The sequence below is a fragment of the Longimicrobiales bacterium genome (assembly GCA_035764935.1).
Classification (GTDB): domain Bacteria; phylum Gemmatimonadota; class Gemmatimonadetes; order Longimicrobiales; family RSA9; genus DASTYK01.
In genome coordinates this window covers 1-56,506 of sequence record DASTYK010000126.1, presented here as the reverse complement: position 1 = coordinate 56,506, position 56,506 = coordinate 1, and the positions used below count along the sequence as shown (strand labels likewise).

The window sequence follows — 56,506 nt, the reverse complement described above, 5'->3', positions numbered from 1 at the left end:
ACGCGGTAGAGGTAGCGACCCTCCTTGCTCGCGAAGAGCAGCATCTTCTCCCGCTCCATCGCATCAGTGCCCAGGTCGGCCATGTGGTCCGAGTAGGAGTACATGTCCGAGTCCTGCTGATGGTCGGCGCTCGACTTGGCCATCTCGTCGAACTGGCCGAGAGAGCGAAGTGCACGATCACGCTCGCGCAGGAGACGCTGCTGGAGATGCTCGATCTGCTTCTTCGTCAGCTTCTTCGCCATCGAGGTACCGCTCCTGCTGCGGGGATGTCGGTGAGGCTGTCCGGCACGCTTCGCCGGACGCGTCCGGCACCGGACGCTGCAACAGCCTTCAAATCTAGTCGTTTCAGGGAGTTGGGACAATCCCGCCCCTGCGGGGCAAACTGGGGGCGGGGGCCTTGTCTAGCCGCCCAGCGCCTGCCGCGCGACGCTCCGGCCGCTGTCGGTCAGGAGGAGGCGGCCGTCGGATCGGCGGATGAGCCGGCTGGTCTCCGCATACCGCAGGACCCGGCGGGCGAAGGCGCCCGGCCAGCGGAGGTGGTGGCGCAGGTGTGCCTCGCGCGACTCTTCCTCGGCCTGCGGCGTGCCCTCGTGCTGAAGGAGGTGGATGGTGAGCATCACCCCGGCGAAGGAGACCTGCTGGCGCCGCCGGCGGACCGCGATCGGGACGAGTCCCCGTGCCGGGGCGAAGAGGAGGACCAGCACGAACATGATGCCGGCCATGGAGGCCATGGACCCGGCGATCGATGCGTCGATGAGCCATGCCAGCCAGAAGCCCGCGACGGCACAGGCCGCTGCGAGCAGGACACTGAGCAGCAGCACGTTGCGCAGCGAATCGGACAGCAGGTAGGCCGCGGCGGGAGGTGCGATCATGAGAGCGACGACCAGGATCGAGCCCACCGCATCGAAAGCGCCCACTGCCGTTACGGAGACCAGTGACATGAACGCGTAGTGGAGCGCGGCGGGCGCGAAGCCCAGCGCAGCGGCGAGCTGCGCGTCGAACGTCGAGAGCTTCAGCTCCTTGTAGAAGAGCGTGATGAACCCGACGTTCAGCAGCAGCACCGTGCCCATCACGTAGAGCGTCCGTGGCCCCAGGTCGACCCCGCCGATCTCGAGTCGTCGGAACGGGGCGAACGCGATCTCCCCGAGCAGCACCGCATCCGTGTCGAGGTGGACGTTGCCGGCGTAACGGTTGATCAGGATCACCGCAATGCTGAAGAGGGCGGGGAAGACGAGGCCGATCGATGCGTCCTGCCGGACCAGCCGCGTGCGCACCAGCACTTCGACCAGTGCCACGGTCAGCACTCCCGTGAGTGCCGCGCCGATCATGAGCACCGGTGATTCGATCGTGCCCGTGTAGAGGAACCCCAGCACGATCCCCAGCAGCACCGTGTGCGTGATGGCGTCGCTCATCAGCGCCATGCGGCGGAGCACGAGGAACACGCCGGGCAGGGCACACGTGACCGCCACGATGACCGCCACCATCTGCAGCTCGACTTCGACCCAGCTCATTCGCTCACCACCCGCGCCCTGCTGACGATACGCTCCGTGTTGCGACGGTGCCGGATCCAGTTCCAGACGAGCCCCCGGTGCGGCGCAAACGTGATCGAAACGAGGACCAGTGCACTCGCGGTCAGCACCACGCTCGGTCCGGTCGGGAGATTCGGTGTCACGGCGCTCGCGACGGCGCCCACCACGCCCGCCAGCGCGCCGAACAGCGCGGCACCGATGACCATGGTGCGCAGCGAGTCCGTCCACTGGCGCGCTGCGGCCGCGGGCGCGACGACCATGGCGCTCATGAGCACCACACCGACCGTCTGGAGTCCGATCACGATGGCCAGCACGAGGAAGGTGGTCAGCAGCACGTCGACCACCTGCATCCGGTAGCCGAGCGACACGCCGAAGTCCCGGTCGAAGCTGAGGAGCTTGAACTCCTTCCAGAACAGCCAGACCGCGAAAAGCGCCACCGCGCCGAGCGTGACGAGCACGACGACGTCGCTCGCGAGCAGCGTCGCCGCCTGGCCGAAGAGGAAGCGGTCCAGGCCGGCCTGGGCCGCATCCGGCTGCTGCTGCACGAACGTCAGCAGCACCAGGCCGAAGCCGAAGAAGACGGACAGCACGATTCCCAGCGCGGAATCTTCGGGCAGCCGCGTGCGCGCGACGATGGTCATCACCAGCAGCGTGCCGAGCCAGCCGGCAATCGCCGCACCGAGCACCAGCACGATGGGCGCCTTGGAGCCCGTCAGCATGAACGCGATGACGATGCCGGGCAGTGCGGCGTGCGAGATCGCGTCACCGAGCAGGCTCTGCCGGCGCAGCACGGCGAACGAGCCGAGCGCACCGCTCACCATGCCGAGCACGCCGGCGCCGAGCGCTACGGTGCGGACCGTGTAGTCGAACAGCAGGTCGTGGAAAATCTGCGGAAACATCAGCCGACACTGGCGACGAGACGATCGCTGCCGTTGCCGTCCGACAGGTACGGCACCCGTCCACCGTACGCGGCGCGCAGGTTCTCCTGCGTGAACACTTCGCCGACCGGGCCGGCAGCAATCCGGCGCACGTTCAGCAGCAGCACGTGGTCGAAGTATTCCGGCACCGTCTGCAGCGCGTGGTGCACCGCGACGACGGTGTTGCCCCGCTCGCGCAGGTCCTGCAGCACGTCCACGATCGCACGCTCGGTCTTCGCATCCACGCCCTGGAACGGCTCGTCCATCAGGTACACCCGCGCGTCCTGCACCAGCGCACGGGCAAGGAAGACGCGCTGCTGCTGACCACCGGACAGGTGACTGATCTGCCGGTGCGCCAGGTCACGCATCCCCACCTTGTCGAGCGCATCCATCGCGGCCTCGCGCTCCCTCCTCCCGACGCGCCGCAGCCACCCCAGCCTGCCGTACGTGCCCATCGTCACCACGTCCAGCACGGACGTCGGGAAGTCCCAGTCCACCGTGCCCCGCTGCGGCACGTACGCGACCAGCCGCCGCTGCTCCGCGTACTGCTCGCCGTGCACCAGCACCCGGCCTGCAACCGGCTTCACCAGGCCGAGCACCGCCTTGATCAGCGTCGTCTTGCCCGCACCGTTCGGACCGACGATCGCCATCAGCACGCCCTGCGGTACATCCAGGTCGACATCCCACAGCACCGGCTGCTCCCGGTACGCGACGGTCAGATCGTTGACTTCGATCGCCGGCGTTCGACTCATTCCGTTACCACCCCTCCGAGTGCCTGCACGATCGTTTTCACGTTGTGCCGCACCATGCCGATGTACGTGCCTTCCGGCGTGCCCGCCGTGCCCAGTGCATCCGAGAACAGCTCGCCACCGATCGCGACACGGTGGCCACGCGCGCCGACTGCGGCCTGCACCGCCTCCACCGTGCGCCGCGGAATCGAAGACTCCACGAAGATCGCCGGAATGCGCAGCCGCGCGATTTCTTCTGCCAACCGCTGCACGTCGCGCGTGCCCGCCTCCGTCGCCGTGCTGATCCCCTGCAGCCCGATCACCCGGAAGCCGTACGCCCGCCCGAAATAGGAGAAGGCATCATGCGCGGTGACCAGGACGCGCCGCTCTTCCGGCAGCGTCGCGACCTGCTCATGCACCCAGGCGTCCAGCGCGCCCAGCTCCGCGAGCAAGGCGCCCGCGTTGCGCCGGTAGTCCGCCGCGTGAGCCGGGTCGTGCCCGCTCAGTGTCCGCTCGACCGCCTCCACGGCGTGCATCCACAGCTCGACGTCGAACCAGACGTGCGGATCCCACGTGCCGGCATAGCCAGAAGGACGCAACAGCTGCGAGCGCGGAATCGAATCCGTGACCGCAACACTCGTGGTCCGTGACGACATCTCCTCCAGCACCTCACCCATCGCTGCCTCGAGGTGCAGCCCGCCATACAGGATGATCTGCGCTTCCGTCAGCTTCCGTACATCGCCCGCGCGCGCCTTGTACAGGTGCGGGTCCACGCCGGGACCCATCAGCCCCTGCACACGGACGTGCTCGCCTCCCACGCGCTGCGTGATGTCCGTGATCATGCCGATCGTCGTGACGATGCGGATCCGGCCATCCTCCGCCGCACCACCGCGCCGCGCACACGCGGCCAGCGACAGCACGAGGCACACGCACAGCGCGAATCGAAACCACCGCCCGGGCTCAACCGCCATCGTCGATCCGCTCCACCTGCAGTGCCCGCGACAGTTCCGCGCCAATCACGTGCTCCGTCTCCGCCACCCGAACGCTCAGCGGACCATTGAACGGCGCACGCCCCACCACCGTCAGCTCCGCCCCCGGCCGAAGGTCCAGCTCGGCCAGGTAGCGCAGGGCGTCCGGGTCCTCGTCCGGGACGCGACGCAACACACCACGCGCCCCGGCTTCCAACTCCCACAGCGACGGGAACTGCCGGTCCTCGAACGCCACCCCGATCTCCGGGATCGGCGCACCGTGCGGGTCCTCCGCAGGATCCCCGAGCGTCGCGGCCATCCGCTCGATCAGCCGGTCCGACACGGCGTGCTCCAGCCGCTCCGCCTCCTCGTGCACCTCGTCCCACCCGTACCCCAGCACCTGCACCAGGAACAGCTCCAGCACCCGGTGCCGCCGGATCAGCCGGATCGCCTCGGCTTCCCCGGCGTCCGTGAGCCGCGCGCCGTAGTACGGGACGTGCTCCACGAGACCCCGGCTCGCCAGCCGCTTCAGCATCCCCGTCACCGACCCCGCCGCCACGCCGAGCCGCTCCGCGATCAGCGATGTCGCCGCCGAGCCGCCCCCGACATTCAGCTCGTGGATCGCCTTCAGATAATCCTGTGCGGCCGTGGTTTCGCCGGCAGGTTTAGCTTCTATCATTCTGTAAAATTAGTGCAGCCTAAAGATGGCGTCAATCACGCGACTATGCCGGCAATCCCGGTGGAGTGCACGAGGCGAGGCCAGGGCGTGAGCTCCCGGCGCGCCCGGGTGAAGACGTTTGTGGCGGAAGCCGGCAGGGCGAATAGATTGCCGGGGAGTCCAGACCACGGCCCCGGACAAGGAGAAAAAGGAATGGCGAGCGGCGAGTCGGCCCTGGAGGCGTTGCTGCAGGAACACCGCCGGTTCGAGCCCGGACCGGAATTCCGGACGGCGGCGAATGCGAACGATCCAGCGATCTACGAGCGTGCGAGCGCAGACCCGGAGGGGTTCTGGGCGGAGTGGGCGTCGAAGCTGGAGTGGTTCGAGCCGTGGCGGCAGGTGCTGGACTGGAAGCCGCCGCACGCGCAGTGGTTCGTGGGCGGCAAGCTGAACGCGGCGTACAACTGCCTGGACCGGCACCTGGAGGGTGCGCGTCGCAACAAGGCGGCGCTGATCTGGGAAGGTGAGCCGGGGGACACGCGCACGTACACCTACTGGGACCTGCACCGCGAAGTTGGCAAGTTCGCGAACGTTCTGAAGTCGCTCGGCGTGGAGAAGGGCGACCGGGTCGGCATCTATCTCCCGATGATCCCCGAGGCCGTGATCGCGATGCTCGCCTGCGCGCGTATCGGTGCGGCGCACAGCGTCGTGTTCGGTGGCTTCTCCGCGGAGAGCGTTCGTGACCGCATGAACGATGCGGAGGCGAAGGTGCTGGTCACTGCGGACGGTGGTTACCGGCGCGGTCGGGTCGTGCCGTTGAAGGAGGCGTCGGACCGGGCGCTGGAAGAATCGCCGTCCGTGCAGAGCGTGGTGGTGGTGCGGCGCGGCGCGGGGCTGCACGTGCCCGTGCACATGAAGGAGGGTCGCGACCACTGGTGGGACGACCTGATGCAGGACGCATCGGCGGACTGCCCGGCGGAGCCGATGGACTCCGAGGACCTGCTCTACATCCTCTACACGTCGGGCACGACGGGCAAGCCGAAGGGCGTGGTGCACACGACGGGCGGCTACCTGACGCACGTTGCAGCAACGACGCAGCTCGTCTTCGACATCAAGGACGACGACGTGTACTGGTGCACGGCGGACGTCGGGTGGGTGACGGGGCACAGCTACATCGTGTACGGCCCGCTCGCGGTCGGCTCGACGGTGCTGATGTACGAGGGTGCGCCCGACTGGCCGGACCGCGGCCGCTTCTGGCAGCTGGTCGAGAAGTACGGTGTCACGATCCTCTACACGGCGCCTACCGCGATCCGCGCGTTCATGCGCTGGGGCACGGAGTGGCCGGCGAAGTACGACATGTCGACGCTGCGGCTGCTCGGCTCGGTGGGCGAGCCGATCAACCCGGAGGCGTGGGTCTGGTACCAGCAGAACATCGGGGGTGGTCGCACGCCGGTGGTGGATACCTGGTGGCAGACGGAAACGGGCGGGATCATGATCACGCCGCTGCCCGGCCTCACGGCGACCAAGCCGGGCAGCGCGACGGTTCCGTTCCCCGGCATCGATGCCGATGTCCTGTCCCCCGACGGCGAGCCTGCGAAGGCAGGCTACCTCGCCGTGACGAAGCCGTGGCCGGGCATGCTGCGCACGATCTGGGGCGACGACGAGCGCTTCCGCAGCACGTACTGGTCGCGCTGGGATGGCCGCCACTACTTCCCGGGCGATGGCGCCAAGCGCGACGAGGACGGCTACTTCTGGATCCTCGGGCGCGTCGATGACGTGCTGAACGTGGCGGGTCACCGGATCGGCACGATGGAGGTCGAGAGCGCGCTGGTCGATCACCCCTCCGTGGCCGAGGCCGCAGTCGTGGGGCGCGTGGACGAGCTGAAGGGGCAGGCGATCGCGGCCTTCGTCACCGTCAAGGAAGGCGTGAAGACGACGGATCTGCTGAGGCAGGACCTCCGGCAGCATGTCGCCGACAAGATCGGCGCGATCGCGCGTCCGGACGACATCCTGTTCGCTGCGGACCTGCCGAAGACGCGCTCGGGCAAGATCATGCGGCGGCTGTTGCGCGACATCGCCGAGGGTCGCGCGCTCGGCGACACGACGACGCTCGCGGATCCTGCCGTCGTCGCGAAGCTGAAGAGCGAGTACGAGGAGAAGGAAGCGTGAACGGGTGCGGGCGCTGTCGTGTGACAGCGCCCGCTGCTACGTCCGATCGGCGAGCGGGTCGCGCGTGACGGGATGCGCCGGCCGCTGTTCCCTGGGCGGCTTGTCCAGCTTGGGCACTGCGGGGATGCCGAGTGCGACCTTGTCGGATTCGATGTCCCTGGTCGCCACTCCCATCGTGCCGATCATCGAGTTCGCATGCATCCGTACGCCGGCCAGGATCACGGCGTGATAGGTGATGCGCACGCCGTCTTCGAGGTGCACGGGCTTGCACTCGACGTCGCGCTGGTCGCCGAGGGCATGCGTGTGGGTGTAGACGTTCGCGTAGTCGGCGATCGACACGCCGTTGCCGATCACGATGGGCGCGCGATCGTCGAGCAGCACGTGACGGTGCACGACGACGTTGTCACCGACCTCCATGTTGTAACCGAAGGAGAACTTCACGAACTGGAAACACTTGAAGTTCTCGCCGCAGCGCCGGAAGACGTGGCGCGCGAGGATGCGGCGGAAGCGGACGCCGACGTGGACGTTCTCGCCCAGCGGGCTCTTGTCGAACATCTCCCACAGCCAGAGCAGCGGCTTGACGCGGGCGAAGGCCTCCACATCGGTCTCCGCGTAGTACTCGGGCTCGAGCGTGACGTTGCGCGGATCGAGCTGCAGCAGCGCGACGCGCGCCGCCGGCCGCAGCGTGCCAGGATCGGCACCGGCCAGGCCGGGGTAATACAGATCGGTCAGGATCTCGCGGCACAGCTCGTTGCGGTCGGTGGCGGGGTCCGCGAGACGGGCCTCGATCGTGCGGAGCCAGTCGTCGTATGCGGCCAGCGTTGCACGCGGCAGCGCGACGTCCCTGAGTGGCAGAAAGGCCATACGTACCATTCTCGAGTTCAGCGGCGCTCATGCGCCCGGATCGGATGCGGAAGCTAGGCGAGAACTGCGGGCACCTGCAACCACGATCCGGGCCACGGCGTAGGGCACCCGACGGATTCATGTCTAGTTTGCCGCGTCCTGGAGAGGAGCATGCACGACATTCTTCGTGAGCGCATCATGCGCAAGCTGGAGGCCCTGCCGGAGGCGCAGGTCTACCAGGCCCTCGACTACATCGAGTTTCTGGAGGCGCGGTACGCCGCCGAGCAGGCGCGTCGGCCCGATGGCCTGCAGCGCTTTGCGGAGCGGCTGGAGGACAGCATGCGGGTCCGCAACGTCGCACCCAGAGTGATCGCCGGCACGGTCGGCGTTCTCGGTTCTGCACGCAAGGTGATCCAGGACGTGACCGGGGTCGGGCGCGAGTTCCTGGATGCCGCGCTCCAGCCACCGGCCTCGAGCACACCGGTACCCCCCGCGCGCACGACGCCGGAGCCCACGCTCCTTCGTGAGTCGAACCCGCGTCCGCCGGCGCCGCCGACCAACGGTCGGGAGGACGCGTGAGCGACCGGGTGCGCGTGGGCAGAAAGCGGCGCGCACGTCGCACCGTCCGGCGACTGGTCCGCCAGATCCCCCGCATGCTCACGCTCATCGCACGGCTGCTCCGCGACAGCCGCGTCCCGACCGTCGACAAGGCGATCTTTGCGGCCGTCCTGGCCTACATCGTCGCGCCCATCGATCTCATGCCGGACTTTCTTGCCGGCATCGGGTTCGCCGACGACCTCTACCTGCTCGGCCTCGCGCTGAACCGACTCTTCTCGGGCGCGGGCGGGCGCGTGCTGCTCGAGCACTGGGACGGCGACGCGCGCGACCTCGAGCTGCTCGTCGAGGGCGTCGACGAGATCGGCACCGTCATACCGGGCCCGGTGCGTGGCGAGCTGCAGAGCGCACTGCGCCGCGTGCGTCGGCGTGCGCGACTGCGACTCGGTCGCAACGTCGCGGAGGCGTAAGCCGGCCGGTGGGTTGACGCCCGTGGGGGGCGCGGATAGCTTCCCCCATGGCAAGACCGAACGACAGACACTGCTGCCATTTGACGCCCGCGGGCCAGCGCATCCAGGATGCGACCGGCCGGCGGGCTCTGCGCATCTACCCCTTCGACCACGATGACTGAGCCCCGGAACTCGCCCATGCAGGACCGCTTTTTCGGTGAAGGGCTGACCTTCGACGACGTACTGCTGCTGCCCGCGCACTCCGAGACCCACCCCAGCCAGACCGACATCTCGACCCAGCTCACGCCTCGCATTCGCCTGTCCATCCCGCTGATCGCCGCCGCAATGGACACCGTGACGGAGTCGCGGATGGCGATGGCGATCGCGCGCGAGGGCGGCATCGGCATCATCCACAAGAATATGCCGATCGAGCGGCACGCCGCCGAGGTGGATCGCGTGAAGCGCTCCGAGAGCGGGATGATCCTGAATCCGATCACGCTCCAGCCGGATCGTCCACTGCGCGACGCACACCGGTTGATGGAGCAGTTCTCGATCAGCGGCGTTCCCATCGTCGATGACGAAGGACGCCTGCTCGGCATCGTGACGAACCGCGATCTCCAGTTCGAGACGGAGTCGAGCCGGCCGATCCGCGACGTCATGACCCACGAGAACCTCGTGACCGCACCCGTCGGCACGTCTCTCGACGAGGCCGAGCGGATCCTGCACCGCAATCGGATCGAAAAGCTGCCCGTGGTGGACGACGCCGGAAGGCTGCGCGGGCTCATCACCGTGAAGGACATCTTCAAGCGGCGGCAGTTCCCGAACGCGGCCAAGGACGAACATGGTCGACTGCGCGTGGGCGCTGCCATCGGCACGAGCGCCCGCGATCTCGACCGGGCCGCCGAGCTGGTGCAGGCCGGTGTCGACGTGCTCGTCATCGACACTGCGCACGGCCACTCCGCCGGTGTGCTGCGTGCGCTGGAGCTCGCGCGCTCCAAGTTTCCCGACACGCAGATCATCGCCGGCAACATCGGCACTGCGGAGGGCGCTGCTGCACTGGCCGAACGCGGCGCCGACGCGATCAAGGTGGGAATCGGTCCCGGCAGCATCTGCACGACCCGTGTCGTGACAGGCATCGGCGTCCCGCAGTTCACCGCGATCGTCGAAGCAGTACGGGGCGTCGATGATCGTGTGCCGGTCATCGCCGACGGCGGCATCCGGTACTCCGGCGACATCGTGAAGGCCATCGCGGCGGGTGCCTCGACCGTGATGATGGGCTCGCTCCTCGCCGGCACCGAGGAGAGCCCGGGCGAGAGCTTCCTCCTCGAAGGTCGCCGCTACAAGACCGTGCGCGGCATGGGCTCGCTCTCCGCCATGGAGCAGGGAAGCGCCGACCGCTACTTCCAGGCGGAAACGCGCGAAACGCGCAAGCTCGTGCCTGAAGGCATCGAGGGGCGAGTCCCATACAAGGGCGCCGCGGGCGACGTCCTGTACCAGCTCGTCGGCGGCCTGCGCAGCGGGATGGGCTACGTCGGCTGTGCGGACATTGCGGAGCTGCGCACCCGGCCGCGCTTCGTTCGCATCACGCCCGGCGGGCTGCGCGAGTCGCACCCGCACGACGTCGCCATCACGCGCGAGGCGCCGAACTACCACCTGTAGTCCGCACCTCGTTTCCTCCACAGGAGCGGCCGGGCCCGATTTGGCCCGCGCCGCTCTTTTGTTGTTCGCCGATTCACCGTCGTCACCGGGGCACGCGCGTTGCACGCCCCGTTTCATCAGTTGCGCACACGCTCACGTGTGCGCTGCAGATGAAGCGCTGCGCTGTCCGCGCGGCGTCTCGACGACGCTGGCAACCGAGGGAACAACGCGATGATCGCTCTCAAGGACGTCCGTCGACTGATCGACACCGACACCGGCGAGTCTGCCGTGATGTCACTGTACCTGGATATGTCCGTCAATTCCGACAACAAACGCACCTGGGGAATCTTCCTTTCTCAGCAGCGCGCTCGCTTCGACGAGCTGGACAGCGACAACGGACGCAGGGAACCGGTCGCGCGCATCCTGACACGCGTGCAGAACTGGATCGACGAGGAGTTCCGCCCGGGTAATCGCGGCGTCGCGATCTTCGCGACGCTGGACGGCTCGTGGTTCGAGGCGCTGCAGTTTCCCGTTCGCGTGGAGAATCGGCTCGTCATCGGTGAGCGGCCCCTGGTCTGGCCACTGCGCGAGCTGGTGGAAAGCAGCCGGCGGCACGCCATCGTGCTCGTCGATCGCCGCAGGATGCGCGTTCTGACCGTTTGCATGAGCACGGTCGAGGATGAGCTGCTGATCGAAAAGGAGGAGTACCCCGCCAATCACGACGTCCAGGCAGGGGGCGAGGCGGCAAAGGACCACCAGAAGCGAAAGGCAGAGGAGGCGCGCGCGTTCTTCCGGGAGTTCGCCGCCGAGCTGCAGGACTATCAGCGTCGCTGGAAGCCGGATGCATGGGTGCTGCTCGGGACCCACGAGAACACGACGCACTTCCGCGAGTTCCTGCCACAGCCGATTGCAGACGCCGTCGTGCACGTTGCCGCCGCCGGCGTCGACGAACCCGCGCCAACCATCATCGGAAGGCTGAGCGATTTCTTCGATATGCATACCCTGCGCGCGCGAGCGGAATCCATCGATCAGCTCCGCGAGCGCGTGCGCACCGGTCACTTCGCCGTTGCCGGCATCGACGACGCGCTCGAGCAGCTCCAGGAAGGCAAGGTCGAGACGCTCGTCATCGCCCGCGGACTCGATTCCAGCGGAGGCCAGTGCACGAAGTGCGGCTTCGTGCTCGCCCGCCGCAGCGGCGGCTGCCCGTATTGCGGCGGCGAGGTCCGCGACGGCATCGACCTCGCCGAGTCGATGGTCCGGATCGCGACCACACAGGAGGCCGACGTCGCCTTCGTCGAAAGCGACGTCATGCGGGATCTCGAGGGTGTGGGCGCGCTGCTCCGCTTCTGAGCCGCCACTGCCCGCCGAGTCGGTTGTGCCCCGCCGTTTTCAGCCGGGGCACAACTGTTTTTTCGCTTGACATCGCGCCAATCCTCGGCATACCTTCGCACTATTCCCGTCTACCTCCCCTGTTTCGCACAGCCTTGTCTCGAGTGAGCTGACGCCGATGTGGACCGACGCAGGCCTCCATGAGCGGCTCCGGGAGATTCCCGGCGTCGAAGACGTCGTGCCTACCGCCGAGGGTGCCCTCTGGCTCGTCTGCTCCCCGGATGCCCGCCGTACTGCGATCGAGCCCGCAGCACGCGATGCACTCGCACACGCAGGCGTCGCCGCAGTTCCCATCGAATGCGTGGTCCGCGCCGCCATGCTGCAGCGCGAACGCGTTCGCTTCGATCGCATCGAGCGCATCGAGCAGCGTGACAACCAGATCCACGTCAAGGTGCACCTCGAGTGGAACGGCCAGGTCCACGAGGGCGGCGTGACCGGCGAGCGCGGTGACGCGATCGAGATCCGGACCGCCGCCGCCGCCACCATCGGTGCCCTGGAACAGGCGCTCGGCAGCTCCCTCGAGGTCCGTCTGATCGGTGTCAAGCAGGTGCGCGCCTTCGATGCCGAGCTGATCGTCGTCTCTCTCACCCGCGCCGAGGATCGTCAGAAGCTGGTCGGCATCGTGGTCATGGGAGAGGACCCCCGCCGCGCCGCCGCACTCGCCGTGCTGAACGCCCTCAACCGCACGCTCGGCAACCGGCTCCTCCGGACATAGGCGGGCACCGGCCCCAGGTCTGCCGCGCAAAGTGACCGTCCGGCAGGACCCTCACCGTGCACTTTCTGCTGCATCCAGTATCGCTCTACCCGTGAATCTGGCCCCTGTGTCTCGTCTCCGCAGCGCTCGTGCGGACTGCGGTCGCATAAGCCTAATGCGTTGCAAAACATGGACTTAGGTCTTGCGCTCCCGGTCCGCTGGCCGTAGCTTGGAAGTGAATCCAAGACAAGCTGACTGGAAGCACGGCAGTTGCCATGGGAGTCGTGTGTCCGGGTCTCGGACAGGGAAGGAGGTCCATGGTGAATCGACGCGACTGGAAGATGCTGCTGACGGGCGGTGCTGCGATGTCGGCCGCACTGCTGACTGCGTGGTCGGTCCGGCCGGAGCCGCCGGTCGAGCCTGCGCCGATGGAGGAGGTGCTGGCGGAGGCGGAAGCGCTATCGGATGACGTGGTCACGTGGGACATCACGGTCACGCGTAACGAGCGCGTGGAAGACTGGATCGACTTTCTGACAGGGCGCAACCGCGACCGCACGAAGCTGTGGCTGGAGCGGTCGGGGCGGTACGGTCCGATGATCCAGGCCGAGCTGCGGGAACGTGGCATGCCCGAGGACCTGCTGTACCTCGCGCTGATCGAAAGCGGATTTTCGCCGAAGGCGTACTCGAGTGCTGCGGCGTCCGGGATCTGGCAGTTCATTGCGGAGACGGGGCAGCGCTACGGGCTGGAAGTGACTGGTGTGGTGGACGAGCGTCGCGATCCGATCAAGTCGACGGATGCGGCGCTGGACTACCTGCAGGACCTGTATGACCGCTTCGGCAGCTGGTACCTGGCAGCGGCATCGTACAACACGGGGGAGAACCGCGTCGGCCGCATCATGCGCGAGATGTTCGGCACGGAGCGTGGCACGGACGAACACTTCTGGAAGATCGCCCACCGGCTGCCGCGTGAGACGCGTGATTATGTGCCGCTCATGCTGGCTGCGGGTCACATCGCGAAGGAGCCGGAGAAGTACGGCTTCACGGACCTGGTGTACCAGGAGCCGCTGTCGTTCGATGTGACCTGGGTGCCGGGTGCGGTGAGCCTGGACGCGATCGCGCGCGCCGTGTCTCTGCCGGTCGATTCGATCGGGGATCTGAACACGCACCTCGTGGCGGGCGCCACACCGGAGGGACGTGCGTGGCCGGTGCGCCTTCCGAGCGGTACGGCGGAGCAGTTCGCCGTGAACTTTCCGCGCATCTTCCGTGAGGTGCGTGCCGAGGCGGCGCGCCACGAGGCGGCGCTCGCCAATGCGCCGACACACCGTGTGCTGCGCGGAGAGACGTTGAGTCATATTGCGCGACGTTACGGCGTCAGTGTGGGTGCCCTGCAGCAGGCGAACGACAACATCTCGCCGAGGCGGCTGCAGGTGGGTCAGGTGCTGCGCGTGCCTGGCCGGAGCGGCGGGGCTGCGGTTGCCTCGAGCAGCGCTGCGGAGGCGCGGTTCCACCAGGTGCGTCGTGGGGAGAGTCTGTGGACGATCGCGCGTCGCTACGACGTATCGATGAACCAGCTTCGTGCCTGGAACGGGCTGAGCGGTCGCAGCGTCATCCATCCGGGTCAGAAGCTGCGCGTGACCGCATGACGCTCAGCTGACGTTCACGGGTCTTGCTGCCATATGTGCGCGCTGCATGGGAGCATGGCTGTCTGATCCGCGCGCAATGCAGCACCGGGAGGCGCGCCGGCACGAGAGTGCTGGCGCGCCTCCTGCGTTGCGGGTGGACGAACCGCAGCGGGAGCATGTCATGCACTGGGTCAGAGTCACGAATCCGCAATACGAGCAGTCGCGCCCCTACGCCGGCCAGGTCGGCGAGGTGGTGGGCCACTGGGGGCCGGAGAACAGCGCGACGGCGCGCGAGGGCTACCTCGTCGAGTTCGGGAACGGCGAGATCGTCGGGATTGCGGAGGACGAGGTGCAGGAGGTGGAGGATCCCGCTTTACCGCCGCGGGAACGGCCGCGCAGCTGCGACTGAACGAAAGACGGGCCGCGAGGCAGAAGCTCGCGGCCCGTCGATCCTGCGGAAGCCCGTATGGCGCTACTCGGTCGGCCGACCCAGCACCTTGCGCGCGTAGCCGTTTCCGGGATCGCCGCCGCCGCGCAGGATCTCATCCACGCGTCCGGGCCCCCGGTTGTAGGCGAGCAGTGCCAGCCGCAGGTCGCCCTCGTACTGACGGAGCATGTCGTTCAGGTAACGGAACCCCAGCCGCAGGTTCGTATCCCGCTCGAAAAGCTGTGACCTGTTGATCCCCGGCTGCAGGATCTGCGCGGTCGACGGCATCACCTGTGTGAGCCCCACGGCACCGACGGAGCTGACCGCCCGCAGGCGGAACTCACTCTCCACCCGCACCAGCGAAAACGCGAGTGCGGGCTCGATGCCCTCGGCGCGTGCGGCGTCATAGATTGCCGCCGCCAGGTCTGCGGGGATCTCGTACTGATCCGAGTACGTCATGATCGCCTGCAGCCGCTTCATCTCGAGCCGGGCGAGGGAAAGCTCGCCCTCGCGTGCCTGCAGCGTGCTCTCGATGCGGCCGAGCTGATTGCGAAGCTGAGCGTTCGCGATGGCGCTGTCCGGGCCTGCCGTGATCGCAGCGCCGGCCACGAACGCAATCGCGCCGATCGCGATCACCTTGGCAGAGACGCGAGCTGCCTTCCAGGCGCGACTGCCGAACCGCTGCGCCGGGCTGACGTTGCCGTGCTCCCACTGACGGAGCGTCGAAGCGCGCCGGTCGTTGCTGCCATCGTACTCCCAGCGCCAGAAGCCACCGGGCATCATGCAGTTTCTCCGTTGTTCTGCGCTGACCAGTCGCCGCTCCGGCCGCCGCTCTTCGCCGTCACGTGCACATCCTCGATGCGCATCGTCCGGTCGACCGCCTTCAGCATGTCGTAGGCAGTCAGCAACGCGACCGAAACAGCCGTCAACGCCTCCATCTCGACACCGGTGCGACCGTGAACGCGCACTGTCGCCCGTGCCCTCACACCGGGGAGCCCTGCGTCGGGCTCGATCTCGACCGACACATGGCTCAGTGGCAGCGGATGACACAGCGGAATCAGGTCCGACGTCCGCTTCGCTGCCTGGATCCCGGCAATCCGGGCGACCACCAGCGGGTCACCCTTCGGCGTCCGCCCCGACTGCAGGGCGGCAAACGCTTCCTCGGACATCCGGAGCGCACCGGTGGCAGTGGCGCGGCGGTCGGTTGCCGCCTTGGCGCCTGTGTCGACCATCGTCGGTCGGCCTGCCTCGTCCAGATGCGTCAGTTCGTGCGGCGGGGAGTCTCCGGACGGAGTCCGGGCCGCGCTCCGGGACATGCTCACGGGCAGAAGTTTAGCGCCCTCCGCACCGCCCGGGTAGGATTTTCTTCTATCTCGTTGCTGCTGAACGAGCTACGCGCGTACTCCGGCGGGCCTGAGCAGCCTCAGCGTGCGCAGCAGGTCCGCCAGCACGAGCTGGGGGTTGACGTTGCCCTGCGCCAGGTCCATGGCCGTTTCCACGGCGGCAATCGCCTCCGCGGCGCGGGTACCGGCAAACTCCGGGTCGGCACTGCGCCGAAGCCAGTCGATCGCGTCGACGTTGATCACGAGGTCCTCTGCGCCGCTCGCGACGGCGGCGAGGTCGCGGATCCAACGCGCGAGCTGTTCGAGAACGTCGCTGAAAGCACCCCGCGCGCCTGCCGGCGACTGGCCGTGCGCCGCCTGGAGTCGTGCTGCCTCATCGCTGTCGAGGGCTGCGGCGAGGAGGTCACGGGCCTGCTGCCGCAGCTCCTCGAGCGCACCATCAGGAGCGTAGCCCAGCGCCCGACCGATGCTGCCCTCGGCGATGCGTGCGCGCCTGCGCGCCTCGTCTGCCGGGATTCCCGCCGTCTGCTCGAGAAATGCTGCGACCTCGGGTTCCGGGAGCGAGCGCAGGCGCACTCCGAGCGTTCGAGAACGGATGGTCGGCAGCAGGGCTTCCGGGTCCGACGCGGTCAGGACAATGGTTGTATCCGCGGGCGGCTCCTCCAGGATCTTCAGCAGCGCGTTCGCGGCCTCGGGGCTGGACTCCTGCGGCACCAGCCGTTCCGCCTGGCCGACGACGAAGACCTTGCGGGCGCCCATTGCCGGGCGAGCAGTGACCAGTCGGCGGAGCGTCTGTACCTGGGCGAGGAAGATGCCGGTGGGCTCGCCGGGCGCGGGGGGGCGCAGCGGCTGCGTGCGTCGCGCTTCGATCTCCGCTGCGCGCGCGTCCTCGAGCGCGTCCTGCAGCCGGTCCGCGCTCGCCCCCTTCGGGCGGACGAGCGGAAAGAACCAGTGCAGGTCGGGGTGCTCCAGCCGCAGCACCAGGCGGCATGGCTGACACGTGTCACAGGGGCCCTCTGTGGTCGGCTGCGCACAGAGCAGCAGCTGCCCGAGCCAGAGGGCCAGCCGCTGCTTGCCGACACCGGGCGGGCCATGCACGAGCAGCGACGTCGCAAGCTCACCCGCCTGGAACGCCCGCAGCAGCGCATGCCGCACCTCCTCGTGGCCCTGCACGGGCGGCAACCCGGGACGTGCCATCAGTTCCCGTCCGTCGAAACGCAGCGGCCGACTCGCGTCATGCCCCGCAGCGCGTATCGAGCCAAAATCATCATCCCGGTACAAACGTTCATGAGCCCGCCCGCTCCCGCAGCCAGCGCAGCGGATCGACCGCCTCCGGTACGCCGGTGCGCACCGGCGCGCGCACCTGGAACTCGATGTGAGCGCCTTCCGGCGTCTGCTCGCCACCGACGGTTCCCACCGTGGCTCCCGCGGCTACCGTCTGGCCTTCCGCCACGTCGATACGGCCGAGGTACAGGTAGAGCGTGTAGTAGCCGCCGCCGTGGCTCACCATCACGGTCGGGCCATACCCTTCGAACGGACGGGCGAGCACGACGGTGCCGGTCTCGACCGCCCGCACCGGAGTGCCGGCCGCTGTCGCGATGCCGATTCCCTGGTTGCGCAGCACGACGCCATTCGGCCGCCGTTCCGGGCCGAAGCGGTAGATGATGCGGCCGTCGACCGGCCAGGCGAGGGTGCCGAGGTCGCGCGTCCCGATGGATGCGGGGGCATCGGCCACCGGAGCTCCGGTCCGGGAGCCGCCGCGGTTCCGGTTCGCCTCTGCGCGTTCCCGTTCGACGCGCTCGCGCTCGAGCCGCGCGATCAGCGATGTCATGGCTCGCTCGTCCTCGGCGAGTCGCTCCAGCCGGCTCTCCGTCCGTGTCTGCGCGTTGCGGTACTGCCGGAGCGCGCTTTCGCTTTGCTGTTCGAGCCGCTCCAGCTCGGCGACCTCCGCTTCCTTCTGCGAACGCAGCAGCTCGATCTGCTGCAGCGTCTCCTGCAGTGTGCGGTTCTGAGCGACGAGGGAGCGCTCGAGTCCCCTCACCTCCTCGATCATCGCACGGTCGCGCCGCGCGAGTATGTGGAGATAGCGGTAGCGGTTGATCAGGTCCGCAAAGCTTTCAGCGGTGAGCAGCACGCGCACCGAGTGCAGCGGGCCTCGCTTGTAGATCGAACGCAGCCGTCGCCCAAGCTGGCCCGTGCGGTGCCGCACCTGCGCCTGCGTGCTTGCGAGCTGCTGTTCCAGGCTGTCGGCGCTCTCGTCGAGAAGCTGCGTCTGGTAGTCGAGCTCGAGCAGTGCGCTCGCAGATGCTTCCCGCTGGCGGGCGATGTTGGTCAGCTCGTCGGATGCATCGCGGACGCGCGAGCGCAGCGTCTGCAGCTCCTGTTGCAGCCGATCCTGCTCCTGCCGGATGGAGTCCAGCTTGGCTTCACTGGCGCGCAGCTCCTGCACCTGTGCCCGCGCAGCACGGGGCACCGCAACCGGCAACAGGACGACGAGCAGCAGCAGGCAACGCCCGAACCGCATCACACGTCGCGCAGGTGATGTCGCACGGCGAGCATGCTCGCCGCGGCGCCGAAGATCGTGCCCGCGATCACGCCGGCAAGCACCCAGTGAGGGGGCAGCCAGTCGAGGTCGAACACCGATCGGGAGAGCACCCGGAATGCGCCCCAGGTCAGCAGCAGCGCGAGCAGGGCGCCGAGCACGCCGGTGAGCATGCCCTCCAGCACAAAGGGACGGCGGATGAAGCCGTCGGTCGCGCCGACGAGTCGCATGATCGAGATCTCGTCGCGGCGCGCGAAGATCGCGAGCCGGATCGCGGATGCAATGATCAGGGCGGCGACGGCGGCAAAGGCGGAGCCGAGGACGGCAGTGGTCACCGCCGCAACGCGGCGCAGCAGGTACACCGTGTCGAGCCACTCCTGGCCGTATGTCACGTCTTCGACCACGGGATAGAGCCGAATGCGGTCAGCGACGGCGGCGATGGCAGCGGGTCCCTGCTGATGGGGGCGGAGCGCGATCTCGAGGGAGGCGGGCAGGGGATTGCCCTCCAGGTCTCCGAACAGCGCGGCGAACTCCGGGAGCTCGTTGCGCGCAATGATCAGCGCCTGCTCGCGCGAGATGTGGCGTACGTCCCGGACCTCCGGGAACGCGCGGATGTCGGTCTCCGCCAGGCGGACGTCGGCAGGCGACGCGTCGTCGCGTAGGTAGGCGACGATTTCGACGCGTGCCTCCACGTCCTCGATCACGAGCCGGATATTGTAGGCGGCCAGGCCGAACAGCCCGACGACGAACAGGGAAATCGCGATCATCAGCGCAGACAGCCCGATCAGCAGAGGCGACCGGCGGAACGCGTTGGCAGCTTCACGCAGCGCGTATGGCATCACTCTACCGGCTCCGCAGCACTGTCGAATACAACGCGACCCTGGTCCAGCTCGATGACGCGTGTGCCGGGGTTCTCGCGCACCAGCTCCAGGTCGTGCGTCGCGAACACCACGGCCGTGCCGCTGGCGTTGATGGAGCGGAACAGCTCGAAGATGCCGCGCGTCGCGCGCTCGTCCAGGTTCCCCGTCGCTTCGTCCGCAAGCAGCACCAGCGGATCGTTGACCAGTGCGCGCGCCACCGCCACACGCTGCTGCTCGCCGCCGGAGAGCTCGGCGGGTATCGCCTCCGATTTGGACGCGAGCCCGACCTGGGCGAGGAGCCGGCCCACCTTGGAACGCTTCACGTTCTCCCGTGCGCCCGTGACCTCCAGCGCGAACGCGATGTTCTCCGCAGCCGTGCGGTCGGCAAGCAGGCGGAAGTCCTGGAAGACGTAGCCGATCTTGCGGCGCAGGATCGCGATCTCGCGTGGCCGGATGGACGACGACGAGTAGCCGCTCACGCGGACTTCACCGCTCGTCGGCCGCTCCGCCATGTGAATCAGCCGCAGCAGCGTCGACTTGCCCGCACCGCTGTGGCCCGTGAGGAACACGAACTCGCCCTTGCGGATCTCCAGTGTGACCTCGTCCAGCGCCACGCCGCCGCGCGGGTACTGTTTCGTGACGTGCTCGACCCGGATCATCGTGTCGCCCCGGCCCGGGCCACGAGCCGCGCCGCGAGCCGGATCGCCTCGATCATGGAGGACGGGTCGGCAACACCGCGCCCGGCGATGTCGAACGCCGTGCCGTGATCCGGTGATGTGCGCACAAAGGGCAAACCCAGCGTCACGTTCACTCCGTGTCCGAAGGATGCAGTCTTGAACGCGGCCATGCCGACGTCATGGTACGGCGCGATCACCGCGTCGAACTCGCCGCGCAGCGCGCGCGTGAACACGGTATCGGCGGGCATCGGTCCGACTGCCGGCATGCCCAGCGCGTGCAGCCGCCGCAGCGCGGGTCCATAGATGCGGGATTCTTCGTCCCCGAAGAGACCCTGGTCCGACGCGTGGGGGTTGAACGCGCACAGGGCGATACGGGGGAATGCGAGCCCCCACTGCCGCTGCAGCGCAACATACGTGATTCGCGTCTGCGTGACGAGCACGTCCTCGGTGAACAGGCGCGGTACATCGCGCAGCGCGTGATGCGTCGTGGCCAGCACCACCCGCAGCGCTCCTCCGAGCGCTGTGGTCTCGGCGGCCATCATCATCGCCACGTCGACGTCCCCTGCGAGCGCGGCGAGCATCTCGGTGTGCCCGGGATACTCGTAGCCCGCGGCGTGCAGCGCGCTCTTGTCGATCGGCGCCGTTACGATGCCGTGGACCTGTCCGTCCTGCACGAGCCGCACGGCGGTTTCGATCGCGAGACCGGCGTGGGCGCCGGCCGCTGCCGCGTCGTCGCCCTCACGCCATGCGCCGGTCGTGTGCAGTGGCAGAGTGGTATCTGGCAGAACCCCCGAAGGACCTACGAGCAGCAGCTCCGGGACGTCGCGCTCTCCCGCGAGTGCGAGCAGTGCGGCGCGGGCGACTTCGGGACCGACCCCACGCGGATCACCCAGAGTGACCGCAAGCCGTCGCGCCGCCATGTCTTCGAAAATCAGCTCACGCGCACGTCGATGTAAGTGCGACGGCGCAATTCCTCGACAATCTCTTCGAGCAGCTTCTCCTGCTCGAGCAGCCGCCGGATCTGGGCCCGGACGTACGCGTCGTCGAGCGTGTACTCCCCGCTCTGCTGTACGTTCACCACCTGCACGACCGCCCATTTCTGTTGTGTCGCCTCACCGATCGGCAGCGGGCCGACGATCTCACCCGTGTGCGACGTCGCGAGTGCGGTCAGGTACGGCTCGGGCAGCTGGTCGCGAACGATGGGGCCGATGCGCGCCTGCTCGTCGCGGTCACCGTGCCGGGCGATCAGGCTGTCGATGTCGGCGCCGCTGCGCAGCTGCACGACAATGCTGTCCGCGAGAGCGCGGGCACGCTGGGCGTCCGCTTCCGTGATCTCCGGCCGGATCAGGATGTGACGCGCCTGCCGCTCTGCGCCGCGAATCCGCTCGAGCCGGATGATGTGATAGCCGAAGCTCGTGCGGATCGGCGGGCTGACCTGTCCCGGCCGCATCGCGAAGGCCGCGTTGGAGAACTCCCGCACCATCACGCCTTCGCGGAAATAGCCGAGATCGCCGCCCAGCTCACGCGTGCCCGGGTCGTCGCTGAAGCGCCGTGCGAGGGTCTCGAACTCCTCATCGCCGCTCACGACGAGCGCATAGATGGAGTCGGCCTTGGCCCGCGCACGCCCCAGCGCCGAGTCCGACGGCGTCACGGGCACGACGACCTGCTCGAAGATCACGGTCGCCGGCCGCTCGCCCAGTCGCTCGCGGTTCTCTGCGAGATAGCGCTCCATCTCCGCCTCGGTGATCGGCGGCGGCCGCCGCGACTGCTGCTGGCGCTGCACGTACGCCTGGATCAGCCGTTCGCGACGGATCTGCTGCGTGAGCTGGTTGCGGAACTCGACCATCGAGAGGCCGCTCTGCCGGAGTGCTGCCTCGAGCTGCTCCGGGCCGCCGAGCGCACGCTGCCGCCGCTGAACCTCCTGCTGCACCGCGCCGTCGACCGTGCTCTGGTCCACGCGGATCGACGTGTCGCGAGCCGCTGCCTGCAGGATCACGAGCTGGTCGATGCGGCTCTCGAGGAGCTGGCGGCGCAGGCGCTCGAGTGCTGCCCCCTGCGGCGGTGGCTGCTGCGACTGCGCCACCGTGCGGAAAACGTCTTCCTCGATGTCGTAATTCAGGATGACACTGTCACCCACGACCGCGACCACGAAGCCGACGCGCTCCTGCTGCTGCGCGTGGGCGGTCAGCGGCAGCACCAGGAGTGCGGCGACAGCGGTCAGTACTCGCATGAGCGTGCGAACTGCAGACATCCGTGGTCCATTGAAAACGGGAACGGCCGGCGCCGTCCTGCGGCGCCGGCCACGGTAATATCCCCGCCGCCGAAGCGGGTTCCGGCTCACGGCTGAGCGGCGGGCGAGTCCGGCTGCGGCGTCGCAGGCTGCTGCGGCTGCTGTTGCGGCAGCTGCGGTACCGCCGGGCGCGCAGCCTCGACGCGCTGGACTACCACCGGGAACGCACGCTCGAACACCTCACCGCCATACGCGGAACGCAGCGTGTAGGAGAGTGGACCCAGCGAGAGCACGTTCTGCTGCCCCTCGAGGATCGACTGCAGGTACGCCATCACCTTGCGGTCGATCGCCTGCTCCATCGTCTCGCCCTGCTGCGGCTGGATGTCGAGCAGGCCCGCGGCGCGCGCGGCCTCCTGCAGCTGTGCGCGCGCAGAGGCCTGCAGCGAGTCCGCCTGCATCGAGTCCGTCTGGACCCCCTGCTTGCGTGCCTCTGCCACCAGGATCTCGTTGCGCGTGTAGAACTGCAGCAGGTTCTCGATCTCCTCGTCCTCGGCCATCGCGAGCCGGCTGCGCTGGTTCGACGGCAGGCTCCGGATGAAGTCGAGGTACTCGCCCGCGGTGAAGGCCCCACCCGTATACGACGCCAGCGGCCGGTTCGCGGCGCGGCGGTTCAGGCTCTCACCGGGCTTTGCCGCCAGATCCCTGGCGACGTCGATGGCGCCGTCCTCGATCTCGATGTTGAGCGAGTCCGTCAGTCGGCTGACGTATGCCTCCTCCGCTTCCGACGTGCGCGCCATGATGAGCTGCTGGCGGAACGCATCCCGGCTCGACTCGAAATCCGGAAGCTGGCGCTCCTCGACCTTGATGATGTGGAAGCCGTACGGCGTTTCGACCAGGTCACTGATCTGCCCCGGCTCCAGCGAGAACGCCGCTTCCTCGAACGGGCCGACCATCTGGCCACGCCCGAAAAAGCCGAGGTCACCCCCCTGCGCGGCCGTACCGGGATCCTGGCTGTGCTGACGCGCGAGCTCGGCGAAGTCCGACCCCGTCACCGCCTGCTCGCGAACCGAACGGGCCAGCGCGATCACGCTGTCGCGCTGCTGTTGCGTCGCGTTCTCCGGCACCCGGAACAGGACGTGACGCGCGCGCACCTGTGCGTTCGGCTGCCGCTGCTGGAACTCCGCCTGCAGCACCGAGTCGCTGATCACCGTATCGACCTCGATCACCTTCTCGCGCAGCCCCCAGACCAGCTCCTGGTTGAGCCACGGCTCGAGCAGCGCGTCCAGCTGGATACCCGCCAGCGTCGAGTCCTCGGACGCTGCGAGCGCGAACACCGTGTAATCGACCCACAGGTTCGCGACCGCTTCGACGACCTCGGCCTGTACCGGCATGCGCGGATTGCGCGACAGCAGCTCGACCGCCTGGTCGACCGACAGCTCGTGGCCGCCGGCGCGCGCGAGGACGTCCGTGTGCGACGTCATCGCGCTGTTGAGTGCATCGCATGCCGTGAAGCTGCCGACCGCGACGATCGCGGCGGCGAGCGAGAGGAGCTTCCTCATTCCTGTCTCCTTGGAATTGCCTGGCCTTTCCCGCGCCGCGGGCTGGCCCCCAGAGCCCGTCGAACCTAGTCGCAGCCGCCGATCAGCGCCAGCGCCGGCACGGGGCGGAATGGACGGTCAGGCCGCCCGTGCCCGGTCCGCCGCGAGTGCGTCGAACGCCGTCAGCAGCGTGTCCGTTATGCTGCGGGCGCCGCGCCGTCGCAGCACGATCGACAGCGGCATCGAGCGCCTGACTTCGACGTCGACCTGGTTGTCGTGGAACGCGCGCTGCAGTGCGGCAATGCGCGGAACCACGCCCGCGCGGAAGGTCACCCGCGCGCTGTCGCCCTGGACATGGATCCGCTCCACGCCCAGCTCCGTGCCGGCCAGGCGCAGCCGCGCGGCCGCAACCAGTCGCTCGACCTCCTCCGGCGGCGGGCCGTAGCGGTCCCGGATCTCCTCCGCCAGCGCCTGCACCTGCCCCACGGTCTCCAGCCGGGACAGCCGCCGGTACAGGTGGAGCTTCTGCGCGCCGTCGGCGATGTACTCGTCCGGAAGGTACGCGGAGCCGGCGAGCAGCACTTCGGTAGCGGCCGGCTCCTGCTCCGCCTCGCCGCTCTTCAGCTTGCGGATCGTGTCCTCGAGCAGGCGCGTGTACGTGTCCAGGCCGACCGCGTGCACGAAGCCCGACTGGTCCGCGCCCAGGATGTTGCCGGCCCCGCGCAGCTCCAGGTCCTTGAGTGCGATCGCGTAGCCGCTGCCCAGCTCCGTGAAGTGCTCCAGGATGCGTAGCCGCTTCTCGGCCTCGTCGTTCACGCCTTCCGGAATCAGCAGGTAACAGTACGCCCGGTGATGCGAGCGACCGACGCGGCCGCGCAGCTGGTAGAGCTGCGCCAGGCCGAACATGTCCGCCCGGTCGACGATCAGCGTGTTCGCAGTCGGCACGTCGAGGCCGTTCTCGATGATCGCCGTCGTCACCAGCACACGCACGTCGCCCGACAGAAACCGCCGCATGACGTCATCCAGCTCGTGCGGCGTCATCTGCCCGTGCGCGATGTCGACCGTCGCATCCGGCACGATGCGGCGTACGCGCTCCGCCACGGCGGCCAGCGACTGCACCCGGTTGTGCACGAAGAACACCTGGCCGCCCCGGTCCAGCTCCCGGTGGATCGAATCCTCGATCACCTCGTCCACCCAGGGCAGCACGTGCGTCAGGATCGGCATGCGGTCGCGCGGCGGTGTCTGCAGCAGCGACATGTCGCGCAGTCCGGTCAGGGAGAAGTGCAGGGTGCGCGGGATCGGCGTCGCGGTGAGCGACAGCACGTCGACGTTGTGCTTCATCTCCTTGAAGCGCTCCTTCTGCTTCACACCGAAGCGCTGCTCCTCGTCGACGATCAGCATGCCGAGGTTGCGGAACTTCACGTCCGGCTCGAGCAGCCGGTGCGTACCGATCACGATGTCGACGGTGCCCTTCGCGATGGCATCCAGGATGGCGCCCTGTTCCTTCGCGTTGCGGAAGCGCGAGAGGCCCTCCACCCGGATGGGATAGCCGGCGAGTCGTTCCTGGAAGGTCTTGAGGTGCTGCTCCACCAGGATCGTGGTGGGCGCGAGCACTGCCACCTGCCGGCCGTCCTGGGCAGCCTTGAACGCGGCCCGCACTGCGATCTCCGTCTTGCCGTAGCCGACGTCGCCGCAGACCAGCCGGTCCATCGGGTGACGCGACTCCATGTCACGCTTCACGTCCGCGGTGGCGTCACGCTGGTCGGGCGTGTCCTCGTAGAGGAAGCTCGACTCCATCTCCTTCTGCCAGCGCGTGTCCGGCGGGTAGGGCGGTCGCTCGGCCTCCTGCCGCATCGCATAGAGCCGCAGCAGCTCGGCCGCCATCTCCTGGATGGCCTGCTGCGTCTTCCTCTTGAGCGACGTCCACGCCTTGCCACCGATCTTGTGCAGCTTCGGCGGCGCGCCATCCTCCCGATCCGGGACCCACCTCTCGATCAGGTCCAGGCGGTACACCGGCACGCGCAGCGTCTCGCCGCTCGCGTACTCGATCGCCAGCGACTCGATCTCCTCGTCGCCGATCTTCACGCGCTGCAGTCCCGTGAAGCGCCCGATGCCATGATCCAGGTGGACGATGAAGTCGCCGGGGTTGAGCTGCGACAGCGACTCCAGCGCAACCGCGCCGCGGAAGCGACGCGTGCGGCGCAGCCGCCGGTCGCGCTGGAAGATTTCGTGGTCAGTGAGCACACGGACCGGCGGCTCCGCGCCCTCGAGCACGAAGCCGTGCGCAATCGCACCGAGCGCCAGCGTCGCCTCCGGCGGGATGCTGTTGCGCCCGCCGAGCAGCTCTTCCAGTCGCTCCAGCTGACCCGCGTTGTCGCACAGGATGTGCGTCTCTTCGCCACGCGCGGCGCCCGCGCGCAGCAGCGACTGCAGCGTCTCGATGTCGCGGTCGATCGGCTCCGGCTCCCGCACGTCGAAGCGGACCGTTGCTGCACCACCGTCCATGCGGATCCGGCCGAATGCGCGGTACCGCTCGGTGGCCGTGACCGGATCCAGAAAAAGCATCTGCGGGGCTTCCGGCTCGCCGCCGCGCCTGCGGGAGGACTCGTGCAGGTGCAGCACCTGCGTCCACGTTTTCGTGAATTCCTCTTCCGCCGATGCACCCGCCATCTCGACGAAGAACGCATCGCGCGGCAGGATGTCGAGCAACGAACGGCGAACACCGGCGGATGGGTCGTCCGCAGGCATGCGCAGGTCCACGGGAAGGACGTCGATCTGCTGGAGTGTGCCGGTCGAACGCTGATCGAGCACGTCGAAGCTGCGAATCGACGCGATCTCGTCACCCCACATCTCGATGCGGACCGGCTCGGGCGCGCCGAAGCCGAACAGGTCGAGGATTCCGCCGCGGAGCGCGTACTCGCCCACGCCTTCCACCAGCGGCGTCCGCTCGAAGCCCAGCTCGTCCAGCCGCTCGGCCAGCTCCTGCAGCCGGATCTCGTCGCCCACGCTGAGCGTGGTGCGCAACTCGGCCAGGCCGCTCGGAAGCTCGGCCCGCTCCTGGAGCGCCCGGCCCGTCGTGATCAGCACGCGCACGCGTCCCGCCAGCAGCGCCTCGATCGCCTCGACGCGCAGGCCGCTCACCTCGACGTGGTGCTCGGTGGCTTCATACGGCAGCGTTTCCCGCTGCGGGTAGAGTGTTACGCGCCCGGCGTCGTACAGCGAATGCAGGTCCGCTTCCAGCGCCTCGGCATCACCCGGGGTGTGTGTGACCACCACCCAGATCCGCTGGGGCAGGGCATCCGCCAGGGCGGCGATCAGCAGCGACGGCGCCGAGCCGGCCAGGCCGCTCAGCGTGCAGGTGCTTGCAGGTGCGGGAAGACAGTCGCGCAGCGCGGCAAACGCCGGCTGGCTGCGCATGGCATCGATCAGCGCGCGGTGCATCAGTCAGTGACAGGGGATGGTCTGTTCATGCTCGTGCGACGTGCAGTGCCCGTGCCGCGCGTGCCCGTCACCCGCCCGCTCGCAGCGAGCAGCGGCTCGACGAGCAGGAGCAGCAGTGCGAGCAGCGCGAAGGGCCGCCACGACTCGGCGCCCAGGCGGTGTCGGAACACGGTCCGCGCCCAGTCGTCCGCATCCGGGACGGCAACCGATGCGCCGTCGATCCAGCCGCGCAGCTCGTCCTCATCGAGCCGGGTCAGATCGGATTCCGCCGGGGGCGGATTCACGGCAAATGCCGTGAGGGTGTCGGGGCCTGCAAGTACGTGATACACACCGGGTTCATTCGCGCCCCGGAACGACGAGCCGCCGGTAACCGGCTCGCGCGTTCCGTCCGGCAGCAGCAGCGCGTCCGCAGCGTCCGGGAGGGCCACGCTCTCCCCCGGTGCAACCACTGGCGATGCCGCCGTGGTCGCGCTCCAGGTGCCGGTGACACGATCCATCAGCGGCAGCATTGCAGGCGAGGTCGGGATCGTGCTCGCGGTCTCCTCGAGCGGCGTCGACAGCAGCACGTAGACGCCGCCGCCGCCGCGCATGCCGCGCACGGCCCAGGGTGCACCATCCGCCATCGTGATCAGCACCGTGTCCGCGCCGGTACCCGCGCGCTGCAGCGCGTACCACGAGCGGATGCGGACACGCTCCAGCGGGCGCATCAGGTCGTCCGCTCCCTGCGTCGCTGCAATGCGGGCCTCGCCGCTGCCCGTTCGCGGTTCGTAGCGCCACGGGATCTGCGCGCTTGCGAGCCGCCGGTTCAGGGCCGGCAGTTCCAGGGGCGACTCCGGCGGGAGCACGACCGCGGCAGTCGCGGCAGGGAGTGCGTCGATGCCAGCAGCCGAAGGCAGCAGGGAGACGTCTGCGCGTCCGCCCTCGCGGCGGATCCGCCCCGCGTCCGCGAGCACATCGAGCGCGTCGCGGATGAACTCGTTCGTGCCCGCGTACCGCACGGACGGTGGCGGCTCGATGTGCATCGCGATGTAGCGCCGATCGTCGCCGCGCAGTGCGTCGGCGTCGATCTCCACGTGGCCCGCCGCGACGCCGGCACGTCGCGCCGGCAGGGGCAGCACGGCGCTGCTGCCCACCGGCGCGCTGCCGGCAGCGATCGTCCGCCCGTCCAGCGACAGTCGCACGCCGACCGTGTCGCTGCCGCTGCCTGCGATCGCGACGGCGACGGTGCTGCGCTGTCCCTCGACGGGCGCGAGGCCGCCGCCGATCTCCACGTCCGCGACGCCGCGGTTCGGCGGCGCGTTTCCCGGCGCCAGGATGACGACCTCGAGCTCGTCGTCGAGTCGGTCGACCGCGCCGCGGAATGCACTCTCCTGTGCGTCACTGAGAATCTGGATCTCCCGCGCCCGGCCTTCCGCGCCCGTGGCGAGCAGCGCCGCCGCGTGCGCGACGGCAGCCGCGAGGTCGCTCGCTGCCGCGGTCGGCTCCGTTTCCCGCACGCGCGCCGCCGTCGTCTCCGCGTCGCCGGGCAGGGCCGGTTCCCACGGCGCACCGGCGCGCAGCAGCCAGAAGCGATCGTCCGGGCCGGCACGCAGCAGCGTCTCCAGCGCGTGCGCTTTCAGCACGTCGAGCACGCGCCGGTCATTGCTCACGGTCCCGCTGCTCAGCGAGTTGTCCAGGATGATGGCAACGGCGCTCGGCTCGTGGCTCGCGCCCGCGCCGCGGATGAACGGCTGCGCCGCCGCAACGGCCAGCAGAAGGAGCGCAGCCACCCGAAGCAGAAGCAGCAGAAGCTGGCGCAGGCGGATCTGCCGGGCGCTCTCCTTTTCCGCCCGTCGCAGGTAGCGCAGGGCAGGGAAGACCACCCGAGGCCCCTGGTGTCGCTGGAGCAGGTGCAGGACGATCGGAACAATGGCCGCCGCGGCGAGCGCCAGCAGTGCGGGTACGAGGACACCCATCAGCCGAGCCGCTCTCGCTTGTGCAGGTAGGCGCGCAGCGCGTGCGCAAGCGGTGCATCCGTGTCGATCACCTCGTAGTCGATGCCCTGCGGTCGCAGCGTGGCACGCCATTCCTCGATCGCGTGCTGCACCGCGTCGCGATACTCGCGCCGCAGGTCCGCGACGCTGACCGGCAGCTCCTCACCGGTCTCGGGATCGACAAAGCGCGCATCGCCGATCCCAGGCGGCAGCTCGCGCTCGCCGGGATCGATGAGATGAAAGACGACCACCTCGTGCCCGCGATGTCGCAGGTACTGCAGCGCAAGGCGCGTCGTTGCCTGGTCGACGAGCAGGTCCGAGATCAGGACGACGAGGCCCCGCCGTCGCAGGCGGCCGGTCACGTCGCGCAAGGCGCTGCCCGCCTCCGTCCGGCCGGACGGGCCGAGCCGCTCCAGCGCCTGCAGCAGCTCGTGCCAGTGTCGCTGTCCGCCCCGCGGTGCGATGTGAACGCGTGCCAGGTCGTCGAACCCGATCAGCCCGACCGCGTCCCCCTGGCGCAGCAGCAGCAGCGAGAGCGACGCCGCGAGCTGCTGTGCGTACCAGAGCTTCGACGGGAGGCCGCTCCCCGACGTCCACCCCATCGATGCGCTCGTGTCCAGCAGCACATAGCAGCGGAGGTTGGTCTCCTCCTCGAACTGCTTGATGTAGTAGCGGTCGGAGCGGCCGAACATCCGCCAGTCGACGTAGCGCAGGTCGTCACCCGGCTGGTACATCCGGTGCTCTGCGAACTCGACCGAGAAGCCGCGATGCGGCGAGCGATGGAGTCCCGCGATGAAGCCCTCGACCACGGCCCGAGCCACGAACTCGAGCCCGCCGAGTGCGGCGAGCTCGCGTGGGTCGAGCAGGTCGGCGCGCTCGCGCGCGTGAACCAGCGGGATGTCAGGCATCGCGCGAACGTAGGCGCTCGCCGCACGCGCGGCAATTCGCCCCGCCCCTCGACTGGTCACTCCCGCCTGTTCCTCCTATCTTCCCGCCGGTTTTCCGCACGGGAGTGTTCATGAGAGTCAGACGTTTCGCAGTCCTGCTGCTGGGGGCGGCCGCTGCGGCGTGCGCCGGCCAGCCGGCGCCTGCGACGCCCACTGCCGGGCCGACCTCCGCCGCCGATCAGGCGGAGGCGACGATCACGGCCGGCGACATCTACGCGCGCATCGCGTTCCTCGCGGACGACGCGCTGCGCGGGCGCGACACGCCGAGCCCCGGGCTCGAGGTGGCCGCGGCCTACATCGCCAGCGAGTTCCGTCGCATGGGCCTCGAGCCGGGCGGGGAGAACGGCACATACCTGCAGCGCTACCCCTTCATCACCCGCGTCCTCGACGTGACGCAGGCGGCCGTCGAGCTGCGCGCGGGCGACACCCGCATGACGCTCACGTACGGCGCCGACATGTACACGTCGCCCGGACAGCCCGCGACGGCCACCAGCAAGGTCGTTTACGGCGGAGCCACGCTCGATCCCGAGCACGGCGCCGCGCTGCGCGGCAATGTCGTGGCGATATCGGCGCCGGACGTGTTCGACCGGACGTTCCGCGCGCAGGTCGCACGCGCTCGCGCGATCGCAAGCGCGGCGGGCGCACGCGGGCTGCTCGTCGTGCTTGGGCCCTCGGCGACCGGAGAGGACATCACGCGGCAGGCCGGCGCCGCTGCGAGCACCCGCGGCCTGCAGCCGGAGGTGCCGGTGGCATACGTTCGGCGTGAGCGGGCCATTGCTGCGTTCCGGGCCGCCAACGCAGACCTCGCCGCGCTCGAGGCCCGCAGCGCCTCGGCACCGGTTGCGATCGACGGGCTGACCGCAACCATCACGGCGCCGTTCCGGGACACCGATCACCGCCCGCCCAACGTCGCGGCGATTTTGCCCGGCAGCGACTCGCTGCTGCGCGACACGTACATCGTGCTCAGCGCGCACTTCGATCATGTCGGCGTGGGTGCGCCAGACGCGAGCGGTGATTCCATCTACAACGGGGCAGACGACGACGCATCCGGAACCGCCGGGATGCTCGAGGTGGCTGAGGCGTTCGCGGCACTGCCCGTCGCTCCGCGCCGCTCACTCGTGTTCCTGGCCGTGAGCGGCGAGGAAAAGGGGCTGCTGGGCTCGCGCTGGTACTCGGACCACCCGACCGTACCGATCGAACAGATCGTCGCGAACGTCAACCTCGACATGATCGGCCGCAACGCACCGGACAGCATCGTCGTCATCGGGCAGGAGTTCTCCTCGCTCGGTCCGCTCATTCAGCAGATCGCCGGCGCACAGCCCGACCTGGGACTCACGGTCGCCGAGGACATCTGGCCCGAGCAGAACTTCTTCTTCCGCAGCGATCACTTCAATTTCGCACGCAGGGAGATCCCGGCCCTGTTCTTCTTCGCCGGCGTGCACGAGGATTACCACCGGCCGACTGATCATGTCGAGAAGATCGATACCGACAAGGCCGCACGGATTGCGCGCCTCGTCTACTGGCTGACCAGCGCGGTCGCCAACGACGCGCAGCCGCCGCAGTGGACCGACGAAGGTCTCGAGCGCGTGCGGCAGCTCACACAGTAGTCGTACCACACAGGAGACATGGCGGCATGACCTTCATCCGTTCCGTTCTGGTGCTGCTCGCAGCCATTGCGCTGCTGCTCGTGCCCTACTCGCTCGGGCACGCACTCTCGAACCACCATACGACGCCGGTCATCTTCGGCATCGTCGCACTCGTCGTGCTGTCAGGGCTGGCGCTGTTCCTGACGCGTCGGCGCCAGCACGCCGATTCCGCGCAGCACTAGCCGCGCGCGCGTCGCGTGGGCCGGCACCCGCCGGCCCACGTGCGCCCCGTCCGGACACACCCGCGAACCCCGGGCACAGGCTGGCGGCGAGCACGCGCGCGGTCCGCGCCCGACCCTCAGCGGCGTCCGCTCACTCGGACCTTTCTGCGGCACCGCGGCGTACGAACGCCTCCGGATCGTCGCGGCAGCCTTGCATCACGACGTCGCCACGTGGCATTTTTCGACTTGCCCCGGAACATCGTTCATTCCATCGCCGCAGCCTCATTCGGCAGGACTGGCAGTATGAGGACGATTCTCCTGGTCGACGATCAGCTCCAGCTGCTCGGAATCCACCGCATCTATCTCGAGAATCACGGCTATCGCGTGCTGACGGCGGAAAGCGGAGAGCGCGCGCTCGAAGTCGTGCGCCGACAGCTTCCGGACCTCATCCTCCTGGATCATTCGCTGCCAGGTCGCACCGGCGCGGACATCGCCGCCGAGCTCAAGGGTGATGCCGTCCTGCGCAAGATCCCGATCGTCATGATGACCGCCCACACCTACGGCGCCGTGGGCCGCCGCGCCCGTGACGCAGGCGTCGACGGCTTCCTCTCCAAGCCCTGCGACCCGCACCGTGTGCTCCAGGAGGTCCAGCGCTACCTGGCCGCGTAGCTCCACGGACAGCGCTACCCCTGCCCCGGAAATCCCCGGCGCGCTATACTTCAAGGCTGTCATTCAACCGTTTCCGTTCGTGTGCCGGGGGCCGCAGCGTGCAGCTCGACAGGATCCGAAACTTCTGTATCGTCGCACATATCGATCACGGCAAGTCGACGCTGGCCGACCGGCTGCTCGAGCAGACGGCCACGTTCACCCAGCGCGAGATGGCGGCGCAGGTGCTCGACAGCCTCGATCTCGAGCGTGAGCGCGGCATCACGATCAAGCTGCACGCCGTGCGCATGCTCCATCGCGCGAACGACGGCGAGACGTACGAACTGAACCTGATCGACACGCCCGGCCACGTGGACTTCACCTACGAGGTCTCGCGTTCCCTTGCGGCCTGCGAGGGCGCGATCCTCGTGGTCGACGCCAGCCAGGGCGTGCAGGCGCAGACGCTCTCCAACCTGTTCCTCGCGCTCGACGCCGGTCTCGAGATCATCCCGGTCCTGAACAAGATCGATCTGCCCGGCGCGGAGCCCGAGCGCCGGCGCGAGGAGCTGGTCGAGTTGCTCGGCGTCGATCCCGACGACGTGCTCTCGGTCTCCGCCAAGGAAGGCACCGGCGTCGACGCCCTGCTCGAGGCCGTGGTGCAGCGCATTCCGCCGCCGCAGGGCGATCGCAACGCGCCGCTGCGCGCCCTGGTCTTCGACTCGTACTACGACCGCTACCAGGGCGCGATCCCGACCGTGCGCGTCGTGGACGGCGTGCTGAGAAAAGGCCTGCGGATCACGTTCGGCGCGGCCGAGGGCGTCTACCCGGTCGACGAGGTCGGCTACCTGCGCGTCGGCCGCTTCCCCACGGAGGAGCTCGGTCCCGGCGAGGTGGGCTATGTGCTGGCCGGCATCAAGCGGGTCAGCGAGACGCGCTCCGGTGATACGGTCCTCGACGCCGACAATCGCGCGGAGGAGCTGCTGCCCGGCTACCAGGAAGTCAAGCCGATGGTGTTCAGCGGCCTGTACCCGAGCGACGCCGACCAGTACGAGGAGCTGCGCGACGCGCTCGAGAAGCTCAAGCTGAACGACGCGTCACTCTTCTACGAGCCGGAAGTCTCGACCGCCCTCGGCTTCGGCTTCCGCTGCGGCTTCCTCGGCCTGCTGCACATGGAGATCGTGCAGGAACGGCTCGAGCGCGAGTTCGATCTCGACCTCGTCACGACCGTGCCGAACGTGGAGTACCACGTGCAGATGTCGGACGGCTCACGGCTCGCGATCGAGAACCCCAGCGCGCTCCCCGATCGCACCAGGATCGACGACATCCTCGAGCCGTACGTGCGCGCACGGATCGTCGCGCCTTCCGAGTACATCGGCAACGTGCAGAAGCTCTGTCACGAGCGGCGCGGCGAGTTCAGGGAGATGCACTACCTCGACCAGACGCGCGTCGAGTTCGTCTACGAGCTGCCCCTCGCCGAGATCGTGCTCGACTTCTACGACAAGCTGAAGAGCGGCACGCGCGGCTACGCCTCCCTCGACTGGGAGTTCCTCGAGTACCGACCAAACGACCTGGTCAAGCTCGACATGATGATCAACGGCGATTCGATCGATGCCTTCAGCGTGATCATCCACAAGGACAAGGCCTACGAGTGGGGCCGCGCCATGGCGGAAAAGCTGCGCGAGCTGATCCCGCGGCAGATGTTCGAGGTCGCCATCCAGGCGTCCATCGGCGGCCGGATCATCGCGCGCGAGTCCATCCGCGCCATGCGCAAGAACGTCACGGCCAAGTGCTACGGCGGCGACATCAGCCGCAAGCGCAAACTTCTCGAGAAGCAGAAGGAAGGGAAGAAGCGCATGAAGCAGGTCGGCAGCGTGGAGATTCCGCAGGAAGCGTTTCTGGCGGTGCTGAAGGTGGGGGAGTAGACGCCGCCCTTCGCTATACGACTTCCACCTCCGCCACACAGCCTGGCACCCCCGCCAGACGACGATCACGCGTGAGCAGCGTCGCGCCGAGTGCCTCCGCCAGGGCGAGGTACACGGCGTCGTACGCCGTCGCATTGCGACGGAGCTGCCACACCCGACTCAGAAACAGGTGGTGCGGATAACGCTGGATCGCGAAGTCGCGGTGCAGGTCCAACGCAAGCTCGCCACGCGCATCATCCAGGTCGCCGGCGAGCTGATAACGGCGGAGAACCTGCGCGACCTCGAGGTCCAGCAGATGTGGAGCATGCAGCGACTCGCCCGAGAACAGCCGCTCCTCGATCGCGTTCGCGCCTGCACCTCGCAGAAGTACCTGCACCATCGCCGATGCGTCGATTACGAGCATGCCGCGTTACCGGGAATCGCGCTCACGGCGCACCGCATCGACCACTGACTCGGCAGGGTATACCGGGGGCAGCTCGCGCAGGCGCCGCCGCAGGTCCTCCGTATCGGGCCGTTCGATGTCCCGCCGCACGAGCTCGAGCAGGTAATCGGACAGGCTCATACCGGCCTTTGCTGCCCGTGCCTTGACCTCCCGATGCAGTTGCTCAGGGACGTTCCGGATCTGAATCATTTTCATGTGGGGAACATGCTTGCATGTACTGCGCATGTCAATAGCCGGATCGGCCACCGCACTGCTGGTCGAAGCCGGGATCAGCAGAGGCAAACCCCGGCCTGGCCCAGCACCTCGTCATAGATCCGCTCCAGCTCCGTTGTCTGCTGGCTGATCGAGAACCGGTCGAGCGCGAGCCGACGCGCCGCTGCCGACATCGCCGTGCGCAACGGCGCCTCGGACAGCACGCGCACGATCGCGTCCGCCAGACCCGTTTCATCGCCGGGGCCGACCAGGAATCCTGTCTCGCCATCCCGCACACCATCGGCGCTGCCGCCGGATGGAAACGCGACGACCGGCAGCCCCGTCGCCAGCGCTTCCATGATCGTGACGGGCAGTCCCTCTGCGTCGCCGGTTCCTGTGACCACGCTGGGCGCGGCGAGCACCTGCGACGCCCGGAGCCATCCATGCACCTCGTCCGGTGTCTGTACGCCGACGAACCGCGCCGGGACATCGAGCGATGCGGCGAGCGACGCGTGCCGGGCACGTAGTGGCCCGTCGCCGACGATCACGAGCTCCGCTCCGGGCACGCGCTTCAGCACCGCGGGGAACGCACGCAGCAGGTGATCGAGCCCCTTCTTTTCGACCAGTCGCCCGACGAACAGCACGCGAGGCGTTGTGACAGCGTCCGCGGCCGGAACGAACCGATCGGTGTCCACGCCGATGTGGTGCACCACGATCTTCTCTTCGGGACAGCCTGCCTCGCGCAGTCGATCCGCGATGAAGTCCGAAACTGCGATTGCGCGATCGACCCGCGTGAACAGCGCGCGTCGTCGCTCTGCGTGAGCACGATTCCGGGGCGTCTTGGCGATGTCGTGGCCGTGGAAGGTCATGACGAGCGGCAGCCTGAGAGCTTCGGCGAGCCGGAGCGCCGGCTGTGCGCTCGTCGCGAAATGCGCGTGAACCAGTCGCGGGCGCGTTGCTTCGAGCGCGCGCAGCCATGATCGCGGTACCCGGCCGGCTACCTTGAGCAATGCCTTGCCGATTGCGACTCCGGGGAGCGGCTCGTGGTCACTGAGCAGAATCTGCTCGCACCCGTCGAGGTAGGCGGCGCCGGCGGGATCGCGCTGGTACCCGACGAAGACCGGATGATACCGCTTCAACGCGCGTCCCTGGGCGGCGATGAACGTCTCCGACCAGGGCAACAGCCGCTTCCGGAAGATCAGGACGGTGGGCTTCACGCAACCTCGATCAAGCGCCTGATTCGATGAGCGGGTTCGGCCGCCTGCTCGCGCAGTTGAGGCAGCAGCGCCGCAATGCGGGCACGCAGCAAGTAACGTTCGTCGACCGCCCGCTTCACGCGTGCAACCAGGGATTCGGGGCTCAGGTGGTCGATATCATCTACGAGTTCGGCCATACCCAGCGATCTGAACAGCTCCATCGTCTTGAACTCGTATGCAATCGGCACGACCGGCGTGCCGGCGCAGAGCGCGAGAATGGCGGCGTGCATCCGCGTCGCGATGACGAGGTCGAATTCGCGGTAGGCATCGCGCAGTGCGACGGGCGAGCGGAACGCGTGATCCACGTGCACGCCCGGAACGTCACGCAGCAACTCGCCGACGATCCGGTCCGCAAATTGTGAGTCGTCGGTCCAGTATGCTGGCACGCCCTGGCACGTCGACATGAAGGTCACCTGCGCGTCCTGCTCGCGGGCGAGCGCACGCACGGTCGCCGCCACCGCCTCTGTATAGCGCGCGGTGCCCTCCGCGCGCGTTCCCGAGCTGAAGTGCCCCCACTCGCGGACGGACACGGCGATCCGCAGCGGGCGATCCGTCGACAGCGTCGGTCCAGGAACACTCAGCACGAACGCTGCGTCGGGGCGCACGTGCAGCCGCGCTTCGTCGACCCCCAACTCCAGTGCGTGCTGTCGCGAGCGCTCGTCGCGCAGGAACACGGCCGCACATCCCGAAAGGACGCGCCGCATCAGGTGCCGCGTGTCCCGGCGGGTGAAGGGACCCAGCGATTGCGTATAGAGAAACGTAGGAACACCTGTGGAGATTGCTGCGAGAACCTCGAGCGCACGCCGCTCGAACGAGTAGTGTTCGACGAAGTACGTACCCCCGGTCGAGATGGCAGCGACGCTCCCGCCGACGCGCGCGAGGTGCTCTCGTCCCCTCCGATCGAGCAGGGCCCGCCCTCCGGCGGGCGCTCGCTCTAACAGAAGTTGCGCGATTCGCACCCGCCGTCGGTGCAGGCTTCGTGTAGCACCCCGCAGCGCATGCCGGGCGTTCAGCCCGCTCCCGTGCAGCCCGGTGAAGAAGTCGATGTCGGGGTAGAGCGCACTGGCAGCTGTCGGCGCGTCGTCGGCCACCTGCAGTTCGAGATCTGCTCCGAACGCCTCGAGCAGTGCCACTCTCAGCCCCGCCAGGATCGCTGCGTCGCCCGCGTTCAGTGCGACCGAGTTCAGCACCGTGACGCGCCGGCGTGCTCCCCGTTCAGCCGGCAACTGCATCGCGCGGGGCATTGATCCCGTGCTCCGTCCGCGTCCGCTTCAGCCGCGCCGTCTCGTTCCGGATGGCCCGGTTCGCCGCCTCGATCTCCGGCCTGCGGTACCCGCGCCGGTGGTACAGGTGAACCACGTGCGCGCGATGACGGACCTGCTTGCCGCGCACTCCTGCGTTTTCCAGCCGCTCGCCCAGCTCGCGGTCCAGCCCGCCCCAGCCCATGCGCTCGTCGAAGCCGTTGGCGCGGATCACGTCATCCCGCCACACGGTGGAATTGTGGCCGTTGAACGTCGGCCGCGTGGTCGTGAGGGCGTCGAGCAGCCGCCCGGTCGCAGCAGGCACGCGCAGCCGGAGCAGCGCGCGCGACGCGGGTGCCCCGTGCGCGCGCAGCCAGCGCCAGGACGTCGCATTGCCAGACAGCACGTCCTCGGCCGTGATCGCGTGGCTCACGTGCTCGGACAGCTTGGCGTACCCGCCCGACAGGAACCGCCCGCGCTGGAGCTGGGCGTCGTGCACGGCGAGGAGGTCGGGGCGCGGGATGCAATCGCCGTCCGTGAACAGCAGCGCCTGGCCGCTGGACGCCTCGATCGCACGGTTCAGGATCGTGCACTTGCGGAAGCCGCGGTCCTCGTGCCAGACGTGGTGGAGCGGCACACCGAGCTGCGACCGCGCCCGGTCGATCACGGCGCGGGTCCGTTCGTCCGAGCCGTCGTCGGCCACGAGGACCTCGAAGTCGCGGAACGTCTGGACGCGGTAGCCGAGCAGCACCAGCTCGAGCCAGGCGGGCTGGTTGTAGGTCGTGATCACCACGGAAAAACGCATCCGCACAGGATAACACGTGCACGCGGGCCGCGGCAGGCGCGTTTACTGTCCACCGGGCCCCGTTGCCGCGGGCCGGGCCGCCCCGCATTCTCAGGCGCGTGTGGCGCAAACCCGCAGGACCGGGGTATGCGTCCCGGCGAGGACAACCGCCACACCGGGAGCATGATGGCACCGAACGAGGGGAAGCAGGCTGCCGCCGCCGGCGGAGGCGCCGTGAGTGCCGGCGACGACAAGAAGTGGGTGCTCGGCGTCGATCTCGGCGGCACCAACATCTCCGTGGGTGCACTGCCGATGAACGGCGGCAATGGCGACGTCCTCGGGCTGCGCTCCGTGGCCACGGAGGCACATCGGGGCGCGAAGTACGTCGTCGACCGGATCGTTTCCCTGATCAACGAGTGCCGTAACGAGGTGGCTGCGCAGAACGGTGGCAGCCCCGACGACTTCGCCGGTATCGGCATCGGCTCGCCGGGTCCCCTCGACCGCGCGACCGGCACCGTCATCAACACGCCGAACCTCGGCTGGCGCAACTTCCCGCTGCGCGACCTGATTTCCAACGCCGTCGGCCTGCCCGCCACCCTGGACAACGATGCGAACTGCGCGACCTACGGGGAGTGGTGGCTCGGCGCGGGGCGCGACGTCGATTCCCTCGTCGGACTGACCATCGGCACCGGCATCGGTGGCGGCATCGTGCTGAACGGCGAGATCTTCCACGGCGCGAGCGACGCGGCGGGCGAGATCGGCCACATGACCATCGACTCGACCGGCCGCCGCTGCAAGTGCGGCAACTACGGCTGCCTCGAAGCCTACGCCTCGGGCCCAGCCATCGCACTGCGCGCCATCGAGGGTATCGAGGCCGGCGCGGAGTCGCTGCTCCCGACACTCGTCGACGGCAAGCTCGAAGAGATTACGGCCGCCACGGTCTACGAGGCGGTCGTTCTCGGCGACCCCTATGCAAACGAGGTGATGCGTGAGACTGCCAAGCTGCTTGGCGCCGGCATCGCCAACCTCATCAACATCCTGAACCCCGACATGATCGTGATCGCCGGCGGCGTCACCCGCGCAGGTGACCACCTCTTCGTTCCGCTGCGCGCGGAAGTACGACGTCGCGCCTTCCGCAGCGCCGAGGAGTGCTGCGAAATCGTCTCGGGCGTCCTCCCGGGCACAGCCGGCGTCATTGGCGCCGCCGCCGTGTTCAAGAAGGAAACCTACGGCCGCGTCTGACAGGCAACCTCGAGTCGTGGCATCCAGACGCCGTTGCTTCCCGCGCGCACGTCCCAGGCGTTCTCTGTGCGCTCCGTGTTCTCCGTGGTTGAATGAATGGCGATGAAGCGCATCGGGGTGCTCGGCAGCATGGTGTGGGACCGCATCTATGCCCGCGACGGCCGGAGTGTGCCGATCGAGGAATGGGGCGGCATCTCCTATGCGCTCGGCGGTGCGGCCGCCGCGGCCGGCGACGATGTCCGTATCGTCCCCATCATTCGCGTCGGAGCCGACCTCGCCGAGCCTGCTCTGCGCTTTCTGCACACGCTGCCCGGCTTCGACCTCGACACGGGCGTGCGCATCGTCGATGCGCCGAACAACCGCGTCGAGCTGCGCTACCAGGACCGGCAGCGCCGTTTCGAAAAGCTGACCGGTGGCGTGCCGCCATGGACGTGGCCCGAGCTGGAGCCCATCGTCGACACGCTCGACGCGCTCTACGTCAACCTGATCTCCGGCTTCGAGCTCGACCTGGCGACCGCGCAGCAGCTCCGGCTTTCCTTTCACGGCCCCATCTACACGGACCTGCACTCCCTCTTCCTGGGTGTGGGTCCGGACGGCATGCGTGTGCCACGACCGCTCGAGCACTGGCCCGAGTGGCTGCGCTGCTTCGACATCGTGCAGGTCAACGAGGACGAGCTGAACCTGCTCGCTCACGCGTGGCAGGGGGACCCGTGGCGCTTCGCTGCAGATGCAGTCGGCAACGAGATGCGACTGCTGCTCGTGACCCTCGGTGACCGTGGCTCCGCATACGTCGCATCACCCGCGTGGACGCCCGACCCGCTGCGCTGGTACCAGCGCGGGCTCGTCCGACCGACGATCGTGCGCACCGGCGGCGCCGTCCGGTCCGGCCGTCTCGGCATCGTCAGCGCACCCGACGAAGGCGATCCCACCGGCTGCGGCGATGTCTGGGGCGCGACGTGCGCGCTGCATCTCTTCCGTGGCGCTGAGATCGAGGATGCCATGCGTGCCGCGAACCGGGCCGCCGCGCGCAACGTCGAACATCGCGGTGCATCCGGCTTGCACCATCACCTTTCCGGCAGGATCGGCACGTGAACGTCATACCGCTCCCCGCTTCGCTCGACGAGCGCAGCTTCGAACAGGTCGCACGCGCAGCGGACAGCAGCGCTGCGAATGCAGACGAGCGTACCCTGTTCGACGCAACGCACGTCCGCTGGGTCGATCCCTACGGCATGGTCGGCCTGCTCTGCATCGGCAGCACCGCGCAACGAAATGGCGAGCGCCCGCTCCTGAAGCTGCCCGACAGTCCGGAGGTCGTCAGCTATCTCACGCGCATGCACTTCTTCCCGCATGCGGAACGCACCTTCGAGCTCTCAGGCGCGCCGCAGCGCCGCGGCGGTCATGAAGCAGGCTCCGATGTGCTGCTCGAAGTGACACCCATCAACTCGCACCAGGACGTGCACGCCGTCGTCGACCTGGTCAACGAGCGTGGCATCGCGATCCTCACGAAGCAGCTGCATTACCCCTTGCGCGAGGCGTTCCAGTTCAGCGTGATCCTCTCGGAGGTCTGCCAGAACATCATCGAGCACGCGGAAGCGCCCGGCTGGGTTGCCACGCAGACCTACACCTGGACGAAAAAGCTCGGCGGCAGGCGCGTGGTGGTGATTGCCGTGATGGACCTGGGTATCGGCTTCCGCAAGAGCCTCGCGTCCACACACGCAACGCGTTATCCTGAAGGCGGCTGGACGGATGCTGCGGCGCTGGAATCGGCGTTCATGCACGGCCAGACGCGGCACCACGATCCGGGCCGCGGCCAGGGACTGCAGCAGATCCGCAAGCTCGTCGCACGCTGGGGCGGTCGTGTTTCCGTGCGCAGCGGTACGGCTCGCATCGCGGATATCCCCGCGTGGGACGAGAACGGGCGCACGCTCGAGACCGGCCTGCCGTATCTTCCCGGCGCGCAGATCGGCATCATTCTGCCTGCGCGCGACACCGAGGCATGAGCAGTGGTAGCAGGATGACCTACGGTCCGCAGCAGTCGTTCGTCCCGGTCTCGATCGACCTGCACTCCCTCGTGCGCCGCTCGGTTGCCAGCCTGTATTCGCACCTGGTGACGCGCCCGACCGGCCGCGCACTCCGCCTCGGCATCGAGAGCCAGATCGTCGAGCTCGGCGACCGCTGCCTTTCCGTCCTGGACTTCCGACAGGTCGTCATCCTCGACTACTCCTGCGCCGATGAGGCCGTAGCCAAGCTCGTGCTTCGCTACCTGGCCGACGATCGCCCGGCCGATGCGTACTTCGTCGCCCGCGGTGTGAGCGACCACCACCTCGACCCGATCGAGGCGGTGCTCGGGCGTCACAACCTCGCGCTCGTCGCGGAGGTGGACGACGTCGGCTTCACGCTGCTGGGCGAGGTTGCACCACTGGAGCGCTACGCATGGCTCGCACTGCAGGAGACCGGTGTCGCATCCGTCCAGGATATCGCGCAGCGGCTGCGCTCGGATCCGGTGGAAACATCGGCTGCCCTTGCTTCCCTGGCGCGCCGTCGGACGGTGATTCCGAGCACCGAAAGCGCCCACTACTGCGCACTTCCCGCCCTGCTGCCGGCCTCCGCCTGACGACTGGCTCGGTTCCTGCCTTCCTCCGCGCGACACCCGTCCGACCCGGACGACGGTTCATACGAGTGGAGCAGGCAGGACCATGCACGAATCTGAAGGCAGTCCGTTCATCGGGGAGCTGAGCACTCGCATCCGCGCGGCGCACGAGGACCTCGCGCGGCGCTGGCTCGATGCAGTACGTCGACACACGCCGTCACCGCTGACCCTTGCCGCGACGGACGGCACCTCGCCGTCGCACGATCACGCGCAACAGGCCACCGGCGGGCTCGCCGACCTGTACGACGCGCTCGTCCCGCACGCTTCACCCGTAGTATGCGGTGTAGCCGACTTCATCGCCGCGCCCGCCACGGCGATCACGAGTGAGTCACCGCTCGGTGCTGCGGCGCTGCGCGTCGCGCGTTCGCTGCATGCGAGCGGTGTCGATGCCATCAGTGCGATCGACGCGTGGCGCTGCCTCGCCGACGTCCTCATCGAATTCGTGGACCTCACTGCCCGCGATCGCGACGACATCGCCGCCACCGCGATGCTCGAAGCCACGCGCCGGATTTTTCACGCGTGCGCCGTGATCACCCGGGCGACCGCCTCGGCACGCATGCACGCGATGGAGACCCGCCTCACCGAGCGCGAGACTCGACTGGCCGGCGTGCGGGGTCGGCTCACACACGACCTGAAGAACAGGGTCGGTGCCGTCATCGGGGCGGGGCAGTTGCTGCAGGAGGAGTGGATCGGTGTGGCGGAGCGCACGCGCTTCGCCGGGATGGTCGTGGAGAACGCGGACGTCGTGCGGCGGGTGATCGGCGAGCTGTCTGCGCTTGCGCGGCTCGACGACCAGGCCGACCCGCAGACCGAGCGACCGATCGACGCCGCGTCCAGCGCCTGAGACTCAGCGACTGCGCGGCCGCCGCGCCGCCCGGCCGTTGCGCAGCAGCAATGCGACGATCCGGTTGGCTGATTTCAGAGCAGCATACGCGCCCGCCTCGACGGGATCGCTTCCGAGCGGGTGCGCACCGAACATCGCGATGGGATGCCGCCCCAGTCGTGGCGATGCGGCATTGGTGCAGATCAGCCCGTACTGCCGGCCGAAGGCTTCCACCACCGACGCTGCCTCGAGCTCCAGCCTGCCGCTTTCGCCGAGTGCGAGGGTGACCGCCTGCGCAATGGCGGCCGCTCCCGCCCGCAACCGTCCCTGTTCGGTCTCGACTTCCGAGCCCCACCCGACGTGCTCGTCGCGACCGAGCTGCATCCGGGCCGCCACGGACACACGGCCGTTGCCGGCTTCCACGTCCAGCCCCCCGAGCCGGAGCCGGGGCTCGCCCGCCTGGGACGCCGCCGCTTCGACGGCGTCCGCCTGATGCAGCTGGTGGGTTGGCAGCGCCTCGACGGGGCTGCAGGCGAGCTGCGCGATGCTGATCACCCGCTGATCGACCGGCACGCCCAGCCGCTCCTCGAGCAGGTCGCGCACGTCGCGCGCAAGCTCACGGGGCGTCGGGCCGGCTGTTACCAGGATGTGAACTTCCCGTGGATGGCCGAAGATGTCCTCGCGAACGTAGGCGCCAACGACTGAAGGCAGTTCGCGGAGCGCCGCTTCGGCGGCGGCTTTCGTGCTGGTGCGCGTCATCACCGCAGACGTTGAAGGTAGGGCAGGAACGTGGAGAATGCGTGCCGGCCCCCCTGCCAGTCAAGAGAGATTTGCCCGGCGCAGCAACGCGCGGGTACCTTGCCGGGCACGACGATTGCGCTCGCTGCACGGGCGGTTTTCCGGTCCTTCCGAATCGAGTGAAGCAACACATGAAAGGCGTGATCATGGCGGGTGGCTTCGGCACCCGTCTCAAGCCGCTGACGATCAACCGCCCGAAACCCATGGTGCCGGTCGCCAACCGACCGATGATGGAGCACATCGTCGACCTGCTCAAGGCGCACGGCGTCACTGATCTCGTCTCGATCCTCTATTTTCAGCCCGACCACATCACGTCCTACTTCGGCGACGGCAGCGACTTCGGTGTGCGCATGCAGTACGTGACAGCCGAAGCGGATTACGGCACTGCGGGCGCGGTTCGCAACGCTGCACACCTGCTCGGCGACGAGCGCGTCCTGGTCATCAGCGGTGACGTGCTCACGGACTTCGACCTGACGGAGGCCGTGCAGGCGCACGAGCAGCGCGGCGCCGAGGCCACGATCCTGCTCACGTCCGTGGAGAACCCCCTCGCGTTCGGCATCGTGATCGTCGATCAGCAGACGGGTCGCATCGAGCGCTTCCTCGAAAAGCCGACCTGGGGCGAAGTCTTCAGCGACACGATCAACACCGGCATCTATCTGCTCGAGCCCGAGGCGCTGCGGCGCATCCCGGAGAAGACGAACTTCGACTTTTCCAAGGATCTGTACCCGCAGATGCTGCGCGACCGCGCCGCGCTCTACGGCCACGTCGCCGAAGGCTACTGGCGCGACATCGGCAACATCGAGGAGTACCGCCGCGCGCATGACGACATCCTGCGCGGCCGCGTGAAGCTCAGGCTGCGCGGTGAACGTCGTGCGACTGGACGCTGCACCATCTGGGGTGAGCGCGGTGCGATGATCGGTCGCGAGGTCCGCTGCCGCGGCACCGTACTGCTCGGCGCCAACGTGGAGATTGGCGCGGGCGCAGCCCTGGAGAACGTGATCGTCGGCCCGGGAACGAAGATCGGTCCCGGCGCCGATGTGCGCGGCACCGTCCTCTGGGAGAACTGCCGCGTCGGACCTTCGGCGCGCATCTCGGAGGCCGTCTGCGGCACCGGTGTCCGCATCGGCACGGGTGCCTCGATCCGCGAGCGCACGATCGTCTCCGACAATGCCGAGGTCGGTGCGCGCGCCGTCGTTGGGCCCAACGTCAAGGTCTGGCCCGACAAGGTGGTCGAGGAGCGCGCCGCACTCACGCACTCGCTCATCTGGGGCGAGGCATGGGAGCGCAGCCTCTTCACCGGCGCGCGCGTCAGCGGCGTGCCCAACTTCGAGCTCACACCGGAAATCGCCGCGCGGCTCGCGGGCGCCTACGGCGCCACACTCGATCGTGGTGCCTTCGTTGCGACGTCCCGCGACAGCGACCGCGCCTCCCGCATGATCAACCGCGCACTCATGACCGGCTTCATGTCGGTCGGCTGCGCGGTCGAGGACCTGCAGGTCATGCCGATCCCCGTCGTGCGCCACGCGGTGCATCACGGCAACGAGGCAGGCGGGATCCACGTGCGTCGCTCCCCCTTCGATCCCAAGGTCGTCGATATCCTGTTCTTCGATGCGGACGGCCGCGACCTGCCACCCGGCAAGACGCAATCGATCGAGCGGCTGTTCGCGCGCGAGGACTTCCCGCGCGCAGGACCGGACGGCACCGGCGATCTGAACTTCCCGACGCGGGTCGTCGATCGCTACCAGCAGGATTTCCTGAGCCATGTCGCGCGCGAGCGCATTGCGGAACGCCGCTTCAACCTCGTGCTCGACTACGCGTACGGCACGACCGTCAACGTTCTGCCCGGCATCCTCGGCGCGCTCGGCGCGGACAGTGTCAGTCTCGATGCGTACGCCGCCCCCGGCCGCCTCTCGCGCAGCGACGAGGAGTTCGTTGCCGGGCTGCAGCGCCTGGGCGGCATCGTCCGCTCGATCGGTGCGGACGTCGGACTCTGGATCGATCCCGGCGGCGAGGTGATCCACCTGGTCGATGACATGGGGCGGCCGCTCACGCCCGACATTGCGCAGCTCGCTGTGGTCGAGCTCGCGCTCCGTCACCTCGGCGTGCGCAAGGTCGCACTCCCGGTCACCACCGCCGCGGCCGTCGCCGACCGCGTGCGCGAGCAGAATGGTGAGGTGGTCTGGACCAAGACCGAGCACCACGCGATGATGGCGTCGGCAACCGGCGTCGACATGGTCGCGGGCGCGCGCGGCGAGTTCATCTACTCGCATTTTCTGCCCGCCTACGACGGCATGTTCGCCGCCGTGCAGCTGCTGGAAGCACTCGCGCTCGATGGCAGGAAGTTGAGCGAGATCGCGGGCGAGTACCGGCCGATCCACAAGCGCCAGGAACGCGTCGCCTGCCCGTGGGGTCGCAAGGGCGCGGTCATGCGCCGCCTCATGGAATCGACGGAGAACGAGGAGCGGCAGCTCGTCGACGGCGTCAAGATCTGGCGCGACGAGCAGACCTGGGCGCTGGTGATACCGCACTCCGACAAACCGTATTTCGTCGTGACTGCGGAAGCACCCGACGAGGAGGGAGCCTCGGCGCTCGTCGACGAGTACACGCGCAACGTGGAACGCTGGCGCGATGACATCTGAGCAGGAACCGCGCGAGCCGTGGGACATCATTGTCATCGGTGCGGGGCCGTGCGGCATCGGGGTCGGTGCGGCGGCAGCCGAACACGGCGTCCGCTGCCTGCTCATCGACAAGGGGTGCGTCGCCTCGTCCATCGCGCGCTACCCGACGTTCATGACCTTCTTCAGCACCGCCGATCGACTCGAGATCGGAGGTGTGCCGTTCCTGCCGACCGGTGACAAGCCGACCCGGCGCGAGGCGCTGCGCTACTACCAGCGGCTCGTGCCGCACTTCGGCATCAACGTCCGCCAGTACGAGGAAGTGATCGCCGTCGAGCAACGCTCTGCCGGCTTCATCGTGCGCTCGCGCGCGCTGAGCGGGGAGGAGCACCTCCGCGCCGCATCCAGCATCGTCGTTGCCACAGGCTATTTCGATCACCCCAACCTGCTCGGCGTGCCAGGGGAGCAGCTCCCGAAGGTGCGCCACGACTACCGCGAAGGACACGATTTCTTTCAGCAGGACGTGGTCGTCGTGGGGGGCGGGAACTCGGCTGTCGATGCTGCGCTCGAGCTGCATCGCTGGGGTGCGCACGTGACCATCGTGCATTTCCTGCCGCAGCTGGACGCCAACATCAAGCCATGGGTGCGACCCGATATCGAGGGGCGCCTCCGCTCCGGCGCCATCGACGCACGCTGGTCCAGCCGCATCATGGAGATCCGCCCCGAGAGCGTGGTCATCCGCAGCAAGGACGGGGCGACTGAGGAGCTGAGCAACGATTTCGTCCTCGCAATGACCGGGTACACCCCCGACCCGTCGCTTCTCCGCAGCCTCGGCGTCCGCATCGATCCGCTCACCGGCATCCCCGGTCATGATCCCGACACGATGGAGACCGACGTCCCGGGTGTGTTCGTGGCTGGCGTGATCGTCGCCGGCAACGACGCGAACAAGGTCTTCATCGAGAACGGCCGCGACCACGGCTCGCGGATCGTGCGGCGTGTCGCGGAGCGCCGGACCGACTGACCCCGCGCCCTTAACTCGGCATCCAGCAATGGTTTGTGTCGATTTGACACATGGGCTATCTTCCGGCGTGCCGGAGGAACGCCGGCGTGAACCCGCAGCAGACCGACAGCCGGGCGGCGCGCTGCCGCCATGGGAGAGACAAATGGTATCCGAGTTCAGGAACGAGCCGCTCACCGACTTCACGAAGCCGGAAAACCGGAAGGCGATGGAGCAGGCGCTGGAGCAGGTGCGTGGCCAGCTCGGTCGCACCTGGCCGATGATCATCGACGGCAAGGAAATCACTGACGGGCCGCTGGACGAGGTGCGCAGCCCGTTCGATCGCTCGATCGTGGTCGGCTGCACGGTGCGCGGCACCGACGAGCACGCGCGCCAGGCGATCGAGGCCGCGGACCGCGCGTTCCAGGCGTGGCAGCACACGGACCCGCGCGAGCGCGCCGAGGGTCTGTTCCGGACGGCCGCGAAGATCCGCGAGCGCAAGTTCGAGCTGGCCGCGTGGATGATCTACGAGGTCAGCAAGAACTGGGTCGAGGCGGACGCGGACGTAGCCGAGCTCATCGACTTCGCCGAGTACTATGGCCGCGAGATGCTGCGACTCGCCGACGGCGCGCCGGTGACCCAGGTGTCCGGCGAGCACAACCAGATGCGCTACATCCCGCTGGGCGTCGGCGCGATCATCCCGCCCTGGAACTTCCCCGGCGCGATCATGGGCGGAATGACCATGGCCGCCGTGGTCACCGGCAACACTGCTGTGCTCAAGCCAGCGCACACCTCGCCGATCATTGCGGCGATCTTCGCGCGCCTCTTCATCGAGGAGGCCGGCCTGCCGCCGGGTGTCGTCAACTACATCACCGGCCCGGGCGGACTGCTGGGTGACACGATGGTCGATCACCCGCGCACGCGCTTCGTTGCATTCACGGGCTCCAAGGAGATCGGCATGCGCATCTTCGAGCGTGCCGCGAAGGTACATCCCGGCCAGGTCTGGCTGAAGCGCACGATCCTCGAGATGGGCGGCAAGGATGCCATCGTCGTCGACGAGACGGCGGACCTCGATGCAGCCGCCGACGGCATCGTCGCGGCCGCGTTCGGGTTCCAGGGGCAGAAGTGCTCCGCATGCTCGCGCGCGATCATCGTCGACAAGGTCTACGACGAGGTCCTCGACAAGGTGGCCGAGCGGACGAAGACGCTGAAGATCGGTGACCCGCGCGAGCCGGATACGAACATGGGCGCCGTGATCGAGCGCAAGGCATTCGACAAGATCCGCAGCTACATCGAGCTCGGCGAGAAGGAAGGCCGCATGGTGCTGCGGGGCGAGTCCGGCGACGGTGAGGACGGCTTCCACATCGGGCCGACGATCGTCGCGGACGTGAAGCCGGATGCACGCGTGGCGCAGGAGGAGATCTTCGGGCCGGTGCTCGCGTTCATCCGCGCCAGGGACTACGACGACGCGCTGGACATCGCCAACGGCACCGAGTTCGGCCTCACGGGCGCCGTGTACACGCTGGATCCCGAGCGGCTGGAGCGCGCGCGCAACGAGTTCCACGTGGGCAACCTGTACCTCAACCGGAAATGCACGGGCGCGCTGGTCGGCGTCCAGCCGTTCGGCGGTTTCAACATGTCCGGCACGGATTCCAAGGCGGGCGGCCCCGATTACCTGATCCTGTTCATGCAGGGCAAGTCGATCGCGGACCGCACACCGGGCGCGGTCTGAACCCGTCCGATTGACCGGGGTAGCAGGCGCCGGATAGATTCGGCTCACGGAGGGCTGTAGATGAGCACGACCGCACGCGACAAGATCGAGGATGTCCTGGATTCGCTCCGCCCCGCGCTCCGTTCCGACGGGGGCGACGTCGAGTTCATCGACTACGATGAAGACGACGGCATCGTTCAGCTGCGGCTGGTTGGTGCCTGCGGCTCGTGCCCGATCTCGACCCTGACGCTGAAGCAGGGCATCGAGCGGCGGATCATGCTCGCCGTGCCGGAAGTGACCGGCATCGTCGCCCTCTGATTCCAATGTGACGTACGGCTGCGTTACGGCCGGCGCCCCGGGGGTGCCGGCCGTTTTTACTGGGGGATTGTGATGGCAATCGATCGTGACGCACTGCTCGCGGCGGTGCGCGACGCACTGAGCGGCGTGGAGAACCCGAGGACCGGGCAGGACGTGGTCAGCGGGGGCCACATCACCGCGCTCGAGGCGGACCCGGACGGCAAGGTCCGCATTCAGTTCCTGCTCCAGCCCGAGGATCCCGGCACACTCGTGCGCGACGTGCGCGCGACGGCCGAGGCAGTCGGCGGGGTCAGCAAGGTCAAGATCGACGTAAAACTGCCGAACGCGCCGCAGCCGCAGCAGCGCCAGCGGCAGCCGCACTCGGTTCCCGCGCCGCAGCCGGACCCGCAGCTGGTCCGCAACATCGAGCACGTGATTGCGGTCAGCTCCGGCAAGGGCGGTGTCGGCAAGTCGACCGTGGCGGTCAACCTCGCCGCTGCACTGGCACAGAAGGGGCTGCGCGTCGGCCTGCTCGACGCGGACGTCTACGGACCCGACGTCCCGCTGATGTTCGGCGAGGAGGGACGGCCGAAGGTGACCGGCGCCAAGGGCGAGGAGAAGATCGTCCCGCTCGAGCGTCACGGCGTCAAGCTCATGAGCCTGGGCTTCCTGCTCGAGCCGGAGCAGCCCGCGATCATGCGTGGGCCGCTCATCTCGGGCATCCTCAAGCAGTTCATCGAGCAGGTCGAGTGGGGCGAGCTCGACTACCTCGTGGTCGACATGCCACCCGGCACAGGTGACGCGCAGCTTTCCCTGGTGCAGACGGTCAACGTGCAGGGTGCCGTGCTCGTCACCACGCCGCAGGACGTTTCCACCGGCGACGTGCGACGTGCCGTGCGCATGTTCGAGCGCGTGCGCACCCCGTTGCTCGGCATCGTCGAAAACATGGCCGGCATGCACTGCCCCCACTGCGGCGAGCATATCGATGTCTTCGGTCACGGCGGAGGCGCCGTCCTCGCCAGAGACATGCACCTCGCGCTGCTCGGCTCCGTGCCGCTCGATCCGGAAGTCCGCATCGCAGGCGATGAAGGGAAGCCGACGGCGATCTCCGCCCCGGACTCCGACGCCGGCCGCGCGTTCACCGCGATCGCGGAACAGGTCATCCACGCGCTCGAAGGCGCCGTCACAGCACAGGGCTGAACGGCGCCATGCCCGCGGACGAGCAGCCGCACCCATCCGCGCCGGAGCCGGCCGACGCACCGGCGCGGATCGTCCTGCTCACCGACTTCGGCACGCGTGATGGCTACCCCGCGGCAATGCGGGGCATCGTCGCCGGCATCTCACCGCGTGCCAGTGTCGAGGACGCCACGCACGACATCGCGCCAGGCGACGTCCACGCCGCAGCCTACGTGCTTGCGCGCTACGCGCTCTATCAGCCTCGCGGCACCATCCACCTCGTCGTCGTCGATCCGGGTGTCGGGAGCTCACGTCGAGCCCTCGCCGCCCGGATCGACGAGCAGCACTACGTCGCGCCCGACAACGGCGTGCTCACGCGCGTGCTGCAGCGCGCAGCATCCGCACGCGTCGTCGAGCTGGATGCGGCCGCATACCGGCGCACGGAAGTGTCCACCACGTTCCACGGCCGCGACATCTTCGCTCCCGCAGCCGCGTGGCTCGCCCGCGGCGTCCGGCTCGAGGAGCTTGGTCCGTCGATTCAGGACCCCATCCTGCTGGAGCTGCCCGCACCGCGCCGCGACGGAACAGGCATCGAAGGTGTCGTGGAGTACATCGATCGCTTCGGCAACCTGATCACCAGCATTCCTGCCGACTGGGTCGACAGCACGGCGCGCGTGTCGATCGCAGGCCGCGAGATCGGCGCACTTCGCTCGACCTACTCCGACGTCGTGCCCGGCAGTCTCCTCGCCCTTACCGGGTCCGATGGCATGCTCGAGATCGCCGTCCGCAATGGCAGCGCCGCTGCGCTCCTCGGCGTTGAGAGAACCGCTGTCGTTACCGTCCACGTCGCGGGAACTGCAGTCAACCACAGAGAGCACTGAGCACACAGAGTCAAACAGAAAAAGGCCGTGTCCACCTTCCGCGGACACGGCCCTTTCATTTCTACGTCAACACAAACAACGAAAGCGTGACAAGGTGGATCTGGAGACGCCCTCGTCGTCTCGTGCCGTTCTCAGTGTCCTCTGTGCTCTCGGTGGTAGAAAAACCACAACTCTGGCAGAAACGAATCAGCTCTCGAGCCAGCGACGATCCTCGGCCGACAGCCGCTTCTGCTTGGGTGTGAGGAAGCGCATCACGATGTAGCCGATCAGCACGACGGGCGCGACCTTGAACAGCAGGAAGCCCGCAAGACCGAATGCGATACCCAGCACCGCGCCGATCAGCGCCAGCACGACGCCTACCGCGACGAGCGCGACGAGTCCGACGACCAACAGTGTGAGCAGTGAGGTGAGCATCCGATCCTCCTTTATCGTGCCTGGTCGTTGTCTACCCAGACGATGTCGATTGCATTGAACGCGGCATCGATGTCGAATTGAAGTCGACGTTCAGCATTTTCATAATCAGCGCTGTAGTACACGTTGTCGCGCTGTGTGAGCCCCTCGCCCTCGACGGACGCGAGCAGCCCGTCCTTCTCGATGCGCACGCCGACGCCCCGGGGCAGTCGCAGTGTGAGATGCCCGAGCCCCATCTCGACCGTGACGCTCATGTCGTTGGAGAGCGCGCCCGTGAAGTCGAGATCGATGTCGCCGACGCCGCCCTCCACCGAGAGCTGGCGAGCGTTGGCATTGCCGAGGCCCTTCACGGTGAACTGCGCGGCACCGACCTGCAGCACCAGGCTGTTCGCGGTGATCGGGTTCGGCTGCGAGAACGCGAGCGCCGTGCGGCTCGCACCGGTCGAGATCTCGAGCTGCTCGATCCGCAGCCCGCCCAGCTCGATGTCGGCCTCCGCCGCGCCGAACGCGAGCTCCAGGTCGAGGTCGACGTCCGGGCTGAGCTGCAGGTTCAGGGACCCGGCCTCCAGCTTGCGCCCGCGGATCTGTGCATCCTCCACACCGATCTGCAATCTGCCGTCGTTGTAGCCGGTCACCGGTTCGAACGCGGACGCGTCGTAGCGCATGCGCGCCTGGTACAGCTGCTCGGCGGAGCCCGGCGCGACCGTCAGCTTGCCGGCGCCGTACTCCAGCTCGACGGCGAGGCGCTGCTCGCCTGCGGCCCGGCGGCTGAGTGACAGCGTCTGCCAGTCCTGCTGCACGGCGTCGTCACCATCGGACGCGACGGCCGCGGGCGGGCCGTCGCACCCGGCGATGAGCGCGACCATGCACGCGAGCAGAAACGGGCGGCTGCGCTCAGACATGGGTCTCCTCCATCGACGGCTCGGACGCGAACGGATCCGAAGAGACCGGCCGCGAGCCCGCACGCGAGATCAGCACGGCGCCGAGACCGATCGTCGAAACCGCCCACGTGAGCACGACGCCCAGGAACATCAGGATCCCCTGCAGGAATCCGAGCAGCGGGCCCGTCAGCTCGAGAATGTGTGCGCCCAGGAACAGCGCGAGCAGCAGACCCAGGCCAGCCAGCAGGAAGTAGTACGAGTTGCCCTTGCGGTACCACTCCTCACCCGAGAAGCGGCGCTCGGCGAACGCCTCACCCGCGGCGTGCGCAACACCGAGGTACCCGAGCAGCACCGCGAGCACCACCGCGAGCGGGAAGAGCGGCACGAACACCAGCAGCGCCGGAATACCGATGATCGAGATCACGAGTGCAATGATCCCGAGCACGAATGCCGGGACCACGAGGAACGACGCGGCCAGGCCGACCAGGCCGGATCGCACCGTCGCGTGACGGGCCGTGTCGCCCACGCCCTCGATGAAGCGCCGGCCGCCCAGTACGATGGTGGCGAAGCCGATGCCGAAGAGCACCGCGTACGTCACCAGCACGGACAGGATCCCGGCGATGCCGCGTCCGATGTGTCCGAAGAAGCGGGAGAACGCGTTGTCGTTGCGGGTCTGCGCGCGTGCGGCCTGGCTTTCCAGCTCACTGATATGCGACTGCAGCACCGTGATCCGCTCGACGAGCCGGGACACGCTGTCGTCGGAGAAACCCGGCGCTCCCGGCGCGGCCGGTGCGAGCGGCGGCGTGGGCCCTGCGCCGGCGACATCCGCAGGAGCCGCTTCGACTCCGGCGAATGCTTCCTCCAGCGACCGGTCCAGCGCAGTACCGGCAGTGCCGTCACCGGCGGGAGCCTCCCAGCCGGCCAGCAGCGCCGGCAGCCCCGCCGCAGGCGTCTCCATAGCCTGGTTCAGAAGCTCGCGCCACGCCGCGTCCAGCGCGCTCCCGCGCGCGGCCGCACCGATCGTGTTTCCATCGATGAGTGCCTGCCCGTCCCGCAGGGCCCACGTCAGCTCCCGCCCGTCGCTCAGCTCGACGCGCAGCACAGCGTCATTGCTCGAGAGCGAAACCTCGCTGGCGATGAGATGCGTGCCGTCGGCCTGTGCCGGCTGCTGCCCCGCCGCCGGCGTCGCGACCACGGCCGCGACGGCGAGCACGAGACCACCGATACTGCGCCGCATCCGGCGGTCAGAACGAATACGTGACATAGTGTGATTCCCGCGTAGGTGTGCGGAACAGGTTCCGGTACAGGACATAGATCGAGACCATCGTGGTCACGCCCGCCAGTGCGATGAGCGCCCCGACGCCGCGCATTCCGGTCGTGGCGAGGAACTCGCCCGTGTTGGCGACCAGCCAGGCCATGACATCGGTCTGCATCAGCGACTGTACGAACGCCGCGCCGAGCCGCTGTGCACCCTGGTCCACCGTGTCGCGCGCGGCGATCCAGAGCGCCTGGCCGCTGACGTAGTCACGCGAGAGCAGCCATGCGACCACGGCGCTGCCGAGGATTGCAGGCAGGCCGAGCATCGCCGTGGCGAACGCCCAGCCCCGCGTGGTCTGCGGCATCCAGCGGCCCACGCCGTGAGCGGCCGCCCGGATCTGCGCCAGAGCGTGCGCCCGCCACATCCGTGCACGGCTCTCCACCTGGACGCGCGCCATGACCCGATCGGCGAAGCCGACCGACGGCGCGAGCTGCGGCAGCCCCTCGAGGGCGGCAAACAGCGCCCGCCATTCCTCGACGGCACCCTGGCAGTCGGCGCAGCCGAGCACGTGCGACTCGACGACAGCGCGGTCGGCAACGTCCAGCGCGCCTTCCGCGTACGCCTCGAGCTGTTCCGCTTCGGGGTGCAGGCTCTGGTGACTCATTCCTCGGTTCCCCTGGTTCTGGCATCCATACGTCCGGCCCTCCGCCCGGGTTTCAGATCCGGAGGTGCTCCAGCTCCTTCATCAACTCCTTGCGGGCCCGGTGGATAAAGGTCTTCACCGTGCCCAGCGGAACATCCATGATCCGCGCGATCTCCTCGTACGGGTGCCCCTCTACGTGGCAGAGCACGATCGCCGTGCGGTACTCGGGTCGGAGCAGCCCGATCGCACGCTCGATCTCGGCGCCCAGCTCCTTGCTCGCGGCGTACGACTCGGGACTCTCGTCATCCGAAGCGGGCGTGAGCGTGGTGGCCTCGATCTCGGCCGCCGTGCGTGCATGTGGTGAGCCGTCCAGCGAAAGCGTGACGGGGCTCTTCCGGCGCAGGTGATCGAGGGCCGTGTTGTGAGCGATCTTGAAGATCCAGGAGCTGAACTTGTACGTCGGGTCGTAGCGCTCCAGGTGATTCAACACCTTGATGAAGGTGTCCTGGGCCAGGTCTTCGGCCCGTTCCCGATCGCGGACGAGACGGTAAATGAGGGAAAACACCGGCCGTTGGTAACGGCCGATCAGCTCGCGATACGCGGCCTCACGCCCCTCCAGAGCGTGGGCGATCACTTCCTGATCGGTCAGCTCGGTATAGTTCAACGGCCGATCGAGGCACACGCCTGTTCAGCATGCGGCCTCGTTGCTGGTGTTTATGTGCGCGAATGACTCGGAGCGCCCTACGTTCAGGCGCCGCAGCGGGTTTCACGCGCAGCGGGTTGATCGAGGTGCCGGCCTCGGCTAGGTTCCGCGCACCAACCGAATCTAAGAGCGGGGAGCAGCGGGCGCGATGGCGAGTCGACTGGATGATGGTGCGGGCGTTCTGCCTGCGCCCGCCGAGAAAGCCGCTGCAGTGCGCCGCATGTTCGGTGCGATCGCACCGCGTTACGACCTGCTCAATCACCTTCTCAGCCTGAACCGGGACAAGCGCTGGCGCCGCCGCGCAGTGGACGTCCTGCTGCGGGGTGCACCCCTCGACGGAACGTACCTGGATGCGTGTGCCGGAACGCTGGATCTCGCGCAGGAGCTCGCGCGACGCCCTGCGTTCGCGGGACGCGTCCTGGCCGCTGATTTCACGCCGGAGATGCTGGAGCGCGGGCGGAGCAAGGCGCAGGGAGTGCCGATGTATCCGGCCGCGGGCGATACCCTGGCACTGCCGCTGCGCGATGCTTCCATGGACGGAGCAACGGTCGGGTTCGGCGTTCGCAACCTGGCGGACCTCGATGCGGGGTTGCGCGAGCTCGTCCGCGTGCTGCGCCCGGGTGGGAAGCTCGTGATCCTGGAGTTCACGACGCCGGCGTGGCAGCCATTCCGCGGCATCTACCTGTTCTATTTCCGCCATGTCCTGCCGCAGGTGGGCCGCATGGTCTCGAGCCACGGCACTGCCTACAGCTATCTGCCCGCCAGTGTGCTGCAGTTTCCGGAGCCGCCGGAGCTTGCCGGGCGAATGCGCGCGGCCGGGCTTCGCGATGTGACGTGGGAGACGCGCACGGGCGGGATCGTCGCGATCCATTCGGGCGTTCGCGCGTAGATCACACCTCGTCAGATCTGGCGCAGGCGTGCCGTCGCGTCATTCCGTTTCGAGCAGAGCGACCGGCAGGACAGCCAGTGCATCGGCGAGGCGGATACGGTCGCC

At 68.3% G+C, this 56,506-nt stretch carries 54 protein-coding genes (1 of these 54 cut by a window edge); 24 read left to right on the top strand and 30 right to left on the bottom strand.

Annotated features, from left to right (window positions below; translation table 11 throughout):
* The 6 genes from VFU06_10225 to VFU06_10200 all read right to left on the bottom strand — a co-directional run.
* Nucleotides 1-242: the 5' portion of a TraR/DksA C4-type zinc finger protein gene (locus tag VFU06_10225; protein HEU5209780.1), read on the bottom strand. 154 nt of this gene lie to the left of the window's left edge; only the first 242 of its 396 coding nucleotides appear in the window; its start codon is at nucleotides 240-242; the stop codon falls past the left edge of the window.
* A 159-nt stretch (nucleotides 243-401) separates the two neighbouring features.
* Entirely contained in the window at nucleotides 402-1,511 is a 1,110-nt protein-coding gene (locus VFU06_10220; GenBank protein HEU5209779.1) for a metal ABC transporter permease, read from the bottom strand.
* Complete coding sequence (locus VFU06_10215; GenBank protein ID HEU5209778.1) at nucleotides 1,508-2,428, bottom strand: iron chelate uptake ABC transporter family permease subunit; 921 nt, start codon at nucleotides 2,426-2,428, stop codon at nucleotides 1,508-1,510. Before VFU06_10215 ends, VFU06_10220 begins: the two co-directional genes overlap by 4 nt.
* Nucleotides 2,428-3,198: a metal ABC transporter ATP-binding protein gene (locus VFU06_10210; protein HEU5209777.1), complete on the bottom strand. Its 771-nt coding sequence runs from the start codon at nucleotides 3,196-3,198 to the stop codon at nucleotides 2,428-2,430. The genes VFU06_10215 and VFU06_10210 overlap by 1 nt, the downstream gene beginning before the upstream one ends.
* A complete protein-coding gene (locus VFU06_10205; GenBank protein ID HEU5209776.1) occupies nucleotides 3,195-4,145 on the bottom strand; it encodes a zinc ABC transporter substrate-binding protein in 951 nt (316 codons plus the stop codon). Before VFU06_10205 ends, VFU06_10210 begins: the two co-directional genes overlap by 4 nt.
* Nucleotides 4,135-4,821 (bottom strand): metal-dependent transcriptional regulator, encoded by a 687-nt coding sequence (locus VFU06_10200; protein ID HEU5209775.1) that lies wholly within the window; start codon nucleotides 4,819-4,821, stop codon nucleotides 4,135-4,137. The genes VFU06_10205 and VFU06_10200 overlap by 11 nt, the downstream gene beginning before the upstream one ends.
* 192 nt (nucleotides 4,822-5,013) lie before the next feature.
* Between VFU06_10200 and acs the strand changes: the two genes are divergently transcribed.
* Nucleotides 5,014-6,969: an acetate--CoA ligase gene (gene acs, locus VFU06_10195; protein ID HEU5209774.1), complete on the top strand. Its 1,956-nt coding sequence runs from the start codon at nucleotides 5,014-5,016 to the stop codon at nucleotides 6,967-6,969.
* 36 nt (nucleotides 6,970-7,005) lie between these two features.
* Here the strand turns inward: acs and VFU06_10190 are convergent, their stop codons facing one another.
* Complete coding sequence (locus tag VFU06_10190) at nucleotides 7,006-7,833, bottom strand: acyltransferase (GenBank protein ID HEU5209773.1); 828 nt, start codon at nucleotides 7,831-7,833, stop codon at nucleotides 7,006-7,008.
* Between the two features lie 150 nt (nucleotides 7,834-7,983).
* Here VFU06_10190 and VFU06_10185 point away from each other — a divergent pair, with 150 nt between their 5' ends.
* The 7 genes from VFU06_10185 to VFU06_10155 all read left to right on the top strand — a co-directional run bounded on the left by VFU06_10185 (nucleotide 7,984) and on the right by VFU06_10155 (nucleotide 14,568).
* Nucleotides 7,984-8,391: a hypothetical protein gene (locus tag VFU06_10185; GenBank protein HEU5209772.1), complete on the top strand. Its 408-nt coding sequence runs from the start codon at nucleotides 7,984-7,986 to the stop codon at nucleotides 8,389-8,391.
* The gene (locus tag VFU06_10180; protein HEU5209771.1) at nucleotides 8,388-8,837 is read left to right on the top strand and encodes a YkvA family protein; all 450 of its coding nucleotides are present in this window, start codon (nucleotides 8,388-8,390) and stop codon (nucleotides 8,835-8,837) included. Before VFU06_10185 ends, VFU06_10180 begins: the two co-directional genes overlap by 4 nt.
* Nucleotides 8,838-9,014: 177 nt before the next feature.
* The gene (guaB, locus tag VFU06_10175) at nucleotides 9,015-10,475 is read left to right on the top strand and encodes an IMP dehydrogenase (protein ID HEU5209770.1); all 1,461 of its coding nucleotides are present in this window, start codon (nucleotides 9,015-9,017) and stop codon (nucleotides 10,473-10,475) included.
* A gap of 210 nt (nucleotides 10,476-10,685) precedes the next feature.
* Nucleotides 10,686-11,804 carry a hypothetical protein gene (locus VFU06_10170; protein HEU5209769.1) on the top strand — a complete coding sequence of 373 codons (1,119 nt, stop codon included), beginning with the start codon at nucleotides 10,686-10,688 and terminating at the stop codon, nucleotides 11,802-11,804.
* A gap of 157 nt (nucleotides 11,805-11,961) precedes the next feature.
* Entirely contained in the window at nucleotides 11,962-12,558 is a 597-nt protein-coding gene (locus tag VFU06_10165) for a hypothetical protein (protein ID HEU5209768.1), read from the top strand.
* Between the two features lie 296 nt (nucleotides 12,559-12,854).
* Complete coding sequence (locus tag VFU06_10160) at nucleotides 12,855-14,180, top strand: LysM peptidoglycan-binding domain-containing protein (GenBank protein ID HEU5209767.1); 1,326 nt, start codon at nucleotides 12,855-12,857, stop codon at nucleotides 14,178-14,180.
* A 160-nt stretch (nucleotides 14,181-14,340) separates the two neighbouring features.
* Nucleotides 14,341-14,568 (top strand): hypothetical protein, encoded by a 228-nt coding sequence (locus VFU06_10155; protein HEU5209766.1) that lies wholly within the window; start codon nucleotides 14,341-14,343, stop codon nucleotides 14,566-14,568.
* A 63-nt stretch (nucleotides 14,569-14,631) separates the two neighbouring features.
* Here VFU06_10155 and VFU06_10150 read toward each other — a convergent pair whose 3' ends face one another.
* The 12 genes from VFU06_10150 to VFU06_10095 all read right to left on the bottom strand — a co-directional run bounded on the left by VFU06_10150 (nucleotide 14,632) and on the right by VFU06_10095 (nucleotide 30,158).
* Nucleotides 14,632-15,369: a lytic transglycosylase domain-containing protein gene (locus VFU06_10150; protein ID HEU5209765.1), complete on the bottom strand. Its 738-nt coding sequence runs from the start codon at nucleotides 15,367-15,369 to the stop codon at nucleotides 14,632-14,634.
* On the bottom strand, nucleotides 15,366-15,902 hold the full coding sequence (gene moaC / locus VFU06_10145) for a cyclic pyranopterin monophosphate synthase MoaC (protein ID HEU5209764.1): 537 nt from the start codon (nucleotides 15,900-15,902) through the stop codon (nucleotides 15,366-15,368). Before moaC ends, VFU06_10150 begins: the two co-directional genes overlap by 4 nt.
* A 75-nt stretch (nucleotides 15,903-15,977) precedes the next feature.
* Nucleotides 15,978-17,126 carry a hypothetical protein gene (locus VFU06_10140; GenBank protein ID HEU5209763.1) on the bottom strand — a complete coding sequence of 383 codons (1,149 nt, stop codon included), beginning with the start codon at nucleotides 17,124-17,126 and terminating at the stop codon, nucleotides 15,978-15,980.
* 88 nt (nucleotides 17,127-17,214) lie between these two features.
* Nucleotides 17,215-18,453 (bottom strand): peptidoglycan DD-metalloendopeptidase family protein, encoded by a 1,239-nt coding sequence (locus VFU06_10135; GenBank protein ID HEU5209762.1) that lies wholly within the window; start codon nucleotides 18,451-18,453, stop codon nucleotides 17,215-17,217.
* Nucleotides 18,453-19,310 (bottom strand): permease-like cell division protein FtsX, encoded by an 858-nt coding sequence (locus VFU06_10130; protein HEU5209761.1) that lies wholly within the window; start codon nucleotides 19,308-19,310, stop codon nucleotides 18,453-18,455. Before VFU06_10130 ends, VFU06_10135 begins: the two co-directional genes overlap by 1 nt.
* The gene (gene ftsE, locus VFU06_10125) at nucleotides 19,310-19,990 is read right to left on the bottom strand and encodes a cell division ATP-binding protein FtsE (protein ID HEU5209760.1); all 681 of its coding nucleotides are present in this window, start codon (nucleotides 19,988-19,990) and stop codon (nucleotides 19,310-19,312) included. Before ftsE ends, VFU06_10130 begins: the two co-directional genes overlap by 1 nt.
* On the bottom strand, nucleotides 19,987-20,928 hold the full coding sequence (gene pdxA / locus VFU06_10120; protein HEU5209759.1) for a 4-hydroxythreonine-4-phosphate dehydrogenase PdxA: 942 nt from the start codon (nucleotides 20,926-20,928) through the stop codon (nucleotides 19,987-19,989). Before pdxA ends, ftsE begins: the two co-directional genes overlap by 4 nt.
* Before the next feature lie 11 nt (nucleotides 20,929-20,939).
* Nucleotides 20,940-22,259, bottom strand: a complete 1,320-nt coding sequence (locus VFU06_10115) for a peptidylprolyl isomerase (GenBank protein HEU5209758.1) — start codon at nucleotides 22,257-22,259, stop codon at nucleotides 20,940-20,942.
* Between the two features lie 86 nt (nucleotides 22,260-22,345).
* On the bottom strand, nucleotides 22,346-23,797 hold the full coding sequence (locus tag VFU06_10110; protein ID HEU5209757.1) for a peptidylprolyl isomerase: 1,452 nt from the start codon (nucleotides 23,795-23,797) through the stop codon (nucleotides 22,346-22,348).
* Nucleotides 23,798-23,914: 117 nt separating this feature from the next.
* Complete coding sequence (gene mfd / locus VFU06_10105; protein ID HEU5209756.1) at nucleotides 23,915-27,217, bottom strand: transcription-repair coupling factor; 3,303 nt, start codon at nucleotides 27,215-27,217, stop codon at nucleotides 23,915-23,917.
* Entirely contained in the window at nucleotides 27,217-29,172 is a 1,956-nt protein-coding gene (locus VFU06_10100) for a BatA domain-containing protein (GenBank protein HEU5209755.1), read from the bottom strand. The genes mfd and VFU06_10100 overlap by 1 nt, the downstream gene beginning before the upstream one ends.
* On the bottom strand, nucleotides 29,172-30,158 hold the full coding sequence (locus tag VFU06_10095) for a DUF58 domain-containing protein (GenBank protein HEU5209754.1): 987 nt from the start codon (nucleotides 30,156-30,158) through the stop codon (nucleotides 29,172-29,174). Before VFU06_10095 ends, VFU06_10100 begins: the two co-directional genes overlap by 1 nt.
* A gap of 50 nt (nucleotides 30,159-30,208) precedes the next feature.
* Between VFU06_10095 and VFU06_10090 the strand changes: the two genes are divergently transcribed.
* The 4 genes from VFU06_10090 to lepA all read left to right on the top strand — a co-directional run bounded on the left by VFU06_10090 (nucleotide 30,209) and on the right by lepA (nucleotide 34,511).
* Nucleotides 30,209-31,744 (top strand): M20/M25/M40 family metallo-hydrolase, encoded by a 1,536-nt coding sequence (locus tag VFU06_10090; protein HEU5209753.1) that lies wholly within the window; start codon nucleotides 30,209-30,211, stop codon nucleotides 31,742-31,744.
* A 26-nt stretch (nucleotides 31,745-31,770) separates the two neighbouring features.
* Nucleotides 31,771-31,965, top strand: coding sequence for an LPXTG cell wall anchor domain-containing protein (locus VFU06_10085; GenBank protein HEU5209752.1), 195 nt, complete (start codon nucleotides 31,771-31,773; stop codon nucleotides 31,963-31,965).
* Nucleotides 31,966-32,247: 282 nt separating this feature from the next.
* On the top strand, nucleotides 32,248-32,613 hold the full coding sequence (locus tag VFU06_10080) for a response regulator (GenBank protein HEU5209751.1): 366 nt from the start codon (nucleotides 32,248-32,250) through the stop codon (nucleotides 32,611-32,613).
* Nucleotides 32,614-32,711: 98 nt separating this feature from the next.
* Complete coding sequence (gene lepA, locus VFU06_10075; GenBank protein HEU5209750.1) at nucleotides 32,712-34,511, top strand: translation elongation factor 4; 1,800 nt, start codon at nucleotides 32,712-32,714, stop codon at nucleotides 34,509-34,511.
* Nucleotides 34,512-34,524: 13 nt separating this feature from the next.
* Here the strand turns inward: lepA and VFU06_10070 are convergent, their stop codons facing one another.
* The 5 genes from VFU06_10070 to VFU06_10050 form a co-directional block, all read right to left on the bottom strand.
* The gene (locus VFU06_10070) at nucleotides 34,525-34,914 is read right to left on the bottom strand and encodes a type II toxin-antitoxin system VapC family toxin (protein ID HEU5209749.1); all 390 of its coding nucleotides are present in this window, start codon (nucleotides 34,912-34,914) and stop codon (nucleotides 34,525-34,527) included.
* A 6-nt stretch (nucleotides 34,915-34,920) separates the two neighbouring features.
* Complete coding sequence (locus VFU06_10065) at nucleotides 34,921-35,073, bottom strand: hypothetical protein (protein ID HEU5209748.1); 153 nt, start codon at nucleotides 35,071-35,073, stop codon at nucleotides 34,921-34,923.
* A 149-nt stretch (nucleotides 35,074-35,222) separates the two neighbouring features.
* Nucleotides 35,223-36,362, bottom strand: coding sequence for a glycosyltransferase (locus tag VFU06_10060; GenBank protein ID HEU5209747.1), 1,140 nt, complete (start codon nucleotides 36,360-36,362; stop codon nucleotides 35,223-35,225).
* A complete protein-coding gene (locus tag VFU06_10055; protein ID HEU5209746.1) occupies nucleotides 36,359-37,645 on the bottom strand; it encodes a polysaccharide pyruvyl transferase family protein in 1,287 nt (428 codons plus the stop codon). Before VFU06_10055 ends, VFU06_10060 begins: the two co-directional genes overlap by 4 nt.
* Nucleotides 37,617-38,435: a glycosyltransferase family 2 protein gene (locus VFU06_10050; protein ID HEU5209745.1), complete on the bottom strand. Its 819-nt coding sequence runs from the start codon at nucleotides 38,433-38,435 to the stop codon at nucleotides 37,617-37,619. The genes VFU06_10055 and VFU06_10050 overlap by 29 nt, the downstream gene beginning before the upstream one ends.
* A gap of 138 nt (nucleotides 38,436-38,573) precedes the next feature.
* Here VFU06_10050 and VFU06_10045 point away from each other — a divergent pair, with 138 nt between their 5' ends.
* From VFU06_10045 to VFU06_10025, 5 genes are all read left to right on the top strand, one after another.
* A complete protein-coding gene (locus VFU06_10045) occupies nucleotides 38,574-39,668 on the top strand; it encodes an ROK family protein (protein HEU5209744.1) in 1,095 nt (364 codons plus the stop codon).
* A 96-nt stretch (nucleotides 39,669-39,764) separates the two neighbouring features.
* Entirely contained in the window at nucleotides 39,765-40,760 is a 996-nt protein-coding gene (locus tag VFU06_10040; GenBank protein ID HEU5209743.1) for a PfkB family carbohydrate kinase, read from the top strand.
* Nucleotides 40,757-41,668, top strand: a complete 912-nt coding sequence (locus VFU06_10035; GenBank protein ID HEU5209742.1) for an ATP-binding protein — start codon at nucleotides 40,757-40,759, stop codon at nucleotides 41,666-41,668. Before VFU06_10040 ends, VFU06_10035 begins: the two co-directional genes overlap by 4 nt.
* A 14-nt stretch (nucleotides 41,669-41,682) precedes the next feature.
* A complete protein-coding gene (locus VFU06_10030; GenBank protein HEU5209741.1) occupies nucleotides 41,683-42,282 on the top strand; it encodes a hypothetical protein in 600 nt (199 codons plus the stop codon).
* A gap of 82 nt (nucleotides 42,283-42,364) precedes the next feature.
* Complete coding sequence (locus VFU06_10025; GenBank protein ID HEU5209740.1) at nucleotides 42,365-43,162, top strand: hypothetical protein; 798 nt, start codon at nucleotides 42,365-42,367, stop codon at nucleotides 43,160-43,162.
* 3 nt (nucleotides 43,163-43,165) lie between these two features.
* On the opposite strand, the gene VFU06_10020 is transcribed toward VFU06_10025, so the two are convergent.
* Entirely contained in the window at nucleotides 43,166-43,900 is a 735-nt protein-coding gene (locus tag VFU06_10020; GenBank protein ID HEU5209739.1) for a hypothetical protein, read from the bottom strand.
* Between the two features lie 170 nt (nucleotides 43,901-44,070).
* Between VFU06_10020 and VFU06_10015 the strand changes: the two genes are divergently transcribed.
* The 6 genes from VFU06_10015 to VFU06_09990 all read left to right on the top strand — a co-directional run bounded on the left by VFU06_10015 (nucleotide 44,071) and on the right by VFU06_09990 (nucleotide 51,616).
* Nucleotides 44,071-46,578, top strand: a complete 2,508-nt coding sequence (locus VFU06_10015; GenBank protein HEU5209738.1) for a sugar phosphate nucleotidyltransferase — start codon at nucleotides 44,071-44,073, stop codon at nucleotides 46,576-46,578.
* Nucleotides 46,568-47,575 carry a YpdA family putative bacillithiol disulfide reductase gene (locus tag VFU06_10010; protein ID HEU5209737.1) on the top strand — a complete coding sequence of 336 codons (1,008 nt, stop codon included), beginning with the start codon at nucleotides 46,568-46,570 and terminating at the stop codon, nucleotides 47,573-47,575. The genes VFU06_10015 and VFU06_10010 overlap by 11 nt, the downstream gene beginning before the upstream one ends.
* A 142-nt stretch (nucleotides 47,576-47,717) precedes the next feature.
* Entirely contained in the window at nucleotides 47,718-49,283 is a 1,566-nt protein-coding gene (pruA, locus tag VFU06_10005) for an L-glutamate gamma-semialdehyde dehydrogenase (protein HEU5209736.1), read from the top strand.
* Nucleotides 49,284-49,343: 60 nt separating this feature from the next.
* Entirely contained in the window at nucleotides 49,344-49,580 is a 237-nt protein-coding gene (locus VFU06_10000) for a NifU family protein (GenBank protein ID HEU5209735.1), read from the top strand.
* A gap of 72 nt (nucleotides 49,581-49,652) precedes the next feature.
* Nucleotides 49,653-50,759 (top strand): Mrp/NBP35 family ATP-binding protein, encoded by a 1,107-nt coding sequence (locus VFU06_09995; GenBank protein ID HEU5209734.1) that lies wholly within the window; start codon nucleotides 49,653-49,655, stop codon nucleotides 50,757-50,759.
* 8 nt (nucleotides 50,760-50,767) lie between these two features.
* The gene (locus tag VFU06_09990; GenBank protein HEU5209733.1) at nucleotides 50,768-51,616 is read left to right on the top strand and encodes an SAM-dependent chlorinase/fluorinase; all 849 of its coding nucleotides are present in this window, start codon (nucleotides 50,768-50,770) and stop codon (nucleotides 51,614-51,616) included.
* Between the two features lie 186 nt (nucleotides 51,617-51,802).
* On the opposite strand, the gene VFU06_09985 is transcribed toward VFU06_09990, so the two are convergent.
* Genes VFU06_09985 through VFU06_09965 form a run of 5 tightly spaced genes read right to left on the bottom strand, consistent with a single transcriptional unit; the run spans nucleotide 51,803 to nucleotide 55,473 of the window.
* Nucleotides 51,803-52,030: a hypothetical protein gene (locus tag VFU06_09985; GenBank protein ID HEU5209732.1), complete on the bottom strand. Its 228-nt coding sequence runs from the start codon at nucleotides 52,028-52,030 to the stop codon at nucleotides 51,803-51,805.
* A gap of 11 nt (nucleotides 52,031-52,041) precedes the next feature.
* Entirely contained in the window at nucleotides 52,042-52,929 is an 888-nt protein-coding gene (locus tag VFU06_09980) for a LiaF domain-containing protein (protein HEU5209731.1), read from the bottom strand.
* Complete coding sequence (locus VFU06_09975) at nucleotides 52,922-54,145, bottom strand: hypothetical protein (protein ID HEU5209730.1); 1,224 nt, start codon at nucleotides 54,143-54,145, stop codon at nucleotides 52,922-52,924. The genes VFU06_09980 and VFU06_09975 overlap by 8 nt, the downstream gene beginning before the upstream one ends.
* Nucleotides 54,146-54,152: 7 nt before the next feature.
* The gene (locus VFU06_09970; GenBank protein ID HEU5209729.1) at nucleotides 54,153-54,830 is read right to left on the bottom strand and encodes a zf-HC2 domain-containing protein; all 678 of its coding nucleotides are present in this window, start codon (nucleotides 54,828-54,830) and stop codon (nucleotides 54,153-54,155) included.
* A 52-nt stretch (nucleotides 54,831-54,882) separates the two neighbouring features.
* A complete protein-coding gene (locus VFU06_09965; GenBank protein HEU5209728.1) occupies nucleotides 54,883-55,473 on the bottom strand; it encodes a sigma-70 family RNA polymerase sigma factor in 591 nt (196 codons plus the stop codon).
* A gap of 187 nt (nucleotides 55,474-55,660) precedes the next feature.
* On the opposite strand from VFU06_09965, the gene VFU06_09960 reads away from it, so the two are divergent.
* Entirely contained in the window at nucleotides 55,661-56,401 is a 741-nt protein-coding gene (locus tag VFU06_09960; protein ID HEU5209727.1) for a ubiquinone/menaquinone biosynthesis methyltransferase, read from the top strand.
* Nucleotides 56,402-56,506: the final 105 nt, after the last annotated feature.

Coding starts and splice junctions, on each gene's coding strand:
- VFU06_10210 (HEU5209777.1), bottom strand. CDS start 3,198: ATGAGTCGAACGCCGGCGATCGAAGTCAACGATCTGACCGTCGCGTAC.
- VFU06_09990 (HEU5209733.1), top strand. CDS start 50,768: ATGCCCGCGGACGAGCAGCCGCACCCATCCGCGCCGGAGCCGGCCGAC.
- VFU06_10080 (HEU5209751.1), top strand. CDS start 32,248: ATGAGGACGATTCTCCTGGTCGACGATCAGCTCCAGCTGCTCGGAATC.
- pdxA (HEU5209759.1), bottom strand. CDS start 20,928: ATGGCGGCGCGACGGCTTGCGGTCACTCTGGGTGATCCGCGTGGGGTC.
- VFU06_10040 (HEU5209743.1), top strand. CDS start 39,765: ATGGCGATGAAGCGCATCGGGGTGCTCGGCAGCATGGTGTGGGACCGC.
- VFU06_10140 (HEU5209763.1), bottom strand. CDS start 17,126: ATGGCACGTCCCGGGTTGCCGCCCGTGCAGGGCCACGAGGAGGTGCGG.
- VFU06_10100 (HEU5209755.1), bottom strand. CDS start 29,172: ATGGGTGTCCTCGTACCCGCACTGCTGGCGCTCGCCGCGGCGGCCATT.
- VFU06_10010 (HEU5209737.1), top strand. CDS start 46,568: ATGACATCTGAGCAGGAACCGCGCGAGCCGTGGGACATCATTGTCATC.
- VFU06_10220 (HEU5209779.1), bottom strand. CDS start 1,511: ATGAGCTGGGTCGAAGTCGAGCTGCAGATGGTGGCGGTCATCGTGGCG.
- VFU06_10025 (HEU5209740.1), top strand. CDS start 42,365: ATGCACGAATCTGAAGGCAGTCCGTTCATCGGGGAGCTGAGCACTCGC.
- VFU06_10170 (HEU5209769.1), top strand. CDS start 10,686: ATGATCGCTCTCAAGGACGTCCGTCGACTGATCGACACCGACACCGGC.
- VFU06_10215 (HEU5209778.1), bottom strand. CDS start 2,428: ATGTTTCCGCAGATTTTCCACGACCTGCTGTTCGACTACACGGTCCGC.
- VFU06_09980 (HEU5209731.1), bottom strand. CDS start 52,929: ATGTCTGAGCGCAGCCGCCCGTTTCTGCTCGCGTGCATGGTCGCGCTC.
- VFU06_09975 (HEU5209730.1), bottom strand. CDS start 54,145: ATGCGGCGCAGTATCGGTGGTCTCGTGCTCGCCGTCGCGGCCGTGGTC.
- VFU06_10090 (HEU5209753.1), top strand. CDS start 30,209: ATGAGAGTCAGACGTTTCGCAGTCCTGCTGCTGGGGGCGGCCGCTGCG.
- guaB (HEU5209770.1), top strand. CDS start 9,015: ATGCAGGACCGCTTTTTCGGTGAAGGGCTGACCTTCGACGACGTACTG.
- VFU06_10155 (HEU5209766.1), top strand. CDS start 14,341: ATGCACTGGGTCAGAGTCACGAATCCGCAATACGAGCAGTCGCGCCCC.
- VFU06_10030 (HEU5209741.1), top strand. CDS start 41,683: ATGACCTACGGTCCGCAGCAGTCGTTCGTCCCGGTCTCGATCGACCTG.
- VFU06_10205 (HEU5209776.1), bottom strand. CDS start 4,145: ATGGCGGTTGAGCCCGGGCGGTGGTTTCGATTCGCGCTGTGCGTGTGC.
- VFU06_10130 (HEU5209761.1), bottom strand. CDS start 19,310: ATGCCATACGCGCTGCGTGAAGCTGCCAACGCGTTCCGCCGGTCGCCT.
- VFU06_09995 (HEU5209734.1), top strand. CDS start 49,653: ATGGCAATCGATCGTGACGCACTGCTCGCGGCGGTGCGCGACGCACTG.
- acs (HEU5209774.1), top strand. CDS start 5,014: ATGGCGAGCGGCGAGTCGGCCCTGGAGGCGTTGCTGCAGGAACACCGC.
- VFU06_09960 (HEU5209727.1), top strand. CDS start 55,661: ATGGCGAGTCGACTGGATGATGGTGCGGGCGTTCTGCCTGCGCCCGCC.
- VFU06_10020 (HEU5209739.1), bottom strand. CDS start 43,900: ATGACGCGCACCAGCACGAAAGCCGCCGCCGAAGCGGCGCTCCGCGAA.
- VFU06_10000 (HEU5209735.1), top strand. CDS start 49,344: ATGAGCACGACCGCACGCGACAAGATCGAGGATGTCCTGGATTCGCTC.
- VFU06_09970 (HEU5209729.1), bottom strand. CDS start 54,830: ATGAGTCACCAGAGCCTGCACCCCGAAGCGGAACAGCTCGAGGCGTAC.
- VFU06_10135 (HEU5209762.1), bottom strand. CDS start 18,453: ATGCGGTTCGGGCGTTGCCTGCTGCTGCTCGTCGTCCTGTTGCCGGTT.
- VFU06_10160 (HEU5209767.1), top strand. CDS start 12,855: ATGGTGAATCGACGCGACTGGAAGATGCTGCTGACGGGCGGTGCTGCG.
- VFU06_10190 (HEU5209773.1), bottom strand. CDS start 7,833: ATGGCCTTTCTGCCACTCAGGGACGTCGCGCTGCCGCGTGCAACGCTG.
- moaC (HEU5209764.1), bottom strand. CDS start 15,902: ATGTCCCGGAGCGCGGCCCGGACTCCGTCCGGAGACTCCCCGCCGCAC.
- VFU06_09985 (HEU5209732.1), bottom strand. CDS start 52,030: ATGCTCACCTCACTGCTCACACTGTTGGTCGTCGGACTCGTCGCGCTC.
- VFU06_10165 (HEU5209768.1), top strand. CDS start 11,962: ATGTGGACCGACGCAGGCCTCCATGAGCGGCTCCGGGAGATTCCCGGC.
- VFU06_10065 (HEU5209748.1), bottom strand. CDS start 35,073: ATGAGCCTGTCCGATTACCTGCTCGAGCTCGTGCGGCGGGACATCGAA.
- VFU06_10045 (HEU5209744.1), top strand. CDS start 38,574: ATGCGTCCCGGCGAGGACAACCGCCACACCGGGAGCATGATGGCACCG.
- pruA (HEU5209736.1), top strand. CDS start 47,718: ATGGTATCCGAGTTCAGGAACGAGCCGCTCACCGACTTCACGAAGCCG.
- VFU06_10110 (HEU5209757.1), bottom strand. CDS start 23,797: ATGAGGAAGCTCCTCTCGCTCGCCGCCGCGATCGTCGCGGTCGGCAGC.
- VFU06_10055 (HEU5209746.1), bottom strand. CDS start 37,645: ATGCCCCGCGCGATGCAGTTGCCGGCTGAACGGGGAGCACGCCGGCGC.
- VFU06_10200 (HEU5209775.1), bottom strand. CDS start 4,821: ATGATAGAAGCTAAACCTGCCGGCGAAACCACGGCCGCACAGGATTAT.
- ftsE (HEU5209760.1), bottom strand. CDS start 19,990: ATGATCCGGGTCGAGCACGTCACGAAACAGTACCCGCGCGGCGGCGTG.
- VFU06_10185 (HEU5209772.1), top strand. CDS start 7,984: ATGCACGACATTCTTCGTGAGCGCATCATGCGCAAGCTGGAGGCCCTG.
- VFU06_10070 (HEU5209749.1), bottom strand. CDS start 34,914: ATGCTCGTAATCGACGCATCGGCGATGGTGCAGGTACTTCTGCGAGGT.
- VFU06_10115 (HEU5209758.1), bottom strand. CDS start 22,259: ATGTCTGCAGTTCGCACGCTCATGCGAGTACTGACCGCTGTCGCCGCA.
- VFU06_10150 (HEU5209765.1), bottom strand. CDS start 15,369: ATGATGCCCGGTGGCTTCTGGCGCTGGGAGTACGATGGCAGCAACGAC.
- mfd (HEU5209756.1), bottom strand. CDS start 27,217: ATGCACCGCGCGCTGATCGATGCCATGCGCAGCCAGCCGGCGTTTGCC.
- VFU06_10015 (HEU5209738.1), top strand. CDS start 44,071: ATGAAAGGCGTGATCATGGCGGGTGGCTTCGGCACCCGTCTCAAGCCG.
- VFU06_10085 (HEU5209752.1), top strand. CDS start 31,771: ATGACCTTCATCCGTTCCGTTCTGGTGCTGCTCGCAGCCATTGCGCTG.